The organism is Streptomyces sp. NPDC048644 (genome assembly GCF_043199105.1).
Taxonomy (GTDB): Bacteria; Actinomycetota; Actinomycetes; order Streptomycetales; family Streptomycetaceae; genus Streptomyces.
In genome coordinates, this window is record NZ_JBICVO010000004.1 from 232,433 (window position 1) to 289,717 (window position 57,285).

The 57,285-nt window shown below is 72.1% G+C and carries 46 protein-coding genes and 1 pseudogene (1 of these 47 running past the window's edge); 27 read left to right on the plus strand and 20 right to left on the minus strand.

Annotated elements, in window-relative coordinates; all coding sequences use genetic code 11:
* Positions 1-240: 240 nt before the first annotated feature.
* Positions 241-1,542: a hypothetical protein gene (locus tag ACGFNI_RS10685; protein WP_393682492.1), complete on the plus strand. Its 1,302-nt coding sequence runs from the start codon at positions 241-243 to the stop codon at positions 1,540-1,542.
* On the opposite strand, the gene ACGFNI_RS10690 is transcribed toward ACGFNI_RS10685, so the two are convergent.
* From ACGFNI_RS10690 to ACGFNI_RS10710, 5 genes are all read right to left on the minus strand, one after another.
* Positions 1,456-3,639: a tetratricopeptide repeat protein gene (locus ACGFNI_RS10690; RefSeq protein ID WP_393682494.1), complete on the minus strand. Its 2,184-nt coding sequence runs from the start codon at positions 3,637-3,639 to the stop codon at positions 1,456-1,458. The two genes, ACGFNI_RS10685 and ACGFNI_RS10690, sit on opposite strands and share 87 nt — an antisense overlap.
* Positions 3,640-3,813: 174 nt before the next feature.
* The gene (locus ACGFNI_RS10695) at positions 3,814-6,630 is read right to left on the minus strand and encodes an FUSC family protein (protein WP_393682495.1); all 2,817 of its coding nucleotides are present in this window, start codon (positions 6,628-6,630) and stop codon (positions 3,814-3,816) included.
* Complete coding sequence (locus ACGFNI_RS10700; protein ID WP_393682496.1) at positions 6,627-7,085, minus strand: MarR family winged helix-turn-helix transcriptional regulator; 459 nt, start codon at positions 7,083-7,085, stop codon at positions 6,627-6,629. The genes ACGFNI_RS10695 and ACGFNI_RS10700 overlap by 4 nt, the downstream gene beginning before the upstream one ends.
* Positions 7,086-7,200: 115 nt before the next feature.
* Positions 7,201-8,520, minus strand: coding sequence for a M64 family metallopeptidase (locus tag ACGFNI_RS10705; protein WP_393682498.1), 1,320 nt, complete (start codon positions 8,518-8,520; stop codon positions 7,201-7,203).
* Between the two features lie 275 nt (positions 8,521-8,795).
* The gene (locus ACGFNI_RS10710) at positions 8,796-10,082 is read right to left on the minus strand and encodes a cytochrome P450 (protein ID WP_393682499.1); all 1,287 of its coding nucleotides are present in this window, start codon (positions 10,080-10,082) and stop codon (positions 8,796-8,798) included.
* A gap of 461 nt (positions 10,083-10,543) precedes the next feature.
* Here ACGFNI_RS10710 and ACGFNI_RS10715 point away from each other — a divergent pair, with 461 nt between their 5' ends.
* From ACGFNI_RS10715 to ACGFNI_RS10735, 5 genes are all read left to right on the plus strand, one after another.
* A complete protein-coding gene (locus ACGFNI_RS10715) occupies positions 10,544-11,977 on the plus strand; it encodes an FtsW/RodA/SpoVE family cell cycle protein (RefSeq protein ID WP_393682501.1) in 1,434 nt (477 codons plus the stop codon).
* Positions 11,974-13,428 (plus strand): penicillin-binding transpeptidase domain-containing protein, encoded by a 1,455-nt coding sequence (locus tag ACGFNI_RS10720; protein ID WP_393682502.1) that lies wholly within the window; start codon positions 11,974-11,976, stop codon positions 13,426-13,428. Before ACGFNI_RS10715 ends, ACGFNI_RS10720 begins: the two co-directional genes overlap by 4 nt.
* A 29-nt stretch (positions 13,429-13,457) precedes the next feature.
* Positions 13,458-13,931: an HD domain-containing protein gene (locus ACGFNI_RS10725; RefSeq protein WP_393682504.1), complete on the plus strand. Its 474-nt coding sequence runs from the start codon at positions 13,458-13,460 to the stop codon at positions 13,929-13,931.
* Between the two features lie 68 nt (positions 13,932-13,999).
* Positions 14,000-14,821: an ABC transporter ATP-binding protein gene (locus tag ACGFNI_RS10730; RefSeq protein ID WP_393682505.1), complete on the plus strand. Its 822-nt coding sequence runs from the start codon at positions 14,000-14,002 to the stop codon at positions 14,819-14,821.
* Positions 14,822-14,946: 125 nt separating this feature from the next.
* Complete coding sequence (locus ACGFNI_RS10735; protein WP_393682507.1) at positions 14,947-15,420, plus strand: VOC family protein; 474 nt, start codon at positions 14,947-14,949, stop codon at positions 15,418-15,420.
* A gap of 25 nt (positions 15,421-15,445) precedes the next feature.
* On the opposite strand, the gene ACGFNI_RS10740 is transcribed toward ACGFNI_RS10735, so the two are convergent.
* Together ACGFNI_RS10740 and ACGFNI_RS10745 are read right to left on the minus strand one after the other, a co-directional pair.
* Entirely contained in the window at positions 15,446-16,558 is a 1,113-nt protein-coding gene (locus ACGFNI_RS10740) for a ferritin-like domain-containing protein (RefSeq protein ID WP_393682509.1), read from the minus strand.
* Between the two features lie 185 nt (positions 16,559-16,743).
* Positions 16,744-17,988: an RNA-guided endonuclease InsQ/TnpB family protein gene (locus ACGFNI_RS10745; RefSeq protein ID WP_393682510.1), complete on the minus strand. Its 1,245-nt coding sequence runs from the start codon at positions 17,986-17,988 to the stop codon at positions 16,744-16,746.
* A gap of 191 nt (positions 17,989-18,179) precedes the next feature.
* Here ACGFNI_RS10745 and ACGFNI_RS10750 point away from each other — a divergent pair, with 191 nt between their 5' ends.
* The 5 genes and pseudogenes from ACGFNI_RS10750 (at position 18,180) to ACGFNI_RS10770 (ending at position 23,304) form a co-directional block, all read left to right on the plus strand.
* Positions 18,180-19,106, plus strand: a complete 927-nt coding sequence (locus ACGFNI_RS10750) for a diiron oxygenase (protein ID WP_393683021.1) — start codon at positions 18,180-18,182, stop codon at positions 19,104-19,106.
* 84 nt (positions 19,107-19,190) lie between these two features.
* Positions 19,191-19,931 (plus strand): TetR/AcrR family transcriptional regulator, encoded by a 741-nt coding sequence (locus ACGFNI_RS10755; RefSeq protein ID WP_393682512.1) that lies wholly within the window; start codon positions 19,191-19,193, stop codon positions 19,929-19,931.
* Positions 19,932-20,026: 95 nt separating this feature from the next.
* Positions 20,027-20,290 carry a hypothetical protein gene (locus ACGFNI_RS10760; RefSeq protein WP_393682513.1) on the plus strand — a complete coding sequence of 88 codons (264 nt, stop codon included), beginning with the start codon at positions 20,027-20,029 and terminating at the stop codon, positions 20,288-20,290.
* A 441-nt stretch (positions 20,291-20,731) separates the two neighbouring features.
* A pseudogene (locus ACGFNI_RS10765) lies at positions 20,732-21,787 on the plus strand (chitinase); the annotation flags it as partial.
* A gap of 119 nt (positions 21,788-21,906) precedes the next feature.
* Positions 21,907-23,304 carry an NlpC/P60 family protein gene (locus ACGFNI_RS10770; protein ID WP_393682514.1) on the plus strand — a complete coding sequence of 466 codons (1,398 nt, stop codon included), beginning with the start codon at positions 21,907-21,909 and terminating at the stop codon, positions 23,302-23,304.
* A gap of 56 nt (positions 23,305-23,360) precedes the next feature.
* On the opposite strand, the gene ACGFNI_RS10775 is transcribed toward ACGFNI_RS10770, so the two are convergent.
* The 5 genes from ACGFNI_RS10775 to ACGFNI_RS10795 all read right to left on the minus strand — a co-directional run bounded on the left by ACGFNI_RS10775 (position 23,361) and on the right by ACGFNI_RS10795 (position 29,133).
* Entirely contained in the window at positions 23,361-24,626 is a 1,266-nt protein-coding gene (locus ACGFNI_RS10775; RefSeq protein ID WP_393682516.1) for a styrene monooxygenase/indole monooxygenase family protein, read from the minus strand.
* A 92-nt stretch (positions 24,627-24,718) separates the two neighbouring features.
* Complete coding sequence (locus tag ACGFNI_RS10780) at positions 24,719-25,336, minus strand: ATP/GTP-binding protein (RefSeq protein ID WP_393683023.1); 618 nt, start codon at positions 25,334-25,336, stop codon at positions 24,719-24,721.
* Positions 25,337-25,373: 37 nt separating this feature from the next.
* The gene (locus ACGFNI_RS10785) at positions 25,374-25,775 is read right to left on the minus strand and encodes a DUF742 domain-containing protein (RefSeq protein ID WP_393682518.1); all 402 of its coding nucleotides are present in this window, start codon (positions 25,773-25,775) and stop codon (positions 25,374-25,376) included.
* Complete coding sequence (locus ACGFNI_RS10790; protein ID WP_393682520.1) at positions 25,772-26,263, minus strand: roadblock/LC7 domain-containing protein; 492 nt, start codon at positions 26,261-26,263, stop codon at positions 25,772-25,774. Before ACGFNI_RS10790 ends, ACGFNI_RS10785 begins: the two co-directional genes overlap by 4 nt.
* Positions 26,260-29,133 carry a nitrate- and nitrite sensing domain-containing protein gene (locus ACGFNI_RS10795; RefSeq protein WP_393682522.1) on the minus strand — a complete coding sequence of 958 codons (2,874 nt, stop codon included), beginning with the start codon at positions 29,131-29,133 and terminating at the stop codon, positions 26,260-26,262. Before ACGFNI_RS10795 ends, ACGFNI_RS10790 begins: the two co-directional genes overlap by 4 nt.
* A 613-nt stretch (positions 29,134-29,746) precedes the next feature.
* Here ACGFNI_RS10795 and ACGFNI_RS10800 point away from each other — a divergent pair.
* Complete coding sequence (locus tag ACGFNI_RS10800) at positions 29,747-30,592, plus strand: hypothetical protein (protein ID WP_393682523.1); 846 nt, start codon at positions 29,747-29,749, stop codon at positions 30,590-30,592.
* A 95-nt stretch (positions 30,593-30,687) separates the two neighbouring features.
* On the opposite strand, the gene ACGFNI_RS10805 is transcribed toward ACGFNI_RS10800, so the two are convergent.
* Complete coding sequence (locus tag ACGFNI_RS10805) at positions 30,688-31,182, minus strand: MarR family winged helix-turn-helix transcriptional regulator (RefSeq protein ID WP_393682525.1); 495 nt, start codon at positions 31,180-31,182, stop codon at positions 30,688-30,690.
* A 392-nt stretch (positions 31,183-31,574) separates the two neighbouring features.
* Here ACGFNI_RS10805 and ACGFNI_RS10810 point away from each other — a divergent pair, with 392 nt between their 5' ends.
* The gene (locus tag ACGFNI_RS10810; RefSeq protein ID WP_393682527.1) at positions 31,575-32,435 is read left to right on the plus strand and encodes a lysozyme; all 861 of its coding nucleotides are present in this window, start codon (positions 31,575-31,577) and stop codon (positions 32,433-32,435) included.
* Between the two features lie 106 nt (positions 32,436-32,541).
* Here the strand turns inward: ACGFNI_RS10810 and lon are convergent, their stop codons facing one another.
* Positions 32,542-35,079 carry an endopeptidase La gene (lon, locus tag ACGFNI_RS10815; protein ID WP_393682529.1) on the minus strand — a complete coding sequence of 846 codons (2,538 nt, stop codon included), beginning with the start codon at positions 35,077-35,079 and terminating at the stop codon, positions 32,542-32,544.
* Between the two features lie 311 nt (positions 35,080-35,390).
* Here lon and ACGFNI_RS10820 point away from each other — a divergent pair, with 311 nt between their 5' ends.
* Positions 35,391-36,215: a nucleotidyltransferase domain-containing protein gene (locus tag ACGFNI_RS10820; RefSeq protein ID WP_393682531.1), complete on the plus strand. Its 825-nt coding sequence runs from the start codon at positions 35,391-35,393 to the stop codon at positions 36,213-36,215.
* A gap of 71 nt (positions 36,216-36,286) precedes the next feature.
* Here the strand turns inward: ACGFNI_RS10820 and ACGFNI_RS10825 are convergent, their stop codons facing one another.
* The gene (locus ACGFNI_RS10825) at positions 36,287-36,673 is read right to left on the minus strand and encodes a VOC family protein (RefSeq protein ID WP_393682533.1); all 387 of its coding nucleotides are present in this window, start codon (positions 36,671-36,673) and stop codon (positions 36,287-36,289) included.
* A gap of 140 nt (positions 36,674-36,813) precedes the next feature.
* A complete protein-coding gene (locus ACGFNI_RS10830) occupies positions 36,814-37,692 on the minus strand; it encodes a rhomboid-like protein (protein WP_393682535.1) in 879 nt (292 codons plus the stop codon).
* Between the two features lie 231 nt (positions 37,693-37,923).
* Here ACGFNI_RS10830 and ACGFNI_RS10835 point away from each other — a divergent pair, with 231 nt between their 5' ends.
* The 9 genes from ACGFNI_RS10835 to ACGFNI_RS10875 all read left to right on the plus strand — a co-directional run bounded on the left by ACGFNI_RS10835 (position 37,924) and on the right by ACGFNI_RS10875 (position 49,900).
* Positions 37,924-38,649, plus strand: coding sequence for a spermidine synthase (locus ACGFNI_RS10835; protein ID WP_393682537.1), 726 nt, complete (start codon positions 37,924-37,926; stop codon positions 38,647-38,649).
* A gap of 146 nt (positions 38,650-38,795) precedes the next feature.
* The gene (locus tag ACGFNI_RS10840) at positions 38,796-39,536 is read left to right on the plus strand and encodes a response regulator transcription factor (protein WP_227047226.1); all 741 of its coding nucleotides are present in this window, start codon (positions 38,796-38,798) and stop codon (positions 39,534-39,536) included.
* A complete protein-coding gene (locus tag ACGFNI_RS10845) occupies positions 39,533-40,657 on the plus strand; it encodes an ATP-binding protein (protein WP_393682539.1) in 1,125 nt (374 codons plus the stop codon). Before ACGFNI_RS10840 ends, ACGFNI_RS10845 begins: the two co-directional genes overlap by 4 nt.
* A 260-nt stretch (positions 40,658-40,917) precedes the next feature.
* Positions 40,918-44,703 (plus strand): multifunctional oxoglutarate decarboxylase/oxoglutarate dehydrogenase thiamine pyrophosphate-binding subunit/dihydrolipoyllysine-residue succinyltransferase subunit, encoded by a 3,786-nt coding sequence (locus ACGFNI_RS10850; RefSeq protein ID WP_393682541.1) that lies wholly within the window; start codon positions 40,918-40,920, stop codon positions 44,701-44,703.
* 132 nt (positions 44,704-44,835) lie between these two features.
* Entirely contained in the window at positions 44,836-45,015 is a 180-nt protein-coding gene (locus ACGFNI_RS10855) for a DUF6104 family protein (RefSeq protein WP_227047229.1), read from the plus strand.
* A 150-nt stretch (positions 45,016-45,165) separates the two neighbouring features.
* Positions 45,166-46,101, plus strand: a complete 936-nt coding sequence (locus tag ACGFNI_RS10860) for a DUF4097 domain-containing protein (RefSeq protein ID WP_393682543.1) — start codon at positions 45,166-45,168, stop codon at positions 46,099-46,101.
* A gap of 2 nt (positions 46,102-46,103) precedes the next feature.
* The gene (locus ACGFNI_RS10865) at positions 46,104-47,321 is read left to right on the plus strand and encodes a helix-turn-helix transcriptional regulator (RefSeq protein ID WP_393682544.1); all 1,218 of its coding nucleotides are present in this window, start codon (positions 46,104-46,106) and stop codon (positions 47,319-47,321) included.
* Positions 47,322-47,746: 425 nt separating this feature from the next.
* Entirely contained in the window at positions 47,747-49,000 is a 1,254-nt protein-coding gene (locus ACGFNI_RS10870) for a hypothetical protein (protein WP_393682546.1), read from the plus strand.
* Positions 49,001-49,192: 192 nt separating this feature from the next.
* On the plus strand, positions 49,193-49,900 hold the full coding sequence (locus ACGFNI_RS10875) for an antibiotic biosynthesis monooxygenase (RefSeq protein WP_393682547.1): 708 nt from the start codon (positions 49,193-49,195) through the stop codon (positions 49,898-49,900).
* Between the two features lie 18 nt (positions 49,901-49,918).
* Here the strand turns inward: ACGFNI_RS10875 and ACGFNI_RS10880 are convergent, their stop codons facing one another.
* The 3 genes from ACGFNI_RS10880 to ACGFNI_RS10890 all read right to left on the minus strand — a co-directional run bounded on the left by ACGFNI_RS10880 (position 49,919) and on the right by ACGFNI_RS10890 (position 52,940).
* Complete coding sequence (locus ACGFNI_RS10880; protein WP_393683024.1) at positions 49,919-50,545, minus strand: HutD family protein; 627 nt, start codon at positions 50,543-50,545, stop codon at positions 49,919-49,921.
* Positions 50,546-50,580: 35 nt separating this feature from the next.
* Positions 50,581-51,543, minus strand: a complete 963-nt coding sequence (locus ACGFNI_RS10885; RefSeq protein ID WP_393682548.1) for a zinc-binding dehydrogenase — start codon at positions 51,541-51,543, stop codon at positions 50,581-50,583.
* A gap of 167 nt (positions 51,544-51,710) precedes the next feature.
* Positions 51,711-52,940 carry an NADP-dependent malic enzyme gene (locus ACGFNI_RS10890; RefSeq protein WP_393682550.1) on the minus strand — a complete coding sequence of 410 codons (1,230 nt, stop codon included), beginning with the start codon at positions 52,938-52,940 and terminating at the stop codon, positions 51,711-51,713.
* Between the two features lie 529 nt (positions 52,941-53,469).
* Between ACGFNI_RS10890 and ACGFNI_RS10895 the strand changes: the two genes are divergently transcribed.
* Genes ACGFNI_RS10895 through ACGFNI_RS10905 form a run of 3 tightly spaced genes read left to right on the plus strand, consistent with a single transcriptional unit; the run spans position 53,470 to position 56,237 of the window.
* Positions 53,470-54,444 carry an ABC transporter substrate-binding protein gene (locus ACGFNI_RS10895; protein WP_393682551.1) on the plus strand — a complete coding sequence of 325 codons (975 nt, stop codon included), beginning with the start codon at positions 53,470-53,472 and terminating at the stop codon, positions 54,442-54,444.
* Between the two features lie 54 nt (positions 54,445-54,498).
* Entirely contained in the window at positions 54,499-55,437 is a 939-nt protein-coding gene (locus ACGFNI_RS10900; protein ID WP_393682553.1) for an amino acid ABC transporter permease, read from the plus strand.
* A 47-nt stretch (positions 55,438-55,484) separates the two neighbouring features.
* Positions 55,485-56,237 (plus strand): amino acid ABC transporter ATP-binding protein, encoded by a 753-nt coding sequence (locus tag ACGFNI_RS10905; RefSeq protein WP_393683026.1) that lies wholly within the window; start codon positions 55,485-55,487, stop codon positions 56,235-56,237.
* Between the two features lie 83 nt (positions 56,238-56,320).
* Here ACGFNI_RS10905 and ACGFNI_RS10910 read toward each other — a convergent pair whose 3' ends face one another.
* Complete coding sequence (locus ACGFNI_RS10910) at positions 56,321-57,082, minus strand: class I SAM-dependent methyltransferase (protein WP_393682554.1); 762 nt, start codon at positions 57,080-57,082, stop codon at positions 56,321-56,323.
* A 90-nt stretch (positions 57,083-57,172) separates the two neighbouring features.
* Here ACGFNI_RS10910 and ACGFNI_RS10915 point away from each other — a divergent pair, with 90 nt between their 5' ends.
* Positions 57,173-57,285, plus strand: partial view of a CGNR zinc finger domain-containing protein gene (locus ACGFNI_RS10915; protein WP_393682556.1) — the beginning only. It continues 517 nt past the right edge of the window; only the first 113 of its 630 coding nucleotides appear in the window; it begins with the start codon at positions 57,173-57,175; the stop codon falls past the right edge of the window.

A 57,285-nucleotide genomic window follows, 5' to 3' on the forward strand; every position in this document is an offset into this window, starting at 1 on the left:
CAGCCGGGAGCCGGGAGCCGGGAGCCGGGAGCCGGGAGCCGGGAGCCGGGAGCCGGGAGCCGGGAGCCGGGAGCCGGGAGCCGGGAGCCGGGAGCCTTTGGCCTGACGGCTGAATGGCTGGCGCACAAGGGGGAGTTGATCCCCTCGGCCATCGTGTTGTCCCACCGGGAGCAGCGGGAGCGTTTGCGGCGCGGGTTTCCTGCGGCGGTTCCCTTCGCGCATGTCGTGGGCGATCCGTGCATGGACCAGATCCAGTCGTCCTTGCCGTTCCGGGAGGCGTATCGGGAAGCTTTCGGCGTGCGTCCCGGGCAGAAAATGCTGCTGCTGACGTCGACGTGGGGGCAGGGATCCCTTCTCGGGCGTGGGACCGATGCCATCCGCCGCGCGCTGGCGGAGCTGCCGCGCGACGCGTACCGCGTGGTGGCCGCCATCCACCCCAACGCCTGGCACGGGCACGGTGGTTGGCAGATCCGCGCGTGGCTGGAACCGTTCCGGCGGTCGGGTCTGGTGCTGCCCGTTCCGACGACCGATACCTGGAAGGCCGCGGTGTGCGCTGCCGACGCGTTCATCGGCGACCACGGCTCGCTGACCCTGTACGCGGCCGGACGTGGCCTGACCGGGCTGCTCGCCTCCTTCGACGACAGCAGCGTCGCCCCCGGTTCACCGATGGCACGGCTCGGCGAACTGCTGCCGCGCATCGCGCCCGCCGAGCCGCTGACCGCTCAGCTCGACCGCGCCCGCCTCGCGCAGCAGGGAGATCCGCGCCTCGCCGAGGTCGGGCAGATGATCACCTCGTGCCCCGGGGAGGCCCTGCCGCGCTTCCGCAGACTCTGCTACCGGATGCTCGCCCTGGAAGAGCCGGCAGGCACCATTGCCGCGCGTCCCGTCGACATTCCGCTGGATCTTCCGGTGTCCCGCCGGGCGCCGCTGGAGCAGCCGCTGTTCGTCGACGCGCGGGTGGTGGAGCGGGGTCCGGGGCCGGCGGACGCGCCGGGTGGACCGGGTGAGCCAGGTGCCCCGGAGGCGCCGGACGCGCAGAAGGTGCCGGCTCCCGGCGGTGCGGCCACCGTCGTGCTCCGCCGCTACCCCGCCGGGCCTCAGCACGGCAGCGTCAGGGGGCACCTCCAGGACCCGCATGTCGTCACCGAGGAAGGCGAACCGGACCCGCGCTGGGCGAACGTGGCGGACGTCGTCGTGTCCCACGGGTCGGGGCCCGACGTGCTGTTCGCCCGCCACCCGGGGTGCTGGCTGATCGTCACGGCGGCGTCATCGGCGGGTGAGAGCTGCCGGCTGCGGCTGCGGGGCGGCGGCGGGTACGCGGCGTGCTGGAAGGTCCAGCCGTGGTGGGCCTCGTCGTCCCTCGCCGCGTCGGCGCTGCATGCCTGCTTGGCGCGGTACGACGAGGGGTGGGACGGAGTGGTCGAGGTCCGTGCCGGAGAGGGGCTGCCGCCCGCGCTACTCTCCCTGCGCAAGCTCGTCGAGCCGGCTGCGGGCGACGCCGGACCAGAGGCTGCCGAGCGCGTCGTAGGCGTCGAGCGCTGACTGCCAGTCGGTGCGCGCCCGTTCACTCACGCCCTTGGCCCGGTATGCGTCTCCGCGCACGAGTCGGGCATCGGCCTCTTCCTTCGGGGCGGTGCGTCCCGCGAAGAGTGGCAGGGCCTCGTCCAGCCGTCGCACCGCTTCGTCGGGGTCACCGGCCGCCAGGCGCGCCTGTGCGTACCGGGTCAGGGCACGGGCTTCGTTGTAGCGGTCGGGCAGGGCGGCGAACCGGCGGCGGGCGTCCAGCAGTTGCTCGGCCGCCTCGTCGTGGCGTTGGGCGGCGGATGCCGCTCGTCCCAGGTGGTAGTGCAGCAGTGCCCGGCCCCTGGGGTGGTCGATGTCGCCCAGGGCCTGGAGCGCCTGAAGGAACAACTCGCGGGCTTCCAGGGGATGTTTGCGCTCCAGGGCGACCATTCCCAGCCCTTCCAGGGCGGAGGACTGCGTCCGCGCGTGGCCCGCTTGCTTCGCGGCGTCCAGCGCGTCCGTGTAGTGACGGTGCGCCGCCGCCAGGCCGGGCTCCCCGCCACGGTCGTAATGGGCGAAGGCCAGCTCGAAGCGCATGCGGGCCAGCAACAGCCAGGCGCTCTGCCGGGCGGCCCTGTCCGTGGCCTCGTCCAGCAGCCGCTCGGCCGCCTCGGCACCCAGCCGCGCCGACTCGATCCACCGGGTGGGGTGCTTGCGGCGGAAGAAGGTCTCCCGCAGGGCTTCGGTCAGTTCGCAGACCTCGCCGTAGCGCTGTGCCTCGTGCAGGATCCGTGCCACGGCGACGGCGTTCTCCAGGTCCGCCTCCATCGCGTCGAGCGCCTGCTCTTCGGAGGCGAAGACGCCGTTCAGGAGGGCGGGATGCGCGAAGAGGCTCCCGATGCGCCAGCGCTTCGACACCAGATGGGCGGCGGCTGCGGCGCGGTGGAGGTACCAGCTCGCCTGCGTGGCCAGCAGTTCGGATTCCTCGGCGGGGTTCTCCGGTGCCAGGGTGCCGGCCCAGTCGTGGACGGCGCCGCCCATGCGGACCCGGCCGGGCGCCGGGCGCTCCAGGAGCTGGGCGGCCAGCAGTGCGCTTCTGACGGACGCGCCGGGCGCTGCTCCGCCGGCCAGGGCGTCGATCAGCTCGTCGGCGCATTCCCGTGCGGGGTGCCTGCCGAGGGCGCGTACGACGCGTTGCGCGGGAGCATCCAGCGCCGCGTACGACGCCGCGAAGTGCGGGTTCATGGCGGGTTCCTCCGGTGCGGAGTACGGCTGCGGGCCGGGGGGCTGCTCGGTGGGGGCGGGGAACAGCGTGCCGAGGTCGCCGTGGGCCGACAGCCGGGCGGCCTCCGCTCCGGCGACGCGTGCCGCGGCGGGCCGGCCGCGGAAGGTGGGGACCACCTCGCTCAGCCGGTCCGCGTCGTGGGCTGACAGGGCGCCGCTGTCCCTCTCTGCGTAGTACAGGAAGACCTGTGCGCAGGAGGCGTCGTCCAGTGCCCCGACCCGCAGGGACACAGGCCTTTCGACGGTGTGGCGCAGCCCGCCGAGTTCACTGCGGCTGGTGATCAGGACCAGGCTCGCCGGATGTCCCGGCAGCAGTTCCTTGACGGGGCCCGGGGTGACCACGCCGTCGAGAAACACCAGACAGGGCTCGGCGGATGTGCGCGTGCGGTAGTACGCGCTCAGGGCTGAGACGTCGCTCGGCAGCTCGTCCGGCCGGGTGTCGAGCTGTTTGTGGAGGGTTTCCAGTGCCCCGGCCGTGTCGCGCGGCTCGAACGCACCGGACGGGCTCATGTCGACGTAGAGCACCCCGCCGGGGAAGTCCTGAAGATGTCCCTTGGCCCAATGGAGAGCCAGGTCGGTCTTGCCGATTCCCGGCGGGCCGGTGAGGGCCACGACGAGCGGGGACGAACGGAGGCCGAGGCCGGCGACTTCTTCGTCCAGACGGGCGCGGATGCGGTCTCGGTCGGCGAGAAAGCCCGGCGGCGCGGGGGCCGCGTTCGGTGTGTACCGCGGCCGTGTGTCCAGCTGTTGGTACTGGTTGAGGGTCACGTGCTGGGCCTGGATGGTGTCCCCGATGAACTTCCCGCCCGTGATCAGGTTGCTGACCGGCGCCCCGCCGTCGGCCGAACCCATGCGACCGCCCCCGTCCGCTTCCGTTCCTCATGTCCGCGCGTCCACGCGCCCGCCCGCAGTCTTGCAGGTCCGCACGGGGACGCGGGTACGGATTCGGCCATCAGGCGAGGGAAGACCGTGCCGCACCGGGTGGGCCAGGTCCCGGCCCACCCGGTGCGGCCACGCGCGGCCGGGTTACGTCCTCCCCACCCGCTCCAGCTCGATGTCATGCCGCATCTCTCCCGGTCCCGGTCGTACCGACAGGAATTCGGCGCGGGGTGGGTGGGTCGAGCCGGAGGCGATGAGGGTGTAGCTGCCGGGGGGCAGGGCGGTGAGGCGGTAGCGGCCGTTGGTGGCGCGGCTGGCGGCGCGGCGCTTGCCGCGGGCGTTGACGAGGGTGATCCAGACGTCGCAGCCGCCGGGGTGGTCGGGGCAGCGGAGGGAGCCGGTGACGGTGACCGTGCCGGGGGTGGTGGCCTCGGTGGGGGTGGTCGCCTCGGCCGCCTTGGTGGGGGTGGTGGGGGGCGTGACCTCGGTGGAAGCGGCTGCCTCGGTGGGGGCCGGGGTGGGTGTGGGGGTCGGCCGGTGGGGGGTGAGGGTGGTTCGGGGGTGCTGGTTGCGGGCCGCCCAGGCGGCGAGGGCGGCCTGGGTGCGGCGGTCGGCCGGGGTGGTGGGGAGTGTGGGGGCCGCGGGGTGGTGGGGGGTGTTCGGGGTGGGGGTGGCGGTGGTGAGGGTGAGGCCGCGTTGTTCGGCGTAGCCGGCCAACGCCTCGTCCAGGGCGGCCAGTTCGCGCAGTGCGGTGTGCAGGCGGTGGGCGCGGGGTCCTGGCGGGGGCTGGAGGACGGTTTCGAGTTCGCGGATGAGGGGGCTGACGCGGGTCCAGGTGCCGGCCTGGTCGCCGCCCGCGGCGTGCCGGTCGAGGGCGTGCAGGGACTCCACGAAGGTGGTGGTGATGCGGCCGACGCGCTCGCCGAGGTGCGGGGCGAGGTCGATGTCGATGTCGGCCGCGGCGGCGAGGGCGCGGGCGTGGCCGGTGGCGTTGGCGAGCAGCGCGAGGCGGTTCTCGGCGCCTCGGCCGCGGATGCCCAGCGGCATCCGGACCAGCGGGCGGAGCACGCCGCGTACCTGGAAGAGTGCCGCGTCGACGCCGCGGGCCGCGCCGCGCAGCCGTACCGGCGCCTCCGGGTTCTCCCAGCGCAGCACGATCTGTGAGACCAGGTGTTCCAGGGCCGAGACGTAGCCGCGTTCGGCCTCCTGGGCGATCTTCCGGCTGGAGACGGGGAAGATCAGTGCGGCGCAGGCGGTGGCGATGAGGATGCCGAGTGCGTTGTCCAGCAGGCGTTCGGCGAGCAGGTGGTCCATGCCGCTGTACGGGGTGGTCATGCCGTAGAGCTGGGTGAGGGCGGTGACCAGGCCGACGACCCAGTAGGCGTACTGGCGTTGCATGCCCCAGGCGCCGATGGCCAGTCCGGCGACGATGACCGCCAGCGTCCAGTAGATGTGGCCGTGGCCGATGACGTGCAGCAGGACGATGCCGATCACGGCGCCTGCGATGGTGCCTGCCATGCGGTGGGCGAGTTTGCGCAGCCGTTCGTGGGTGGTGTTGGTGCCGAACAGGGTGATCATGACGCCGACCAGGCCCCAGTAGAAGCGCTGCGGGTCGATGGCGTCGGAGAGCGGGCAGACGAGGGCGGCGGCGACCCCGGCGTGCAGCGGGACGCGCAGGTAGGGGATGGCGCGTCGCCAGCCCTGGACGCTCTGGGCGGCGGCGACGCGCCGGGCGACGGCTCCGGTGCCGGCCGGGCGGTTCTGTTCCAGGGCGACGGTGGGCTGGAACGGCACCTTGGCGCGTGCGGTGGGCGCGTTCCAGCCGAGGTCGAGCCAGTGGGCGAGGGAGTCGGCGAGCGAGTCCAGGAGGTGGCCGACGCGGCGGGCGAGGGCGGCGGCCTCCGCTTCGGCCGGTCCTGCGTGCGTGTCCTGGAGGACGAATCCGGCCTGCTGCTGGATGAGTTGGGCGGCGGGGCGCAGCGCGTCGGCCCGGCCGAGCGGGGTGTCGCGGGCGATGACGAGGCCGACGACCATGGCCTCCCGCAGGTGTGCGGGCACCTGGAGGCGGGTGAGCTGCTGGACGGCCTGGCCGATGCCGCGGAGGGCGAGTTCGGCGTCGAAGAGGTGCTGGTGGAGCAGTTCGGCGGTGTCGGGGTCGGCGGCGACCTCGGGCTGGGCGAGCCGGCCGTCGATGGTGACGGTGGTGACGTTGAGCCGTCGCAGGCTGCGGCGCATGCGGGTGATGGCGATCTGGTGGTCGGCGTCCGGGTCCAGGGCCGCGGTGGCGGCGTCGGCGACCCGGCGTGCCTCGACGACGAAGGCCCGCTGGGTGCGCAGCAGGTCCTCGCGGGGCATCGGGTAGCAGAAGACCAGGCGGGCGGCGAGGACCGCGGCTGCGGACACCAGGGCGACGACGAAGAGTTCGCCGCAGAGGTTCAGCGGGATGTTCGCCATCATGCCGACCATGAAGGCGTTGAAGATCATCATGCCGGTGAGCAGGGCGAGGGCCCCGAAGCGCGCGAGGAAGAAGGCGACCGCCAACGCGACCACCATGAGGCCGAGTTCGAGTACCCGGTCGTGGTGCAGCCAGGCGGAGAGCGGCAGTACGGCGGAGTACGGGACCGGCATCCACAGGAGGGCGCGGGCCAGCCGGAACGGGGTGTTCTCGGCGACCATGAAGGCGCTCATCATGCCCATCATGCCGCCGACCATCATGCCGAGCATGGCGGGCAGGCCGAGCGCGACGGACATCCCGTAGCCGACCGCGAGCGCGGTGATCATCGAGACCAACGAGCGCCAGCCGGCCTGGAGTTGGCCGAGTCCGGGGTCGGCGGCGAGTACCCAGTCCCACCAGCGTCTCGGCCCGCCGACGCGGTGCGGGGCGACGGCGCCCGTGCGGGTCTGCTCGCCCGGTGCGGCGTGGGCGGCGGTGTCCTGGGCCTCGGTACTGGCTGGGGTGGTCAACTGACCTCCGGTTCGATGGCGTGCAGCAGGAGCGATACGGCGTCGCGGGCCTCGCCCGCGGCGCGTTGGGGATCGTCGACGTTCGCGCGGAGCCCTTCGAGGAGGGCCGCGGCCATCCGCTGCCTGGCCTGCTCCAGCAGGTCGCGGCCGTCGGGGGTGAGCGAGGTTTCGATGGCGCGCCGGTCGTGGGAGCAGCGGGCCCGCTCGACGAGGCCGCGCTCCTGGAGTTCCTGGAGCACGACGGTGACCCGGGGCTGGGTGAGGCCGGTGTACGCGGCGAGTTCGGTGACCCGGCGCGGGCCGTCGGCCAGCGCGTCCAGCACGGAGACGTGCCCGCGGGGCAGTCCGAAATCACCGACCCGGAAGAGCGCCTGGGAGAGCCTGCCGATGCCCCGGAGGAGTCCGCGGGCGGCGTGTTCGATGCGCTGCTCGTCGGACGTCGACGATAGATGCATATCGCAATTATATATGAGGCGGGGTCGGCGGCGGGGGCCGGGTCGGCGGGTGGGCGCGGGACGGGCGGGCGCCTGGTGCGGGCGCCCGCCCGGTGGTCCGTGGGGTGCGGCCGTCTCAGCCGGTGAGGTGCCAGGTCAGCGAGGTGGTCAGCCGCTGCCGCAGCGACGGGTCGCGGACCGCGGCCGTCGGGTCGGTGGCCCTGGCCGTGACGGTGTGGGTGCGGCCGTCGGCGGGGACGCCGAGCGTGTGCGGGCCGACGGTCGTCCTGCCGCGGGCGAGTGCCGCCTCGTGGCCGTCGACGTACCAGGTCAGCTTCGTGTGCGCGGCGGGTGTGACGTGCAGGGCCGTCCCGCGGGCCAGGGTGCGGCCGGTGGGGTCCTGGCTGGTCAGGGCGCTCGCGTGACGGTAGAAGCCGGCGATCATGGCCTCCCGCCCGGGGAGGTTGAACTCGCGGCCGAGCGTGCGCATGATCGAGTTCTCGGTGGGGCGGTTCAGGCCGAACTGGTAGTAGCCGCCGCCCTCGTACGCGCCGACCGTGCCGCCGTCGGGCGACTCCTGGCCGATCCAGCGGTACCACTTCTGCTGCCGGGCGGTCATGTCGTCGGCGGTCAGCGTGGTGAGGTTGGCGTCGGCCGGCTCGGGCCCGGTGTACGTCCCCGGCTGTCCGTAGTCGTACTCGTCGGCGAGCTTGCCGAGCGAGTGGCCGGTCTCGTGGACCGCGATCTGGTCGGACTGGTCGTTGTCGGCGGACGCGGTGGCGATGCCGTCGTAACCGACCTGCGAGGAGACGTTGTTGTAGCCGGCGCCGCCGTATTTGGCGGAGTGGGACAGCACGACGACGAGGTCGGCTGCCGGGGCCTTGGCGGCGTACGACTCGACCTTGTTGGTGTCGACGCAGAGCAGCCGCTCGGTGCCGTCACAGAAGAAGGCGGAGCCCAGCGCGGTGTCGCGGACCACGTCCTGGGTCGGGTCACCGGAGACGCCGGAGTCGCGGGAGACGGCGTCGACGGCCCAGACGTTGAACAGGCCGGTGTACGAGGCGTACGGCTCGACCGCGGTCATTTTGGCCCACTTGGCGCGGACGGCGGCGTGGAAGTCCTCCTGCTGCGCCGCGGTGTAGCCGTCGCCGACGAAGACCACGTCGAGCTTGGTGCCGACATCGCCGTTCTGCACGATCGGCGTGACGTCGCCGTCGGCGGCGATGGCGGCCCGGTCGGCTCCGGACAGCGGCGGCGGGGCGGGGACGGTGGTGTGCCGGGGGTGGCCGTCAGGTCCCGTGAAGTACTCGACGGGCTGCACGGACGGGCCGGGCGGGGCGGGGGCGGCGCCCTGTGCGGTGCCCGCGGTCGTCATGGCCAGGGCGGCGGTGAGTGCCGCGGCGGCGGTCGCGGCCCGCAGGGGTATGGAGGTACGGACGGGGTTGCGTCTGCGCATGTGGGGGTCCTCCCGAGGCCCGCCGCGACGGCGGCGGGTTGAGCGGTGCTCAGGGCCTGTGTCTCAGCCGGGATCGGCGCGGCTCAATGTAAGGGCTCGGGAGGCGCCGGGCAACGGTGTCGCCGCCCAAGTGGCGGGCGGTAAGGGCGACTTCACGGCAGATGCACCGTGCGTCCGGCATGCGAAGACCGGGCACGCGGCGGTCGGCCGGGTGCCCGGTCAGGGGTGGGGCGGGGACGGAGCGGCGCGGCGGGAGGCGCTGCCGCCGGTCTCCGTCAGGCGTCGATGTGGACCGGCAGGGAGTCGATGCCGTAAACGATGGACAGCTTGCGGAATGTCAGCTCCTCGGGTCCGGCGGCGAGCCGCATGGTGGGGAACCTGCGGACGAGCGCGGGGTAGGCGGCGCGCAGTTCCATGCGGGCCAGCTCCGCGCCGACACAGCGGTGGATTCCGTAGCCGAAGGCGAGGTGGGAGGGGACGTTGCGGGTGGGGTCGAACCGCTCCATCTCCGGGCCGAGCCCGCCGTCCCGGTCCGCGCCGCTCAGCGAGCACAGCACCACGTCGCCGGAGGCGATCTGCACGCCGCCGATCTCCAGGTCCTCGCGGGCGAAGCGGGGGAAGGCGACCTGCACCACGGTGAGGTAGCGCAGCAGTTCCTCCACATAGCGGTCGACGGATTCGTCGCCGTCCTTGAGGGCCGCGAAATGCTCCGGGTCCTGGAGAAGGACCAACGCGCCGAGCGCGAGCATGCTCGCGGTGGTTTCGAAGCCGCCGGTCAGCACGCCGTCGGCGAGCCCCGCCAGTTCTTCGTCGCTGACCGAGTCGCCGTGTTCCTTGACGATCATGCCGAGCAGTCCGTCACCGGGATCCTGACGCTGCTTCTTGACGACGTCCCGGAAATAGGAAAGTGATTCCGATATGGCGCCGAAGGAGGCATTCGCCCCGCTGAAAAGATCGAACCGGGCGGCGCTGAGCCGCTCGAAATCCGCGCGGTCCTCATAAGGCACACCGAGCAGTTCACAAATAACCAAGGACGGAATGGGCAGCGCGAAGTGGTGAACGATATCCACCGGTTCGCCGTTCTTGCCCGCCCGCTCCATGGCGTCCAGCCGCTCCTCCACGATCTCGTGGATACGCGGCGTCAGCCGGCCGAGGCGGCGCATGGTGAATTCCGGGGTGAGCAGCCGCCGGAGACGGGTGTGCACGGGCGGATCGGCGAATCCGAGACCGCCGGGATTCTGCTCGGCACCCGCGCCGGCCTTGCCGACGAGGTTGGTGAAGTCCGAACTGAAGGCGTTGGCCTTGCCGAGCACCGCCTTGACCTCGTCATAGCCGGTGACCAGCCAGACGTTCGCGGCTATCGGCACCGGCAGCTTCGTGACGGGCTCCTTCTCCCTGACGGCGGCCAGATCGTCCACGGGATCGAGTCCCTCACGCCGCAAGGGCATCAGGACAGACTCGGGCAAGAAAGACATTCGAGACAGGTCGAAGCCCTTCTTTCGCGTTCTCGCCAGATACAGGCGGCCGGCCCAGGCGATGATCCGGGAACGGAGAGTCGTCATGGCGCTAATACTGCCTTTCGTCGAGGGGGACGGTCATCCGCACTCGGCGGCCCGAAGGGGCCGAGGAAGCACGGGGCGTCCGCTCGGCGTGCACGGATGTGTTGTACGCCATAGCCCCTCGCTTGCGGTGGTCACGGGCCGGTCCGCGACCTCAACCGGTGTGCCCGGTCGCCCGCATCCAGCGTGACGAGCTCGGCCCCTGTCCTTTCCGACGAGTTTACAAACTGCCCTTGCCGACGCCGAGTGAACAACCCCGGAGAACGTCAGGGAAGTCCCTGGGATTTCCCTTACACGCCGCGGCACACACCCGAACTCCGGCCCCACCGGAGGTAATCGCCCACCGCGCCGTCCACACGCACACTTCCGCCACCACGGCATTCCCGTCCGGCGCCACGGACACCACAGAGCCAGCACTTCCGACATAACACGCATAAGCCTCGGCGCTTGCTACGTTGCGGAGCATGACGGCTACGGCACCGACTCCGGCCCCGGCACCCGCCGCCGGCACCCCGGCGGCTCCGGACACGCCCCCGCCCCTCCCGTTGCTCCCCCGGCGCCGCGGAACCGAACTGGTCCTCCTGCTGGCCGCCGTCGGCATCAGCGTCTGCGGCTACGCCGTCGTCGGGCTCGCCACCCGGCACGCCGTCCCCGCGGGCGCCGCACGCTACGGCGCCGGGCTCGGCGGCCTCGCCCTCCTGGCCCACCTGGCCGTCCGCCGCCGCGCCCCGCACGCCGACCCGCTGCTGCTGCCCATCGCCGTCCTGCTCAACGGGCTCGGCCTGGTCCTCATCTTCCGGCTCGACCTGGACACCCCGCACGACCGGGCGGCGCCCGCCCAACTGGTCTGGTCGACCGTCGGCGTCGCCCTCTTCACCCTCACCGTCCTGCTGCTGCCCGACCACCGCGCGCTCCGGCGCCACGCCCGCCCGTGCGCGGCGCTCGCCCTGCTGCTGATGATCGCGCCGATCCTGTTCCCCGCCGTCAACGGCGCCAGGATCTGGATCAGGGCCGCCGGGCTCTCGATCCAGCCGGGCGAGTTCGCCAAGGTGCTGATCACCGTGTTCTTCGCCGCCTATCTGGCCGCCCACCGCGGCGCGCTGGCCCGCGCCGGCCGCCCGGCGGGCGCCCTGCGCCTCCCCGCGGGCCGGGTGCTCGGGCCGATCGCGGCGATCTGGCTGGTCAGCGTCCTGGTGCTGATCCTGGAACGCGACCTGGGCACCTCGCTGCTCTTCTTCGGCGTCTTCATCGTGCTGCTGTACGTGGCCACCGGACGGACCGGCTGGATCGCGATCGGCCTGCTGCTGGCCGGGGCCGGGGCCGCCGCGGTGGGTGCCCTGGAACCGCACGTGCACGGCCGGGTCGAGGACTGGCTGCACCCGTTCGCCGGCATCGCCGCGGGCGAGGGCCCAGGGCAGCTCGCGCAGTCGCTCTTCGCGTTCGGCAACGGCGGTCTGCTCGGCACCGGCCTGGGCCGCGGCCACGCGTCCCTGATCGGCTTCGCCATGAAGTCCGACTTCATCCTGGCCACGTTCGGGGAGGAGTTGGGTCTTGCCGGACTGACCGCCCTGTTCCTGCTCTACGCGCTGTTCATCGCCCGCGGCTTCCGCGCCGGGATCGGCCTGCGCGACCCCTTCGGCGGGCTGCTGGCCGTCGGGCTCGCCGCGCTGCCCGCCCTCCAGGTCTTCATCATCACCGGCGGTGTGATGGGCCTGATCCCGCTCACCGGGATGGCCATGCCCTTCCTCGCGCAGGGCGGCTCGTCGGTCGTCACCAACTGGCTGATCGTCGCGCTGCTGATCCGGCTCAGCGACCGCGCCCGCACCCCGCGGCCCGACCCGGCCGACCCCGCCGACCCGGCCGGCCCGCCCGGCACGGCACCGGAGGCCCGCCGGTGATCCGCTGCACCCGGCACGCCGCCGCGTTCTGCCTCCTGCTGCTCGTCGCCCTGCTGGCCAACGCCACCCGGGTGCAGGTCTTCATGGCCGGCCACTACGCCACGAATCCGGCCAACCGCCGCGCGGAGATCGGCCGTTACGAGAAGCCACGGGGCGCCGTCCTGGTCGCAGGACGGCCCGTCACCGGTTCCCGGGACAGCGGCGGCCGGCTGCGCTACGAGCGCACCTACACCGAAGGGCCGCTGTACGCGCCGGTCACCGGCTACTCCTCGCAGACCTACGGCACCTCGCTCATCGAGCGCGCCGCGGACGGCGTCCTCTCCGGGGCCGACGAGCGGCTCGCCGCGTTCCCCTGGTGGGACGGCCTCAACCGCACCCGCAGGCGGGGCGGCGACGTCGTGACCACCATCGAACCCGCCGTGCAGCGCGCCGCGTTCAAGGGGCTCGGCCGCAAGAAGGGCGCGGTGGCCGCCGTCGAACCGCGCACCGGACGGATCCTCGCGCTGGCCAGCTCCCCCTCGTACGACCCGGCCCGGCTGTCGGGCAACGGCCGTGCGGTGGAGGCGGCGTGGCGGCGGCTGAACCGGGCACCGGACCGGCCGATGCTCAACCGCGCGATCCGCGAGACCTATCCGCCCGGTTCGGTCTTCAAGGTCGTCACCGCGGCGGCGGCGCTGGACAGCGGTCTTGTCACCGACATCGAGGCGCCCACGGACTCCCCCGACCCCTATCCGCTGCCCGGTACGGCCACACTGCTCGGCAACGAGTCCGACGACTGCGAGGACGCCACCCTCACGGACGCCTTCCGGGTCTCCTGCAACACGGTCTTCGCGCGGCTCGGCGTCACCGTCGGGCAGCGCGCGATGGCCGCCACGGCACGCGGGTTCGGCTTCAACGAGCGGGGGCTGCGCATCCCTTCGTCCGTGGCCGTGAGCACCTTCGACACCCGGATGGACACCGCGCAGCTCGCGCTCTCCGCCATCGGCCAGTACGACACCACGGCCACCCCGCTCCAGATGGCGACGGTCGCCGCGGCCGTCGCCAACGACGGCGAGCGGATGCCACCGCACCTCGTCGACAAGGTGACCGACGCGGCAGGACACCCCCTCGCCACCCGGTCGCGCGCCGCCCCGCGCCGCGCGATGAGCCCGGCCGCCGCGCAGCAGGTGCAGCAGATGATGGTGGACGTGGTCGAGCACGGCAGCGGCAGGAACGCCGCCATCGAGGGCGCCACGGTCGGTGGGAAGACCGGCACCGCGCAGCACGGAAGGCACAACGAAGGCGTCCCGTACGCCTGGTTCATCTCCTGGGCGAAGACCGACGCGACCGGTGAGCCCGAGGTGGCGGTCGCCGTGGTCGTCGAGGACGCGGCTGCCGACCGTGCGGAGATCAGCGGCGGCGGCAGCGCGGCGCCCATCGCCCGCGCGGTGATGCGCGCCGCGCTGCGCTGAGGGCCCGTCCGGTCCGCGACAATGGCCGCATGGTCGACTCCCGTACGGCACCAGGTACCGCGCCCCTGCTCTCCGTCGCCGAGGTCGAGGCGCTGGCCAGGCGCGCGCACGCCGGGCAGAAGGACAAGGCGGGCGCGCCGTACGCCGGGCATCTGGCCGCGGTGGCGGATGGAGTGCGGCGGCGCGGCGGCAGCCCGGAGCAGATCGCCGCGGCCTGGCTGCACGACGCCGTCGAGGACGGGGCGCTGTCCCGCTCGTGGCTGGCCGGTGCGGCGCTCTCCCCGGCGACCAAGGACATGATCATCGCCGTCACCAAGCGCCCCGGCGAGCCGGTGGAGGCGTACACCGCGCGGATCCTGGCGACACCGGGCGCGCTGCTGGTCAAGGAGTCCGACCTCGCGCACAACGCCGACCCGGCGCGGCTCGCGGTACTCGACGCGGCGACCCGTGAGCGGCTGACCGCCAAGTACGCGCGGGTGCGGGAGCTGTTGGGCCTGGCCTGAGCCGTCGTCCGGGTCCACACCCCGGACACCCGCGCCGAAACGTGCGGTCTACAGCTAGCCTGCGCCGCATGACCCTTTCGCAGCCTTCGGATCCGGGAGAAGCCCGCGTCATCGCCGCGCTGGACGGCGTCGGCGTCCGCCGCTACACCACCGGACAGGTCATCCTCGACGCCATCGACTGGACCGTACGCGCCGGGGAGCACTGGGCCCTGCTCGGTGCGAACGGTGCGGGCAAGACCACCATCCTGCGTCTGGTCGGCGCGCTGATGTTCCCCACCGTCGGCACGGTCGACGTGCTCGGCCACCGGCTCGGCGCGGTGGACGTCCGCGAGCTGCGCGCCGTGATCGGCCTGGTCTCCAGCGCCCAGAAGGTCCCGCAGGACGCCACCGGACACACGGTGGTCCTGACCGGCGCGACCGGCACCGTACAGCCGCTGTGGCGCCAGTACGACGACACCACCCGCGAGCGGGCCCACGAGCTGCTCGCCGAGCTGGACTGCAAGGAGCTGGCGGACCGGCCGTACGGGGTGTGCTCGGGCGGGCAGCGGGCCCGGATCCTGATCGCCCGCGCGCTGATGGCCGATCCGTCGCTGCTGCTGCTCGACGAGCCGTTCAACGCGCTCGACCTGCCGTCCCGCGAGGACCTGATCGACGCCGTGCACCGGCTCGCCCTGGGGCGGCCGGAGTTGGCGACCGTCACCGTCACCCACCACCTGGAGGAGCTGTCCCCCGCGATCGGGCACGCGCTGCTGCTGCGCGACGGCCGGGTGCAGGCGCGCGGGCCGGTCGGCGAGGTGCTGACCGACGACCGGATGACGGCCTGCTTCGGCCGCCCGATCGAGGTGTCACGGCACGCGGGGCGCTGGATGGCGCGGTCGGGCCGCCGCTGATCCCCGGCGGCACGGTGGCGGGCCGCCGCCGTGCCGCGGGTTGCCGGGATGGCGCACTCCCACGACCGGTGCCACCGTCGTTACCAGGGGGAGGTGCCGCCGCCCGTTGACCCCAGGAGAGCGCCATGCCGAAGATCACCCCGAATCTCTGGTTCGACACCCGGGCCGAAGAGGCCGCCGAGTTCTACGTCTCGGTCTTCCCGAACTCCTCGATCACCCATGTCTCCCACTTCGGCGAGGCGGGCCCGCGCCCGGCCGGCATGGTGCTGACCGTCGACTTCCTCCTCGACGGCCAGGCGTTCACCGCGATCAACGGCGGCCCCGAATTCACCTTCGACGAGGCGGTCTCGCTGCTGATCAGCTGCTCCGGCCAGGACGAGGTCGACCACTACTGGTCACGGCTGACGGACGGCGGCAAAGAGGTGCAGTGCGGCTGGCTGCGGGACCGCTACGGGCTGAGCTGGCAGGTCGTCCCCAACGAACTGGACACGCTCCTTGAGGATCCCGACCCGCAGCGCGCCGACCGTGCCATGCGGGCGATGCTCGGCATGAAGAAGCTGGACATCGCCGCGCTGCGCGCCGCCGCCGACGGGGCCTGACCCGACCCGGCCGGAACGACAGGCGCTACTCCCCGTCCTGCCCGCCCTCGGCGATGGCGTCGGCGACCTCGGCGGTGCGGGCCGCTTCCTCGGCGGCGAAGCGCTCCGCGTCCAGCTGCTCGGCCAGCTCCTCGTCCTGGGCCATCAGGAGGTCCAGGCTGGAGTCGCCCATCTCGAAGACCCCCATGTCGACGTAGGCGCGCTGCAACCGCTCGCCCCACAGGCCGATGTCCTTGACGCACGGCACGATGCGGCTGAAGAGCAACTTCCGGAACAGGTGCAGGAATTCGGAGTTCTCGGTGATCTCGGCCGCCTCGTCGTGCGGGATGCCGAAGTTCTCCAGTACCTCCAGACCGCGCAGCCGGTCGCGCATCAGGTAGCAGCCCTCGATGACGAAGTCCTCGCGCTCGCGCCGTTCGGCGTCGGTGAGCTGCCGGTAGTAGTCGCGCAGCGCCATCCGTCCGAAGGCGACGTGGCGGGCCTCGTCCTGCATGACGTAGGTGAGGATCTGCTTCGGCAGGGGCTTGGTGGTGGTGTCGCGGATCAGGCCGAAGGCGGCCAGCGCCAGGCCCTCGATCAGGACCTGCATGCCCAGGTAGGGCATGTCCCAGCGGGAGTCCTTGAGGGTGTCGCCGAGCAGCGCCTGGAGGCTGTCGTTGACCGGGTAGAGCATCCCGATCTTCTCCTGGAGGAAGCGGCTGTAGATCTCGGCGTGCCGGGCCTCGTCCATGGTCTGGGTGGCGGAGTAGAACTTCGCGTCGAGGTCGGGGACGGACTCGACGATCCGGGCGGCGCACACCATCGCGCCCTGCTCACCGTGCAGGAACTGGCTGAACTGCCAGGAGGTGTAGTGCTGCCGCAGCTCGCCGCGGTCCCTCTCGGTCATCTTGTCCCAGTACTTCGTGCCGTACAGGGCCATCGACTCGTCAGGGGTGCCGAGCGGGTTCTTCGGGTCCACCTCCAGGTCCCAGTCGATGCGCGAGGTGGCGTCCCACTGCTTGTCCTTGCCCTTCTGGTAGAGGGCGAGCAGCCGCTCACGCCCGTCGCCGTACTCCCAGCTGAAGCGGGCCGCGCCGGTGGCCGGCACCTTCCAGAGGGGGTCACCGGGGTCCTGTACGTACAGCTCTCGGGTCGACACGGGCGCCTCCTCGGATCACCGAACCCCCCGACGTACGGGGATCGTTGGCAGGCTCACACGCTCCTTACCGACGGGTCAATATCCCACGCGCAAGGGATTGACGAGCTTGCTGACAGGCAGTCTCATAAGACGTGACCGCTGGTAACCCATGAGCGAGGAAGCCACAGCCTTGACTCCTCCCCCGGCTAAGGCAGGGGGATTCCTGGCTCACGTTGCCTGCGGACCGGCGGCCCGTCAGGTCTTGCACGATCAGCACCAGCCGGGTTGAGACCAGCCCGGACCAGCATCACGTGGGCGGAGTTCTTGTCCCTGGGGGATACGGCTCCGCACGCGGTGCAGGTATACGTTCGCTCGGAAAGAGGTAGTGCGTGCTTGGTTCTCGCTCCGCACCGCGCACAGCCCATCGTGGTGTGCGCCGGGTGGACCAGGTACACGGCCCGGCCGTGCTTCCTGGCCATCTCGACCAGCGCCGCCTTGGTGGCTCCGATCGCGGCATCGGCGGCCTTGCGCGCCCTGGTCGACTTGGCAAGGAACCTCGGCTTGAAGTCCTCGACGGTCAACGCGTCGTGGCCGCGGACGACCTTCTTCGCCCACTTGCGGGCAGTGTACTGACGCTGCCGGGCGACCTTCTTGTGCAGCTTTGCGGTCTGCCGCTTCGCGGCCTTGTAGCCGTTCGAGGCGGCCTGCCCCTTTTTCGGCTTCCTGCGGGCCATCATCCGCTGATACTTAGCCAGGCGCTGGGCGGCGTTCTTCCCGTGCTGGGCGTGGGGGAGGTCGTGTTCGTCGGATGTGGTGGTCGCGGTTTCTTTGACACCCCAGTCGATCCCGATCACCACGCCGGTTTCCGGCAGGTGCTCGGTCACGGTGGGGACGACGAAGGACGCGTACCACGCCCCGGTGCTGTCCCGGTACACGCGAACACTGGACGGGGACTCGGGCAGCTCCCGCGACCACACCACCGTCACCACGATGCCGCCCGCAAGGTGCAGACGACCGTCCTTGAGACGGAAACCACGCCTGGTGTATTCAAGAGTCGGCAGCGCTTCGCGCTTCTTCTTCCACCTCGGCAACCCCGCCCGCTGCCGCAGATGAAGACGGGCCTTGATGTCCTTCAAAGCCTTGGCACGGGACTTACCGAAGTCGCGTATCAACTGCTGCTGAGGCACACACGCGCCCTCACGCAGCCACGGCGTACGCGAACGCGCCTCCGTCAGCATCGCGGCAAGCTGCACCGGCCCACACGTCAGCTTCTCGCCCGTCGCCTTGTTGCGCAGGTGCACAGCCTTCGACTTGGACACGCACTCATTCCACACCCACCGGCACCGGCCCCACTCCGCCTCCAGCGCCGCGCGGGCCGTCGACGACAAACGCAGACGGTAGCTGAACCGGGCATGCCCGGCCCCCTCGCCCGCCTTCGCTTCCCTCGCCATGAACAGCAACCTACCCGGGAGGTCTGACAGTTGAGGACGCTCACCCCATACGGACCCCCTCGCCGATACGGCCGGTACTGCGATCCGCCCTGGCAGCGCATCGCAGCCCTCTGCCCTGCTCCGCAGGAACTTCGTTCCCTCACCCGGCCGAAGCTGGGCATATCCACGAAGGAGATCTGATGACGACCCCAATGACCATGCCGGACACCGAAGTCCTGCGGGACGCCCTCGGGCTGCTCAAGGACCGTGAGCAGGTGGCCGAGCGCCTGCTCGACTCCTCCGCCAAGCACTCCTTCGACCCCGACACCGAACTCGACTGGGACGCACCGCTCGAAGACGGCAAGTGGTACTGGCCGCCGGAGCTGGTCTCGCTCTACGACACCCCCCTGTGGCACAAGATGCCGGTCGAGCAGCAGCAGGACCTCTCCCGGCACGAGGCCGCCTCGCTGGCCTCCCTGGGCATCTGGTTCGAGATCATCCTGATGCAGCTGCTGGTGCGGCACATCTACGACAAGTCGGTGACCAGCGCACACGTCCGCTACGCGCTCACCGAGATCGCGGACGAGTGCCGGCACTCCAAGATGTTTGCCCGCCTGATCCAGAAGTCCGACGCTCCCGCGTACCCGGTCTCCCGCCTCAACCACAACCTCGCCCGCATCCTCAAGACGGTCTCCACCACGCCGGGTTCGTTCGCCTGCACCCTGCTGGGCGAGGAGATCCTGGACTGGATGCAGCGGCTGACCTTCCCCGACGAGCGGGTGCAGACCCTCGTGCGCGGCGTGACCCGCATCCACGTCGTCGAGGAGGCGCGCCATGTCCGGTACGCACGCGAGGAGTTGCGCCGCCAGATGGTGACGGCACCGCGCTGGGAACAGGAGTTGACCCGGATCAGCTCGGGCGAGGCGGCGCGGGTCTTCTCCATCGCGTTCGTCAATCCGGAGGTCTACACCCGCGTCGGCCTGAACAGGCGCGAGGCTCTCGCCCAGGTGAAGGCGAGCGGCCACCGCCGCGAGGTGATGCAGTCCGGTGCCCAGCGGCTGACCGACTTCCTCGACGAAATCGGCGTACTCCGTGGCGCGGGACGGAAGTTGTGGAAGAGCTCCGGGCTGCTGGCCTGACCGCAGGGGCGCGACGGCCGGTTCAGGACACCGTCGGCCGAGCGCCTGTACGACCGCAAAGGCGGGGCGGTTACGCTGCTCTCCATGAACGGCAGCGGCACCGCCCCAGCAGTACCCCGGCCCGCCTACCGCAGGCTGAGCGTCGAGCAACGCCGCAGCCAGCTGCTCGCCGCCGCGCTCGGCCTCTTCGCCCAACGCGCCCCCGAGGACGTCTCGCTGGACGACGTGGCGAACGCGGCCCAGGTCTCCAGGCCGCTGGTCTACCGCTACTTCCCGGGCGGCAAACAGCAGTTGTACGAGTCCGCGCTGCGCAGCGCGGCCGACGTGCTCGAAGGGTGCTTCGACGAACCGCCCACCGGACCCCTCACCCGGCGCCTGGCCCGCGCCCTCGACCGCTACCTGGCGTTCGTCGACGAGCACGACGCGGGGTTCAGCGCCCTGCTCCAGGGCGGCAGCGTGGTGGAGACGACCCGCACCACCGCGATCGTCGACGAGGTGCGGCGCACCGCGGCGGAGCAGATCCTGCGCCATCTCGGCGAGCCCGAGCCCGGCCTGCGGCTGCGGATGACCGTCCGGATCTGGATCACCGCAGTCGAGGCCGCCTCGCTGATCTGGCTGGACGAGGACAAACAGCCCGCCCTTGACGAGCTGCGCGACTGGCTGGTCGACCACTTCATCGCCCTGCTGACCTCGACCGCGGCCCGCGACCCGCAGTCCGCACGGGTGATCAGGGCGGCCCTGGCCCTGGAGACGCCTGACGGGCAGGTCGGCGACCTGGCCCGGCGGATCCTGCCGGTGGCCGCCGACGCCGGCCACCTGCTCTGATCCCGCCCGCCGTCGCGCGAGGGCGCTCCTTCCTCCACGGAGATCCGTCAGAAGCGCCCTGGGGCCGCTCCCCCGCCCGGTGTGACACTGGGGGCGTGAGAAGCGAGAACACCCCCTTCACCGGCGGCCCCCTGGACGGCCGGGTGCTGCCGGTGCTCGTCGGCGCCACCGGCCGGCCGCCGAAGGTCTACCCGGTGCCGGTGCCAGGCCACGACGGCATCCCGCCGACGGTGCACGTCTACCGGCGCGAGCCGGGCCCGGCGGGCCGCCTGGGCCTGCCGCGCGGCTGGCGGTACACGTACGACCCGGAGGGCGGGACGGTACGTTCCCTCAAGTGGCCGTGGACGAAGGGGCGTTGACCCGCGCCACGGCGCCGCATCCGGTGACCTGCTGAGCTGCCTGCCGCCCGCCATCACCGCCACCCGCCCCGGCCCGCGCATGCCTCCCGGGCACCAACTCCCAGTCTGGTCCGGACCATTGACAGTAAGTGGTCTAGTCCTGTTTGCTGCCTGCGCAGGGGAGCCGTCCCGCCTCCCTGGCCGGCCCCACCGCCACAGGGGCGGCTCCCCCGCCACCCTCGACCCGCGCCGCCCACCCGCAAGCCCGCAGCGCCTTGCGGACCCCCCTCAGCGCCGTCGACCGAAGGAGCAGCCCCCATGCGTCTCCGTTCACCCCGACCCGACCGTCCCGGCCGCGCCCGCCGCGGAACGGGCCGGCGCCCCCGCGCCCTACCCGCCTCGCTCGCCGCCCTGGCCGCCACCGCGGTACTCGCGGCCCTCGCCCAGGCGAGCCCCGCGCACGCCACCGTGGCAGCGGACGGCGGGCAGCGGACCGCCGCACTTCCCTCGCACGCCCTCGTCGGCTACCTCCACACCAGCTTCGCCAACGGCTCCGGCTACACCAAGCTCGCCGATGTGCCCGACAGTTGGGACATCATCGACCTGGCCTTCGGTGAACCCACCTCGTCCACGTCGGGCGACATCCGCTTCTCGCTCTGCCCGCAGACCGAGTGTCCCGGTGTGGAGAGCGAGGACGAGTTCAAGGCCGCGGTCAAGGCGAAGCAGGCGGCCGGCAAGAAGGTACTGATCTCCATCGGCGGGCAGAACGGCCAGGTCCAGCTGACGACGACCGGCGCCCGCGACGCGTTCGTGAAGTCGGTAGGCGAGATCATCGACCGCTACGGCCTCGACGGCCTGGACATCGACTTCGAGGGCCACTCCCTCTCCCTGGACGACGGCGACACCGACTTCACCAAGCCCACCACCCCCTCGATCGTGAACCTCATCTCGGCGGTGAAGAGCCTCAAGGCGAAGTACGGCGAGAAGTTCACGCTGACCATGGCGCCGGAGACCTTCTTCGTCCAGTTGGGCCACCAGTTCTACGGCTCGGGCCCGTTCGGCGGCCAGGACCCGCGGGCCGGCGCGTACCTCCCGGTGATCCACGCGCTGCGCGACGACCTGACCCTGCTGCACGTCCAGGACTACAACTCGGGGCCGATCATGGGCCTCGACGAGCAGTACCACACCATGGGCAGCGCGGACTTCCACATCGCGATGACGGACATGCTGCTGGCCGGCTTCCCGGTGGCGGGCGACAAGGACCACGTCTTCCCCCCGCTCAAGCCCTCCCAGGTCGCCATCGGGCTGCCCGCCTCACCGAACGCGGGCAACGGCCACACCTCACCCGCCGACGTGACCAAGGCACTCAACTGCCTGACCAGGAACACCGACTGCGGCGGCTACACGCCGCACGGCGCCTGGCCCGACCTGCGCGGCCTGATGACCTGGTCCGTCAACTGGGACCGCTACAACAAGTGGGAGTTCCAGAAGAACTTCGACGCCTACTTCGGCGGCTGATCGAGTGGCCTGATTGACCGTTACCTCCCCCTTCGCTCCGAAGATACGACCGGCGTGGCACCATCCGAACGGTTCGTACCCCGGTGGATGGGCCGCGCGCGGGCGGCGGAGGAGGAGACGTGTCCGGACGGATTCTGCGGACGGCCTGCGCCGCGGCACTCATCGGCGCCGCGGCGCTGGCCCTGCCCACCCCACCGGTCCTGGCCGACCCGGGAGCGGCGGGCGCGGCACGCCCCAACTCACATGACAGCGGCCCGGGTTCGGACTCCGTATCCGGTTCATCCGACGGCGGTTCTGACGTCCACTCGTCCGATACGGGCGAAGGCGGCCTCGGCACCGTCACCGAAGGCGCCACCGGATCGGACGACGGCACGGAGGAAGCCGGGACGGAGGCCGGAACCGGCACGGACGCCAACACCGAGCCCGCCGCTCCCGCCGTCCCCGCCGTCCCCACGATCCCCGCCGCCCCCGGCACCCCCACAGCCCTCCTCCGTCAGCTCCAGACGCTCTACCGCACCGCCGAGGCGTCCACCGAGGCGTTCAACGCGACGCAGGAGGGGCTCGCCAAGGCGCAGCGGCGGGCCGCGCTGCTCAACTCCCGTCTACGGCAGGCCCGTTCGGAGCTGGCCGAGGGGCGTGCCGACGCCGGACGGCTGGCGCGGATGCAGTACCAGGGGTCGGGTCCTGCCGCGGTCTCGTCGTATCTGCGGGTGCTGCTGTCGAAGGACCCGGAGCGGGCTATGGACGAGGGGCATCTGCTCCGGGAGGCGGCCAGTGGCCAGGCCGCGGCCGTCGCCCGGCTGACCGCGAGCGAGAAGCGGGCCGCGACGCTGGCCCGGCAGGCGGGTGCCGCGCTCGGACGGCAGCGTTCCCTGGCCGAGCGGCGCAGGGTGCAGCGGGACACGGTGCGGCGGCGGCTGGGGGACGTGGAGCGGATGCTCGCCTCGCTCTCCGGTGACCAGCTCGCCGAGGTGGGGCGGCTGGAGAACCGCAACGTCGACACCGCACAGCGCGCGCTGCTCGCCGACGGCAAGGTCGGCCGGGGCGGCGCGCCCTCGCAGGTCGGCGAGCGGGCACTCGCGTACGGCCTCAGCCAGGTCGGCAAGCCGTACGTCTGGGGCGCGGCGGGTCCTGACGCCTTCGACTGCTCGGGGCTGACGTCCAGGGCCTGGTCGCAGGCGGGCCGGGCGATCCCGCGTACAAGCCAGGAGCAGTGGAAGCGGCTGCCGCACGTACCGCTGCGGCAGCTGCGCCCGGGTGACCTGGTGCTCTACTTCCCCGGTGCGACGCACGTGGCGCTGTACGCAGGTGACGGCAAGGTGGTCCAGGCGCCGCGGCCCGGCGCGGCCGTGAAGATCTCGCCGCTGGCGTCCAACCCGCTGCTGGGCGCGGTACGGCCGGACGCGGGCAGCGCGCCGTTGACGACGTACGCGCCGCCGCGGCAGGTCACCGCCGCGGCGTCGAACGCGGGCTCGTCGGACGCGGGATACCGCGCGGCCTCGGCTCCTGGCGCCTGATCCACCCCGGCCGGTGCACCGCGCCCGCGGGCGCCCGGCCGGGGATCGCGCGGGTGTCAGGCGGCCGGGCCGCCGGTCAGCGACGCGAGGTAGGCGTTGGCCTTGTCCGGCTCGAAGAAGAAGTTCTCGAAGTCGGACGGGTCGTCGAAGCCGTTGGCGAAGCGGTCGGCGACCGGCTGGAGCTGGCCTGCCGCGCCGATGACGTTCAGCACGTGCTCGGGCGGCGGCGCCAGCATCGCGTTGGTCCACTTCGTGACGTGCTGGGCGGTCTGCCAGTAGCGGTCGAAGGTGGCCTGCATCCACGCGGCGTCGAACGGTGCGTCCCCGTGCTCGACGATGGAGGCGAGGTAGGCGGCGGCGCACTTGGACGCGGAGTTGGAGCCCTGTCCCGTGATCGGGTCGTTGGCGACGACGACGTCGGCGACGCCGAGCACCAGGCCGCCGGACGGCAGCCGGCCGATCGGGTTGCGGACCGTCGGGGCGTAGCGCCCGGCCAGCGTGCCCTGGGCGTCGGTCAGTTCCACCTTGGTGGAGCGCGCGTACTCCCAGGGGAGGAACTTCTCCAGCAGCTCAAGGGTGAGCGCGAGGTGCTCGTTGGGGTCCTTGACGCCCTGGAAGGCGTCCAGCGGGCCGCCGGGTATGCCCTCCCAGAAGAGGATGTCGGCGCGGCCCGAGTTGGTGAACGTCGGCATGACGAAGAGTTCGCCGACACCGGGGACGAGGTTGCAGCGGACCGCGTCGAACTCGGGGTGCTCGGGGCGCGGGCCCATGCCGTGGACGTACGCGACGGCGAGCGCGCGCTGCGGGGCGTCGTACGGGGAGCGGGTGGCGTCCCTGCCGAACATGGAGACCAGCTCGCCCTTGCCTGCCGAGACCAGCGTCAGGTCGTAGCGGCTGGCGAAGAAGTCCAGGTCGGAGACTGCCGCGCCGTGGATGACGAGCTGGCCGCCGCGCTGCGCGAAGGTCTCCATCCAGCCGGCCATCTTGACCCGCTGGTCGACGGACTGGGCGTAGCCGTCCAGCTTGCCGACCCAGTCGATGGCGCGCTGCGAGCCGCCCGGCTCGGCGTGGCTGCCGGGGGCGGCGACCGAGACGCCCAGGCCCTCGATACGCGGGGCCTGGCTCTCCCAGAAGTTGATCTGGAGGTCACGCTCGTGCTGGAGGGCGGTGTGGAACATGCACTGCGTCGACATGACCCGGCCGGAGCGGATCTCGTCGGCGGTGCGGTTGGACATCAGGGTGACCTCGTACCCCTGGGACTGGAGCCCGAGGGCGAGTTGGAGACCGGACTGGCCGGCTCCCACGATGAGTATCTTCCGCATGGCGGCGCTCTTCTCTGCTTACTGCTGCTGCTTGGGGAGGGGGGTGGTTCTGGGGCGGCAGACAGCCTGATCGGACGTCCTGTTCGGACGTGTTATTCGGGGGTGGTCTCCAGTGCGTGGGCGACGAGCGCCAGCAGCGACTCGATCACCGTGAACCGCTTGCGCGCGTCCATGATCACGATGGGGACGTGCGGCGGTACGGTCAGCGCCTCGCGCACGTCCTCCACGGCGTAGGTGGCGGTCCCCTCGAAGTGGTTGACCGCGACGACGTACGGCAGCCCGCAGCTCTCGAAGTAGTCGAGCGCGGGGAAGCAGTCCTCCAGGCGCCTGGTGTCGGCCATCACGATCGCGCCGATCGCGCCGCGCACCAGGTCGTCCCACATGAACCAGAAGCGCTGCTGTCCTGGCGTGCCGAACAGGTAGAGCACCAGGTCCTGGTCGAGGGTGATCCGCCCGAAGTCCATCGCGACCGTGGTCGTGGTCTTCTCGGGGGTGGCGCTCAGGTCGTCCGTCTCCGCGCTGGCCTGCGTCATCACCGCTTCCGTCTGGAGCGGGGTGATCTCCGAGACCGAGCCGACGAACGTCGTCTTGCCGACGCCGAAGCCGCCGGCCACCACGATCTTGGTGGCGATCGGCGCCCGCGACCTGTCCGTCTGCCAGCTCTGCAGCCCCGCGTCGGCGGGGGTGGCCGCGCTGCCGAACGCGTCCACGGAGCCGGCGGCGGCCGTCGGCGCGGCCGGTATCGTGTCAGAGCCTGTGAAGTCCACTCAGCACCCTTTCGAGCAGCGCGCGGTCGGGCCTGCCGGTGCCGTGCCCGGTGCCGTAGACGCGAATCTTTCCCTGGTCGGCGAGGTCGCTCAGCAGCACGCGCACCACGCCCAGCGGCATCTTGAGCAGCGCCGAGATCTCCGCGACGGAGCGCATCCGGCGGCAGAGTTCGACGATGGCGCGCATCTCCGGCATGACCCGGTCGCCCCAGCCGCCCGACGTCAGCTCACGCCGCTCGTCGGGGGCTTCGAGCGCGGCCACGAACGTCTCGACGAGCAGCACGTGGCCGAACCGGGTGCGTCCGCCGGTCAGCGAATAGGGCCTGACCCGCGCGGGTTTGCGTTCCCCGCCGCGCACGGGGAGTTGAGGGGCACTGCTCACTGGCTCTCCATCGACTTGCGCAGCTCGCTGCGGAGTTCGGGGGTGAGGACGTGTCCGGCCCGGCCGACGAAGAGCGCCATGTGGTAGGCGATGACGCTCATGTCGCAGTCCGGGGTGGCGTGGACGCCGAGCAGCGAACCGTCGCTGATCGACATGACGAAAAGGCTGCCCTCGTCCATCGTGACCATGGTCTGCTTGACGAGCCCGCCCGCCATCAGCTTGGCGGCCCCTGACGTGAGGCTGCCGAGGCCGGAGACGATGGTGGCCAGGTCCGCGCTGGAGCCACGGGGCCCGCCGCCCGCTCCGGTCTGCGCCGCCTCGTCCGCCCGTGCCGGGTCGGAGGAGAGCAGCAGCAGTCCGTCGGATGACACGACGGCGACCGAGCGGATGCCCGGGACCTCATCGACCAGGTTGGTCAACAGCCAGTGCAGGTTCCGGGCCTGGCTACTGGGGCCCTGCCCGTAAGCAGTGGGCGCTTGCGCCTTCAATCGCGTGCCTCCTCGACAACGTGGCTCTCTCCCGGGGCCCCCGCTCCGTCGGTGTCCTTCTGTGGGATGGTCTGCTCCGCTGTACGCTCCGCGATTTCGGCCTCGACGTCGCGTCGGCCGCTTCGCGCCCCCTGCTGGAAGCCGCCGAGCCTGCGACGCAGCGCCTCGGCGTTGGCCGACCCGCTCTTGCGCGGGGCGGCGGGCGCCTGCTGCTGCGCCACGATCTTGGGCGTGCGCTTGGGCAGGCCCATGTCGGTCCGCCGTACCTCGCCCGCCGGTGCCGGGCCCGGGTCGGGCGCCGTGGTCTGCGCCGCGGCCGGGTCCGGCGCCGTGGTCTGCGGGGCGCTCGGCGCCTCGTCGGCTGCCGGGGTGGCGGGCGCGGTCCTGTGGTCCTGGCCGGGTGCGGCGGCCGACGGGACGTCGTCTGGCCTGCTGTGTTCGGTCGCGCCGGTCGCGTAGGGGCCGCTGGACAGCGGTCCGTACGCGCTGGGTTCGGGCGCGGACGAGGCGGCGGGGGCGGGCGGCGCGGCCGGGCCAGGGGCGCCGGCGGGCGCCGCGTCCCCGTACGGCGCGGCGGTGCCCGCGCCCTCGGGCGTGCCGTGCTGCGGGTGCGGGCGCGGCTGAATGCCGGCCGCGTCGATCGCCCGCTCCGCCGCGGCGACCAGCGGGTCGGCCTGCTGGGCCGGGATCTGCTGGGCCGGGACAGGCGCCGGTGCGGCGGGCGCCTGCGGGGCGGGTGCCGGGGCCGCGGGTGCGGCGGGCGCCGCCGGGGTGCCGGCCGCCGGGTCGAGCCGGGGCAGCCGGGTCTGGAGGGTGTTGGAGTTCGCCTCGGCGACCGAGCCGGGCAGGGTCGGGCCCGCCAGGTGCGCGTCGGTGCCCGGGGGCCGCGTGCCCGCGGGTCCTGGCCGGGTCGGCAGGATCGATCCGGGCAGCACCACGACCGCGGTCACGCCGCCCTGGTTCTGGGCGCGCAGCTGGATCCGGACGCCGTGCCGGGCGGCCAGCCGCACCACGACGTACAGGCCGAGGCCCAGCGCCTCGTCGACGGTCTCGGACGTCGATGCCGCCTCCGCGTCCGCCAGCCGGTCGTTCAGCTCGGCCAGCCGGTCGGCGGTCATGCCGATGCCCTCGTCCTGGACGGAGAGCATCACCTCGCCGCTCTCCAGCAGCCAGCCGGACAGCTCGACGTGCGCGTCCGGCGGCGAGAACGCGGTGGCGTTCTCCAGGAGTTCGGCGACGAGGTGGCTGATGTCGTCGGCGGCGAACCCGGCGACCTGGGAGTGCGGCGGCAGGGACTGGATGCGGACCCGGTCGTAGCGCTCGATCTCGCTGACCGAGGCCCGCAGCACGTCCAGCAGCGGCACCGGCCCCGGGTGTCCGGTGCCGTGCTGCTCGGCACCCGCCAGGACCAGCAGATTCTCGCTGTTGCGGCGCATCCGTGCGGCGAAGTGGTCGAGCTTGAAGAGGGTTTCCAGGCGCTCGGGGTCCTGTTCGCTCTCCTCCAGCGACTCGATGACGCCGAGCTGGCGCTCCACCAGGCCGACGGTGCGCAGCGAGAGGTTGACGAACCGGCCGTGCACGCCGGTGCGCAGCGCGGCGAGCCGCTCGGTGAGGGCCGCCACCTCCTGCTTCAGCGCCGCCCGCTCGTCGTTGAGCACCTCGCGCTCGTCGGCGAGACGCTGCCGCCCGGTGATCAGCCGGCCGCGCTCGCCCTCCAGTTCCGCGGTCCGCCTGGCCACCTCGCCGACCTGGGCGTGCAGCGCGTTGACGGCGCGCACGGTGTCGGCGAACTCGTCGTTCTTGCCCTTGAAGGTGACCGGGCCCTCGTGCGCGGGGTCGGCGGCGACCCGCTTGGCACCGAGCCGCAGCGCGGCCAGCGGGCGCGTCATGGAGCGCGCGGCGGAGATGCTCATGCCTACGGCGAGCAGCAGGCAGAGCCCGACGAGACCGATCCGGATCTCCAGCGCGGTCACGTCGTCGTCGCGCAGCGCGGCGAGCCGCTGGATGTCCTGGGTGGCCATGGCGGACTCGACGCCGCGCATCAGGCCGATGCGGGCGGTGAGGGTGGACTGCACCCGCTCGCGGCTCAGGGCCAGATCGGCCGCGTCCAGGTGCGGCTGGTCGGTGAGCCGGGTGAGGTAGCGCTCGGCGGTGGTGACGTCCGCGCCGTTGACGGTGCTGTCGTAGCTGTCCTGGGACTTCTCGCCGGCCAGTTGGGCGAAGTCGGCGAGCGCGCCCTGCTCGCGCAGGTGCGTCAGCTGGGCGGCGCCGGTCAGCTTGGCCTGCGGTCCGCCGGCGTGCAGCGCGGCGAGCAGCAGGGCGCGGGTGGCGGCTGCCTGGTCGACGGCGCGGCCGAGCGAGGGCAGTGCGCGGGTGTCGGCGTCGGCCCCGTCGTCGCGGGCGGGCAGCGCGCGGGCGATGTCCTCGGAGATGGCGCCGAGCGCCTGGACGACCCTGGTGTACGCCGCGAAGGTGTCATCGGCGGACCCGGAGCCGGACAGCGCTTCCTGGCGGGTCTGCGGCAGCGCGGCGAGCAGCTTCTCGGCGGCGACGTAGCCGGGGGTGTCACCGGACGCGTCCTGGGCCTCGGCGCGCAGGTCGCGGAGTTGCCGGTCCACGCGGGAGCGCTGCGCCTCGGACGCGCCGGCGCCGGACTGTGCGCTGCGGCCGGTGGCGACGTACTCGGTCATGCCGTCGCGTTCGTCGGCCAGGGAGTGCGCCAGCGCGATCGCGCGGGAGTCCAGCTCGGCGAGGTCCACCAGGCGCTGCCCGGCCTGTGCCTGATCGGCCGCGGCGACCAGGGCGGGGGCGCCGGCGCCCAGGACGGCGGCGGCCACCACGGCCACCGCGCCCACGAGACGGTTACGCACCCGCGCGGGGCGTCTGCGCGCGGGGTCGCCACCGGACGTCGTGTCCGAACCGGGGTCCGCTCCCGTACCCGGTCCTGAGACCGAACGGGCCGGTGTTCCCGGCTTTCCTGCGCTGCCCCGAAGCCGCTTCTTCCGCACCGCTGCTCGCATTCCTGTCTCGCCTGCCCACGCCGTGTGGCGCGCGGGTCCGGCTCGGTTTCCGCTCGCGGGGCGGACCTGCGCGAAAACCGCAGCAGTGCACACTTCCGCGAAGGGAAACAGCCCGGCTTTGCGCGGCGCTACGAATGTCCTGGCCCGCCCCCATGATCCGGGAATTGACCCTTCCACCGGCTCCGCGCAGTGGCTCGGCAACGCTTGCCCGGCCACGCGAATGAGTGAACATCAATCAGAAGTTGACCATCAACTTCCGCGCACGGGCAATGCCCGTTGCAACCCCTCGCAACCCCGGTACAGGTTTGGAGAACCGGTCGGCTCCTGAAAAGATGCGCGCCCGCACCGCGCCGCCCCGCACCCCGGCCCGCCCCGGCCCGCGCACTCCCCCGCCCCGCCCACCGGGCGACCCGCACACGTCCGGCCACCGGCGGGCCCGCCGCGCTCCGGCAGACTTGCGGCCATGCGCATCGAACTCGCCACCGAGCCCGGCGATCCCCAACTCCCGAACGAGGACTACGCGTCCGTCGCCCTTCCCGCCTCCGGCCAGGGCGGAGTCCTGGTGCTCCTGGACGGCGTGACGCCGCCCGCGGACGACTACGGCTGCGTGCACGCGGTGTCCTGGTTCACCGCCCGGCTCGGCGGCGCGCTGCTCGAACTGTCGGTTTCACGCCGGGATATGACGCTCCCTGAGGTACTGGCCGCGGCCATCTCCCGTACGGCTGACATTCACCGGTCGACCTGTGACCTTTCTCACGTACGCACGCCGCAGGCAACCGTGGTGCTGGCGCGCTGGTCAGGGGAGGACGTCGAGCACCTCGTGCTGTCCGATTCGGTGCTGCTCCTGGAGCGCGCGGACGGCAGCGTGCACCCGGTGCTCGACCCCCGCCTCGACGAACTGCCGCCCGCCGTCCGCGCGCAGCGCGACGCCGTGCGGGCCCTGCCGCGCGGCTCGGCCGAACGTGCCGCGGCGGGCCGGGAGTACGGCCGCGCCGTCGAGGCGCTGCGCAACGCCGACGGCGGCTTCTTCACCGCGGCGGCCGATCCTTCGGTGGCGGCCCGCGCGGTCACCGGCCGCACGCCACGCGCCGGCGTCCGTTCGCTGACCGCGCTGAGCGACGGCGCCGGCCGCTGGGTCGAGGTCTTCCGTAAGGGCTCCTGGGCGCACTGCGCGGCCCTGGTGGCGGAGCGGGGGCCGCAGGCCCTGATCGACGAGGTGCGGGCGGCGGAGGCGGCGGACCCGGACGGCGCCACCCACCCGCGCAGCAAGCCGCGGGACGACGCGGCGGTGGTCTTCGTACAGCCGTGACGCATCGGGCCGCGCCGTAGAGGGTGCGGGCGCCCCGGGCAAGGGCCAGTTCCGGACGGGCTCGGGAAAGCGGGTTTACCGAGCCATCGGACGTCCTACGAGGCGTCGTCGCCGTCCTGTTCGGCGTTGAGGCGGTGCAGCAGGCGGCCGAGTTCGGCGACTTCCTCGCGGTCCCAGGCGGCCAGGCTGCGGGCGTAGCGGGCCCGGCGGGCGTTGCGCACCCGGTTGAAGCGGTCGCGGCCCTCGTCGGTGATGCGCACCAGGACCGCCCGCCCGTCGGCCGGATCGGGCTCCCTGGCGACGAGACCCAGCTGTTCCAGGGCGTGCAGCTGGCGGCTCATCGTCGCCTTGCCGACGCCGAAGTACCCGGCCAGTCCGGTGGCCCGCTGGGCTCCTGCGTCCGCGAGGCGGACGAGCAGGCCGTAGGCGGCCGATTCCAGATCGGGGTGGACTTCCCTGGCCAATTCACCGGACGAGGCACGGGCCCGGCGCAGGAATACCGCCAACTCGCGTTCCAGTGACAGGAATACGTGGTCCACACCACTCGGTTCGCCGTCCGCCGTCGTTCCGTCGGCTCCGGTGTTGTGCACGTCAGCGCCCTTTCCGGCTTTCCCCGTCGTGAAAGTTTCCTCCGGCTGCCGCCGAAGCCGCAGCTTGGCCAGTATTTCGCAGGATTAGACCAACGGCAGCCCCGCGCCCCCCTTTTATCGCCACGGTCTACGCGCGTATCGTCTTTCTGGCATGGCCACACCAAAAGTCGTGCTGCCTGCGGCTGCCGGTCACCGCTCTTCACGTCCGCGTCCCACGTCCCGCGTCCCCGTACGTCGTCGCCACGCTCCACGCGCTCGTATCCCCCGCAGGTCACGCTCGTTCCCGTACTGCGCACCCGCGTCACCGCACCCCGGTGGCGGTGCCGCCGGACCGCGGCCCGCCGCGGGTCCGTACCCCCCTCAGGTCACCCACCACCGTTTCGGAGGCACGCATGACCGTGCACAGGTCCGGCTCCCCCCACCGCTCGCGCACACTGGCGAGCGCGGCCGGGATCCTCTTCACCGCCCTCTCCCTGCTCATCGGGGTGTCCGCCACCGCGTCCGCGCAGGCCGGCGCGGGCAAGGACGCGCCGGAGCCCACCCACCCCGGGCAGGACTGGGCCGGCTCCCAGATCGCCGCCCACGAAGGCACCGCGACCGACGGCGCACCGGCCCGCGGCCTGCTCGCCGGCGTCGAGGGCGTGGACGTCAGCGGCCACCAGGGCAACGTCGCCTGGGCGACGCTGTGGAGCAGCGGCGTGAAGTTCGCCTACGTCAAGGCGACCGAGTCCACCAGCTACGTCAATCCGTACTTCGCCCAGCAGTACAACGGCTCCTACGACACCGGGATGATCCGCGGCGCGTACCACTTCGCCACACCCGACACCTCCAGCGGCGCCGCCCAGGCCAACTACTTTGTCGACCACGGCGGCGGCTGGTCCAAGGACGGCAAGACCCTGCCGGGCGCGCTGGACATGGAGTACAACCCCTACGGGTCGACCTGTTACGGGCTCAGCGCGAGCGGGCTCGTCAACTGGATGAAGGACTGGTTTTCGACCTACAAGGCGCGCACCGGGCGGGACGCCGTCATCTACACCTCCACCGACTGGTGGAAGCAGTGCACGGGCAACTACGCCGGGTTCGGCAGCGTCAACCCGCTGTGGGTGCCGCGCTACGGCTCGTCGGTCGGTGAACTCCCGGCCGGCTGGGGCTTCCACACCATCTGGCAGTACACCTCGACCGGACCGACCGTCGGCGATCACAACAAGTTCAACGGCGCCTACGACCGGCTCCAGGCGCTCGCCAACGGCTGACGGCGACGGCGACCGGTCCCGCCGGACCTGATCCGGCCGGGCACCGGGCAGCACCGCGGCCCCTCCCGCGTGTTCGTGCGGGAGGGGCCTGCTCCTGCCGCGTCCGTCACGCCGCGGCAGGGATCTCCCTGGCCGGCGCCCCGGGTGCGCGCACCGGGGCCGCCGCGTCGGTCAGCGCCAGCTCCAGCACCCGGCGGACGTCCGAGACCGGATGGACGTCGAGCGCGTCCAGGATCTCGGCCGGCACCTCGTCCAGGTCCGGTTCGTTGCGCTGCGGGATGATCACCGTCGTGATCCCCGCACGGTGCGCGGCGAGCAGCTTCTGCTTGACGCCGCCGACCGGCAGCACCCGCCCGGTCAGCGAGACCTCACCGGTCATCGCCACATCGGGCCGCACCTGCCGCCCCGACAGCAGCGAGGCCAGTGCGGTGGTCATCGTCACGCCGGCGCTCGGCCCGTCCTTGGGGACGGCGCCCGCCGGGACGTGCAGATGCACGCCGCGCTCCTTGAGATCGCCCACCGGAAGCTCCAGTTCCGCGCCGTGTGAGCGCAGGAACGACAGCGCGATGTGGGCCGATTCCTTCATCACGTCGCCGAGCTGACCGGTCAACTGGAGCCCCGATGCGCCGGTTTCCGGATCGGCGAGCGACGCCTCGACGTACAGCACGTCGCCGCCCGCTCCGGTGACGGCCAGGCCGGTGACCACGCCGGGCACCGCGGTCCGCCGCTCGGCCGGGTCCTGCGCCGACTCGGGTGTGTGGTGCGGTCGCCCGATCAGCGGGCGCAGCTGCCCGGCGCCGACCGCGAACGGCAGCTCCCGCTCGCCCAGTTCGTGCTGGGCCGCCACCTTGCGCAGCAGCCTGGACACCGCGCGCTCCAGATTCCGCACGCCGGCCTCGCGGGTGTACTCGCCCGCCAGCTTGCGCAGCGCGTCGTCCCCGACGGTCACCTCGCCCGGTTCGAGACCGGCCCGCTCCAGCTGGCGCGGCAGGAGGTGGTCCCGGGCGATGACGACCTTCTCGTCCTCGGTGTAGCCGTCGAGACGCACCAGCTCCATCCGGTCGAGCAGCGGCTCGGGGATGGCCTCCAGGACGTTGGCGGTGGCCAGGAACACCACGTCGCTGAGGTCGAGTTCGACCTCCAGGTAGTGGTCGCGGAAGGTGTGGTTCTGCGCCGGGTCCAGGACCTCCAGGAGGGCGGCTGCCGGGTCGCCGCGGTAGTCGGAGCCCACCTTGTCGATCTCGTCGAGCAGCACCACCGGGTTCATCGAACCGGCTTCCTTGACCGCCCGCACGATCCGCCCCGGCAGCGCGCCGACGTACGTGCGCCGGTGCCCGCGGATCTCCGCCTCGTCCCGCACCCCGCCGAGCGCGACCCGGACGAACCTGCGGCCCATGGCCCGCGCGACGGACTCGCCCAGCGAGGTCTTGCCGACCCCGGGCGGTCCGATCAGCGCGAGCACCGCGCCACCCGACCGGCGCCCACCGCCCTGACCTGCGCTTCCCTCATCCGCTGCGGCGCCGTCACCGGCCCGGCCCAGCAGGCCCGTGCCGCGCTCGGCCCGCCGCTTGCGGACGGCCAGGTACTCGGTGATGCGCTCCTTGACGTCCTCCAGGCCCGCGTGGTCGGCGTCCAGCACCTGCCGGGCGCCCGGGATGTCGTACGCGTCCTCGGTCCGCTCGTTCCACGGCAGTTCCAGAACGGTGTCCAGCCAGTTGCGGATCCAGGAACCCTCCGGGCTCTGGTCACTGGACCGCTCCAGCTTGTCGACCTCCTTGAGGGCGGCCTTGCGGACGTCCGCGGGCAGGCCGGCCGCCTCCACCCGGGCGCGGTAGTCCCCGCCCTCGTCCTCCGCGTCGCCGTTGATCTCCGCCAGCTCCTTGCGGACCGCCTCCATCTGCCGCCGCAGCAGGAATTCCCGCTGCTGCTTGTCGACACCCTCCTGGACGTCCTTGGCGATGGACTCGGCGACGTCCTGCTCGGCGAGGTGCTCGCGCAGCACTTCGGTGGCGTACTTCAGCCGGGCGACCGGATCGACGGTCTCCAGCAGGCGCACCTTCTGTTCGATGGTCAGGAACGGCGAGTAGCCCGAGTTGTCGGCGAGCGCCGCCACGTCCTCGATCTGCTGCACCCGGTCCACGACCTGCCAGGCACCGCGCTTGCGGAGCCAGCTGGTGGCCAGCGCCTTGTACTCGGTGACCAGTTCGGTGACGGCGCCGGGCAGCGCGCCCTCCCGGCCGGACTCGTCCGGTCCCGAACCCGGCACCGCCTCCTCGATGGCGCTGCCCTCCACCCACAGCGCGGCACCGGGTCCGGTCGTGCCGACCCCGATACGGACCCGGCGAAGGCCACGGATCAGCGCGCCGGGATCGCCGTCGGACAGCCGTCCGACCTGCTCGATCCGTCCGAGCGTGCCGATCGCCGTGTAGGTGCCGGTCCCGGACGCCGCCCGGGACGCGCCCCCGATCCGGGGCACAAGCAGCACCTCCGGCTTGTTACCCGGTACGGCGGCAGCCTGCGCGGCCTCCACCGCGGCCCGGACGTCGATGTCGGACAGATCCAGCGGCACCACCATGCCGGGCAGCACCACCTCGTCATCGAGGGGCAGCACGGGCAGAGTGAGCGAGGCGGACGACGAAGCCATGATCTCCCCTTCGGCAGGCAAGTTGAGCTTTACCCACTCAATGCAGAGCGCCCGGCAGATGTTCCCCGGTCCGTGTTCGCCGTGAGCGATCAGAGCCCGGACACCCCGGTCGCCCCGGCCGGCCGGACGCATCCCCGCCCCTCCGCGCCCCCAACTCCCCGGTACAGTGCGGCCCATGGGCGTTTTTTCCTGAGTACGCGCGCACGGTCCGCGACCTCGAGATCCACCACCCGGCAGCCGCCGGGACCGTCCGCATGCCATGCCGCACGGGCACCGCCCGGCGCATGCCGCCCGCACCACTCAGGAGACCCATGCCGCACCGCACCCCCACCCCCGCGCTCGACCGCCGCATCGAGCGGCTGCGCGAGGCCGCCCGCACCGAGCCCCGGCTGGACGGCGTCCTGCTGTACGGCTCCTGGACGCTCGGCGAGGCCGACGCGTACTCGGACATCGAGGCGTACCTCTACGTACGCGACCAGGACGCCGACGCCTTCGACGGACGGGAGTTCATCGAGCGGCTGGCCCCGCTGAAGCTGGCGTACACCAATATGTACGGGATCCTCGCCGTCGTCTTCGACGATCTGATGCGCGGGGAGTTCCACGTCGAGGCGGCAGGCACCGGCATCGATGAAGTCCCCTCCTGGCGCGGCATGGTGCAGCTGCCCGACCCTGAGGCCGCGGTCCTGCTCGACCGCAGCGGACGGCTGACCGCAGCGGCCCGCGGGCTCGCCGGCTTCGTCCCGCCCGAGCCGGTCGGCACGGCCCGGCAGCTCACCGCCGAGCTGGCCAACTGGACCCTGATGCTCGCCCAGGTGCTGGCCCGCGGCGAGACCGCCCGCGCCCACGCCCTGCTGCACACCGTCGTCGCCCCGTTGCAGCTCCAGCTGTGCCGCCTGCTGCGCGAATCCACCGCGCACTGGCTCACCCCGAGCCGCAACCTGGAGCACGACCTGCCGGCCGCCGACCGCGCCCGCTACGCCGCGACCACGGCCGCCGCGGAGCCTGCGGCGGTCCGCGCCGCGGCCCGGCACAGCTGGCGGTGGAGCCGCGATCTCGCCACGGAGGCCGCCGCCCGATGGGACCTCACCCTCCCCGTCTCCCTCCACCAGGAGATCGCGGGCCTCCTGGCCGCCTGAACTCCGTTGTCAGGACGCCCCGTCGGCGCCCCGGGCCTCTGCGCCGACCGCAAGGGTCCGGGGGGGGGCGGCTACTGCCCCATATGAACGAGCTCCCACACATGCCCGTCCGGGTCCTGGAAGCTGGCGCCGTACATCGGGCCCTCCTCCATCACCGGCTTCCAGGGGCTGCCGCCGGCCGCGAGTGCCTTGGCGAGGAGGTCGTCGACCTCCCGGCGGCTGTCGGCCGAGAGGCAGTTCAGGACCTCGGTGCCGGTGGCGGTGTCGCTGATCTCGTCGTTGATGAAGTCCTTGAAGCGGGCCTCGGCGAGCAGCATCACGTAGATGTTCTCGTCGATGACCACGCAGGTGCAGCTCTCGTCGGAGAAGGTGGGATTCGCCTCGAAGCCGAGCGCCGCGAAGAAGCGGGTCGACCTGGCGACGTCCTTGACCGGCAGGTTTACGAAGATCATGCGCATGTGCTGGCCCCTTCCTGGTGCACGGCGGGGACGCGGGCCAAGGCCGGCGCCGGGTGCCCGGGGCCGACGGCCGGCCCGGGTGCACACCACCGAGTACAGCGCGCCCGCCACCGGGCCGCCACCGCGTGCCCGGCCTCCCGTCAGCCCGCGCGTTCCGTCCGCAGGGCCGGGTGGCCGAGGTCGCCGCGCAGCGGTTCCGGGCGGGCCCGCCGGGCGCGACGGCGGCGGAGCAGCGGCCAGCTCACCACCCCGAGGGCGAGCGCGAGGAGGTGCCCCCAGGCCGCCATCGGATCGACGAAGGCCACCACGTCGCCGACGGCCAGGTAGCCGACGCCGGCCAGCAGCGGCCACCTCAGCCGTCCCGGCAGCAGCCCTGCGAGCGCGCCGGTGCAGGTCATCACGCCGAAGCTGATGCCGTAGTCGAGGCGGTGCAGCGAGCTGACCGGCAGCTGACCTGCGGCGACGGCGAAGCCGACCGGCAGTTCCGTGGCGAGGGTGGCCAGTACGTGGCCGCCCGCGAACACCGCGGCGGCGCCCAGGCTCCCGATGCGGCGCTCCAGGGCCGTCAGCACGAACAGGAAGGCGACGGCGAACCCCGAGGTCACCCCGCCGGCTATCCACAGGGCGCTGGCGACGAGTACCAGCAGCGGGGTGTGGGTGAGGTGCGCGACGTCGGTGCTGGAGCCGCGCAGCAGCTCGCCGACGAACGCGGGGGCGGCGTGGGCGGCGATGAAGGAGGTCACCAGGAGGACGAGCGTGTAGCCGAAGGTGAAGGGGGTGCCGGTGGGGCTGGGCAGCAGCAGCCGGAGCCGGCTCAGCGCGGCCACCACGCGCGCCCGCCCCGCCGCGGGGACGGCGCCCGCGTCCGCGGTGTCAGGCGCGGGCCCGGTGGGCGGCGCCACCTCATCGACGCGTACGGACGGCGGTCCGGCGGGCTGCCGGGGCAGCTTCCCGAAGCCGGCCGGTCCGGTGCCCGCCCGCGCGGTGTCCGCGGTGTCCGCGGTGTCCACCAAGCTCACCGTTCCGGGCTCCTTCCGTTCAGGCACTCGCGTCGGCCGTCTCCCCGGCCGCGCTCCGCTGTGCACAACGTGCGGGACAGCGTGCCTGTTCAACCCATGAGCGAGCTGTGTAAGTGAAGTGCGTCACAAGCACTTCGCCGCGGGCAACCCGTTCGGGGCGCACCACGTCCGCTCCGGCGCCGCGCCCCCAGAAGGTGGACCGGCGTGGACCGGGCCCGCCAGGATGGCCGGATGGCTCCCGTTCCCCCTTCTCCCTCGACGGCCGGCCTCCCCGAAGGCCCGCGCACCCTCGACCGCCGCGAGGGCCCGTACGGCGAAGTGGTCCTGCGGCGGCGGCGCGCAGGTGACGCGGCGGTCTACGAGATCATCGCCAACGGCTGCTTCCTGATGGACACGTCCGACGGCAGGTCCGAGCGGCTGCTGATCGATGCCGCACTGGCCGAGCTGCCGCAGGACCGGCAGCGCCCCGCCCTGCTGATCGGCGGCCTGGGCGTCGGGTTTTCCCTGGTCAGAGCGGTGCGGGAGGAGCGCTGGGGCAGGATCACGGTCGTCGAGCGGGAGGCCGCGGTGATCGGCTGGCACCGCCATGGGCCACTGGCGGAACTCTCCGGCGGCGCCCTGGCGGACCCGCGGACGCGGATCGTGCACGCGGATCTGGTCGCCCATCTGCACGACGGTGCGGGCCGGGAGACCTTCGACGCGCTGTGCCTGGACATCGACAACGGGCCCGACTGGACGGTCACCGAGGACAACGGCGGCCTCTACACGCCGGCCGGTCTCGCGGCCTGCCGGGACCGGCTCGCACCGGGCGGCGTGCTCGCCGTCTGGTCGGCCCAGCCGTCGCCCGCCTTCGACCTCGCCCTCCGGAATGCCGGATTCCAGGGGGTACGTACGGAAGAGATCCCTGTTGCCCGAGGCGTCCCCGACGTGGTGCATCTCGCGCGCAAGGGCGCGTAGCCGACAGTCACACCGTGCCCTTACGCTGCTCCCCTGGACAGGAGTCCGGCGCGACACCGCCCGCCCCCACCGGCGGGCTGCGCGCTGCCGGGCCGCCTCGTCCAGCACTACGCGACCACGCACACGGGGACATGCAGGGGCGGGCGATGGACCAGACTCAGACCAGCCAGGGCGGTACCGCCGCGGCCACGCCGGGCGCCCAGCGCCGGGTGCTGGTCGTCGAGGACGACCCGACGATCGTGGATGCCATCGCGGCCCGGCTGCGCGCCGAGGGCTTCCAGGTGCAGACCGCCACCGACGGCCCGGCCGCGGTGGACACCGCCGAGGCGTGGCAGCCCGATCTGCTGGTCCTGGACGTGATGCTGCCGGGCTTCGACGGCCTGGAGGTGTGCCGCCGGGTCCAGGCCCAGCGCCCGGTACCGGTGATGATGCTGACCGCGCGCGACGACGAGACCGACATGCTGGTCGGGCTCGGGGTCGGCGCCGACGACTACATGACCAAGCCGTTCTCGATGCGGGAGCTGGCCGCGCGGGTGCACGTCCTGCTGCGCCGCGTCGAGCGCGCCGCGCTGGCCGCGCACACCCCGCGCAGCGGCATCCTGCGCCTGGGCGAGCTGGAGATCGACCACGCGCAGCGCCGGGTGCGGGTGCGCGGCGCCGATGTGCACCTGACGCCCACCGAGTTCGACCTGCTGGTCTGCCTGGCGAACACCCCGCGCGCGGTGCTCTCCCGTGAGCAGCTGCTGGCCGAGGTGTGGGACTGGGCGGACGCCTCCGGGACGCGCACGGTCGACAGCCACATCAAGGCACTGCGCCGCAAGATCGGCGCCGAGCGCATCCGCACGGTCCACGGCGTCGGCTACGCCCTGGAGACCCCGCCCGCATGACGCGGTGGTGGCAGGCCCGCGCCCGCGGGCTGGGTGAGCGGCTCTGGGACGGGCTGCGACCGCTGGATCCCTACCGTTCGGTGAAGGCCGCGCTCGGTGCGCTGGTCATCGTCTCGGTGATCATCACGACGCTGCTGGTGTTCGTGGCGATGCACTCGGCGACCGAGCTGCGGGTGATCACCGTCTTCTCGATCATCGCCTCGCTGCTGATCACCCAGTTCGTGGCGAACAGCCTGACCGCGCCGCTCGGCGAGATGACCGACGTGACGCGGTCGATGGCACAGGGCGACTACACGCGCAGGGTGCGCTCGGAGCGCCGGGACGAGTTCGGCGACCTGGCGGACGCGTTCAACCGCATGGCCGCCGACCTGGAGGCGGTGGACACCCACCGCAAGGAACTGGTCGCGAACGTCTCGCACGAGCTGCGGACGCCGATCGCCGCGTTGCGTGCGGTGCTGGAGAACGTCGTGGACGGGGTCTCCGAGCCCGATCCGGAGACGATGCGGACGGCGCTGAAGCAGACCGAGCGTCTTGGCAGGCTGGTCGAGCACCTGCTGGACCTCTCCCGCCTGGACAACGGCGTGGTGCCGCTGCACAGCCGCCGCTTCGAGGTGTGGCCCTACCTGTCGGGCGTGCTCAAGGAAGCCAACATGAGCCGCGGCGCCTCGACCCTTGCCGGGCTCGCCGGATCCGGCACCCACACCCGGACGGACGTCCATCTGCACCTCGACGTCTCGCCCCCGGAGCTGACCGCGTACGCGGACGCCGAGCGGCTGCACCAGGTCGTGGCCAATCTGATCGACAACGCGATCAAGCACAGCCCGCGGCACGGGCGGGTCACCGTGCACGCCCGGCGGGGCGAGGGGCCCGAGAGCCTGGAGCTGGACGTGCAGGACGAGGGGCCCGGCATTCCCGAGTCGGAGCGCTACCGCGTCTTCGAACGGTTCAACCGCGGCGGTCCCGCGGCATCGGGACCGGGGGCCGACGGGGGCACCGGACTCGGCCTGGCGATCGCACGCTGGGCGGTGGATCTGCACGGCGGCCGGATCGGGGTGGCCGAATCCACCCGTGGGTGTCGCATCCGGGTCGCCCTTCCGGGAACGGAGTCAAGTCGAGGTTGACGGCCCGTGGCGTAGGGTCGGTGGCGGAAGCACGCATCAGGTGGCGCCTCGCGCCCGCCTGACGGGGTGCCGCGGCGCTGAGTCCTACCCTCACGCAGGCAAACCCCGTGTGTTTCCCGCCAAGTCATGCCTTGAAACCCATCGGTGAATGTGACGTGCGCGACGAGTGGCCCTCCCGGACTGCACCAATGGTCACAAGAGGCGTAGCCTTTATTCCCGCTGTCCACCACCTTAGGAAGCGGAAGAGGGCGGTTGCCGCCGTGTCGCCACAGTCCCCCAACAGCTCGAGCATCTCGACCGACCAAGACGGGCAGGGAAAGTCCCCTGCCGCTGCGTTCGGTGCAAATGAGTGGCTCGTCGACGAGATCTACCAGCAGTACCTCCAGGACCCGAACTCGGTAGACCGAGCCTGGTGGGACTTCTTCGCCGACTACAAGCCGGGCGGCGCCACCGCGCCCAGCCAGCCGGCGGAGGGCTCTGCCCCCGCTCCGGCCGCACCGGCGCAGTCCCCGGCCCAGCCGAAGCCCGCCACCCCGGCCGCTCCGGCCGCACCGGCGAAGCCCGCGGCGAGCGCTCCGGCGCCCGCCCAGGCGGCTGTGGCCAAGGCCGCTCCGGCGAAGGCTCCGGCCGCGAAGCCCGCGGCCAAGCCCGCCGCGGCCGACGCCAAGGAGGCTCCGGCAGGTCCGGAGCTGGTCACCCTGCGCGGCCCGTCCGCCGCGGTCGCGAAGAACATGAACGCCTCGCTGGAGCTGCCGACGGCCACGTCCGTGCGCGCGGTGCCGGTGAAGCTGCTCTTCGACAACCGCATCGTCATCAACAACCACCTCAAGCGCGCCCGCGGTGGGAAGGTCTCCTTCACCCACCTCATCGGGTACGCGATGGTGCAGGCCCTCAAGGCCATGCCGTCGATGAACCACTCCTTCGCGGAGAAGGACGGCAAGCCGACGCTGGTCAAGCCCGAGCACGTCAACCTCGGTCTTGCCATCGACCTGGTGAAGCCGAACGGCGACCGCCAGCTCGTCGTCGCCGCCATCAAGAAGGCCGAGACGCTGACCTTCTTCGAGTTCTGGCAGGCCTACGAGGACATCGTCCGCCGGGCCCGCACCAACAAGCTGACGATGGAGGACTTCACCGGAGTCACCGCGTCGCTGACGAACCCGGGCGGCATCGGCACCGTCCACTCCGTGCCCCGCCTGATGCCCGGACAGGGCCTCATCATCGGCGTCGGCGCGATGGACTACCCCGCGGAGTTCCAGGGCACGTCGCAGGACGCCCTGAACAAGCTCGGTGTCTCCAAGGTCATGACGCTGACCAGCACGTACGACCACCGCGTGATCCAGGGCGCCGCCTCCGGCGAGTTCCTGCGCATCATGAGCCAGCTGCTGCTCGGCGAGAACGACTTCTTCGACGACATCTTCAAGTCGCTGCGGATTCCGTACGAGCCGGTCCGCTGGCTGCGGGACATCGACGTCTCCCACGACGACGACGTCACCAAGGCCGCGCGGGTCTTCGACCTGATCCACTCCTACCGGGTCCGCGGCCACGTCATGGCCGACACCGACCCGCTGGAGTACCACCAGCGCAAGCACCCCGACCTCGACATCATCGAGCACGGCCTCACCCTGTGGGACCTGGAGCGCGAGTTCGCGGTCGGCGGCTTCTCCGGCAAGACCATGATGAAGCTGCGCGACATCCTGGGCGTGCTGCGCGACTCGTACTGCCGCACCACCGGCATCGAGTTCATGCACATCCAGGACCCCAAGCAGCGCAAGTGGATCCAGGACCGGGTCGAGCGGACGCACAACTCCCCCGAGCGTGAGGAGCAGTTGCGCATCCTGCGCCGGCTGAACTCCGCCGAGGCGTTCGAGACCTTCCTGCAGACGAAGTACGTCGGCCAGAAGCGCTTCTCGCTGGAGGGCGGCGAGTCCGTCATCCCGCTGCTGGACGCGGTCATCGACTCCGCGGCCGAGTCGCGCCTCGACGAGGTCGTCATCGGCATGGCCCACCGCGGCCGGCTGAACGTCCTGGCGAACATCGTCGGCAAGTCGTACGCGCAGATCTTCCGGGAGTTCGAGGGCAACCTCGACCCGAAGTCGATGCACGGCTCCGGCGACGTGAAGTACCACCTGGGCCAGGAGGGCGTCTTCACCGGCCTGGACGGCGAGCAGATCAAGGTCTCGCTGGCCGCCAACCCCTCCCACCTGGAGGCCGTCGACCCGATCGTCGAGGGCATCGCGCGCGCCAAGCAGGACATCATCAACAAGGGCGGCACGGACTTCACGGTCCTGCCGGTCCAGCTGCACGGCGACGCGGCCTTCGCGGGCCAGGGCGTGGTCGCGGAGACGCTGAACATGTCGCAGCTGCGCGGCTACCGCTGCGGCGGCACCGTGCACATCGTCATCAACAACCAGGTCGGCTTCACCGCCGCACCGGAGTCGGCCCGCTCCTCCATGTACGCCACCGACGTGGCCCGCATGATCGAGGCGCCGATCTTCCACGTGAACGGTGACGACCCGGAGGCCGTGGTGCGCGTCGCGCGTCTCGCCTTCGAGTTCCGCCAGGCGTTCAACAAGGACGTCGTCATCGACCTGATCTGCTACCGCCGCCGCGGCCACAACGAGTCGGACAACCCGGCGTTCACGCAGCCGCTGATGTACGACCTGATCGACAAGAAGCGTTCGGTGCGCAAGCTCTACACCGAGTCGCTCATCGGCCGTGGCGACATCACGCTGGAAGAGGCCGAGCAGGCGCTGCAGGACTTCCAGGGCCAGCTGGAGAAGGTCTTCACGGAGGTCCGCGAGGCCACCACGGCTCCGGCCACCCCCGAGGTGCCGCAGCCGCAGGCCGAGTTCCCGGTGTTCGTGGACACCGCGATCTCCCAGGAGGTCGTCAAGCGGATCGCCGAGTCGCAGGTCAACATCCCCGAGCGGGTCACCGTCCACCCGCGCCTGCTGCCCCAGCTGCAGCGCCGCGCGGCCCAGGTGGAGGACGGCACGATCGACTGGGGCATGGGCGAGACCCTGGCCATCGGTTCGCTGCTGATGGAGGGCACCCCGGTCCGGCTCGCCGGACAGGACTCCCGCCGCGGCACCTTCGGCCAGCGTCACGCGGTCCTCATCGACCGTGAGACCGGCGACGACTACACCCCGCTGCTCTACCTCTCCGATGACCAGGCACGCTTCAACGTCTACGACTCGCTGCTCAGCGAGTACGCGGCGATGGGCTTCGAGTACGGCTACTCGCTGGCCCGCCCGGAGTCGCTGGTCATGTGGGAGGCGCAGTTCGGTGACTTCGCCAACGGCGCGCAGACCGTCATCGACGAGTTCATCTCGTCCGCCGAGCAGAAGTGGGGCCAGACCTCAGGCGTCACCCTGCTGCTGCCGCACGGCTACGAGGGCCAGGGCCCGGACCACTCATCGGCCCGGATCGAGCGCTTCCTCCAGCTGTGCGCGCAGAACAACATGACGGTCGCCATGCCCACCCTGCCGTCGAACTACTTCCACCTGCTGCGCTGGCAGGTCCACAACCCGCACCACAAGCCGCTGGTCGTCTTCACCCCGAAGTCGATGCTGCGTCTGAAGGCCGCGGCGTCGAAGGCGGAAGAGTTCACCACCGGCGGCTTCCGCCCGGTGATCGCCGACAGCACGGTCGACGCGAGCGCCGTCCGCAAGGTGATCTTCTGCTCCGGCAAGGTCTACTACGACCTGGAGGCGGAGCGGGAGAAGCGCGGCGCGAACGACGTCGCCATCGTCCGTATCGAGCGGCTGTACCCGCTGCCCGGCAAGGAACTCCAGGCGGAGATCGCCAAGTTCCCGAACGCCGGTAAGTACCTGTGGGTCCAGGAGGAGCCGGCCAACCAGGGCGCCTGGCCGTTCCTCGGTCTGAACCTCATCGACCACCTCGACCTGGCCGTCGGTGCCGATGTCCCGCACAACGAGCGTCTGCGCCGCATCTCGCGTCCGCACGGCTCGTCCCCGGCCGTCGGTTCCGCCAAGCGTCACCAGGCGGAGCAGGCCCAGCTCATCGCCGAGGCGTTCGACGCGTAGCCGAACGCTCCGGTAGTTCCGGGCACCCGGCAAGGGCCCGCCCCCGCGGTTGCGGGGGCGGGCCCTTCGCCGTGCCCCCGCAGCCCTGCCTATCCTGGCCGGGAACGTCCCATGACCCCTGGTGGAGAGCACGTGTATTTCACTGACCGCGGCATCGAAGAGCTGGAGAGCCGGCGTGGCGAGGAGGAGGTCACCCTCGGGTGGCTGTCCGAGCAGCTGCGCACCTTCGTGGACCTGAACCCGGACTTCGAGGTGCCGGTGGAGCGGCTGGCCACCTGGCTGGCACGGCTCGACGACGAGGACGACGAGTAGGAGGACGCACGGCAGCGCCGTCCGCCTCCTGGCCGACCGGGACGGAGCGGACGGCTTCCGTCAGCCGCTTGACTTCCCCGATCCGCGATATATCGTGTCGCGTGAGACGCGATATGTTGCGTTGCCATGTCCAGTCAGGGGAGGCCCGGAATGTCCAGGAACGAGCGATCGCGATATCCGATCCAGGTGGACGGGCCACGCACCCTGGAGATCGAGGAACCCGTCGGCGCGCTCAACGTCCGGGTGTACGGCGGCACGGTCAACGTCGTCGGCACGTCCGACGGCAGCCCGGCCCGCCTGGAGGTCGGCGAACTGCACGGCACGCCCCTGACGGTCTCGTACGAGGACGGCGCCCTCACCGTCGCCTACGAAGACCTGCCGTGGAAGGGCTTCCTGAAGCTCTTCGACCGCAAGGCGTGGAACCGCAGCGCGGTGATCTCGGTGACGGTGCCGGCGGCCACCCGCGTCGAGGTGGGTGTCGTCGGCGCGAGCGCGGTGGTCTCCGGCATCGCGGGACGCACCGACGTCCGCGGGGTGACGGGCGACAGCACCCTGGTCGGGCTGACCGGCGAGGTGCGCGCGGAGACCGTGTCGGGCAACGTCGAGGCCCAGGCGGTCACCGGTGACCTGCGGTTCCACTCCGTCTCGGGGGATCTGACCGTCATCGACGGCGCAGGCGGTGCGGTGCATGCCGGCTCCGTCAGCGGCGACATGGTGCTCGACCTCGACCCGTCGGCCAAGGGCACCGACATCCAACTGACCAGCGTCTCCGGCGAGGTGGCCATCCGGCTGCCGGACCCGGCCGACGCGACGGTGGAGGCCAACACCACCAGCGGCACGGTCTCCAACGCCTTCGACAGCCTGCGGGTCGGCAGCCAGTGGGGCGCGAAGAGCATCACCGGAGCGCTCGGTGCCGGCACCGGCACGCTGAAGGTCACCACCGTCTCCGGCGGCCTCGCGCTGCTGCGCCGCCCGTCGTTCGACGGCCCGCGTCCCGGCGCCACCGAGGCCCCGGGACCGTACGCCGCCCCCGGTCCGCGCGGCGCTGCCCCCGCGGACCGGCCTGAAGAGAAGAAGGTGCTCTGAGCATGCCCCCCGTCTTCGCCCACGGCCGCCTCCGCCTCTATCTCCTCAAGCTGCTCGACGAGGCCCCCCGGCACGGCTACGAAATCATCCGCCTCCTGGAGGAACGCTTCCAGGGCCTCTACGCGCCCTCGGCCGGCACCGTCTACCCGCGGCTGGCCAAGCTGGAGACCGAGGGTCTGGTCACCCACGCCACCGAAGGCGGGCGCAAGGTCTACTCGATCACCGAGGCGGGCCGGGCCGAACTCGCCGACCGCAGCGGCGAACTGACCGAACTCGAACGGGAGATAGGCGAGTCGGTGGCCGCACTGGCCTCCGACATCCGCGAGGACGTCAGCGGCTCGGCCCGCGATCTGCGCCGCGAGATCCGGGAGGCGGCGCAGCAGGCCAGAGCCGCATCGGGCCGCAGCCGCCGGGCATCGGAAGGCGCGGCGGGGGACGGCGCGCGGGCGGACGCCGGTGCCGACGAGGGCGAGGGCGCGCCGCCGTACCCCGGCCTTTCCTCCTTCTTCGACGGCACGTACGGCGACAAGGAAGCCTGGCGGCAGGCGAAGGAGGAGTTCCGGCGCGCCAAGGAGGAGTGGAAGGAACAGGCGCGGCGGGCGAAGGACGAGAGCCGGCGGGCCAAGCAGGACGCCCAGCGGGCCCGTAAGCAGGCCAAGGACGCGCAGGCATACGCCCGCGATGAGGTGCAGCGGGTCATCAAGCGGGTCCAGGAGCAGACGCAGGACCATGTCCGCTCAGGCGACTGGTCCGGCGCGGTCCGCGAGGCGCTGTCCGAGGTCTCCCGCGAGGTCGGCCGCTTCACCAACGGCGCGGCCGGCGGCGACCGCGAGGAGGGCGCGTCCGGGGCGGCGAACGGCGACACCCGGGTGACGGTCGAGCGCATCGATCTGGCCAAGGAGGCGCAGGACCAGGAAGCCGGGTCACCGGCCGCCCCGCCGGCGCCGGAGTGGGCCGATGAACCCCTCGGCGCCGATCCGGCCCGCGACTTCGACCGGCTGCTCGACCGCTTCCGCGACGACCTGCGGGACGCCGCGCGCGATCACGGCGTCACCGGCGAGCAGGTGCGGGAGGCCCGCCGCCGCCTGTCGACGGCCGCCGCCCATATCGGCGCCCTGCTGCGGGATCCGGAACGGTACGCCTCGGCGGCGGAGCCGGGCCAGGAGGCGGGGGCGGGCCAGGAGGCGGGCTCGGGCTCGGGCTCGGGCTCGAAGGAGTAGCGGGGGCGCGGAGCGGCGGGCTCCAGGGGCAAGTGGCGGCAATGGCGGGGTGGCTCGCGGGGGCCGCTCCGCCGCTGCCTGGCGGTTCCGGGGGGGGCCGCCCCGACCCTCCGGTGCCCGCCCGCCGGAGCCAACCGCTCACCGATTACGGAGAGTTGCTTACGGCAGGCAGGATTCACGGCGCGTAATCGGGGAACGTCATCAATCGCACGGCTTTTCGTCCGGCACCGGTCCCGAGGGCATCCCCCGGCCACCCGGCATCCGGGTCGGCGGCCGTGTGCCGGGCCCGGACGAGCCGCGAGGCTCGCCCCCGCCCGGACCCGTACGGCACGCCCCGGCACAGGGGACCGGCCCAGGCCCCTCGGGCGCGCCTCACCGCCAACTGCCCCTGTCTGCACGCACCGTGAAGGCCATGAGGTACAGCGATGTCGGATTACCTTTCGGTCGCCCGCCGGATGTGGCATCAGCTCGAACCGCTGCACGCCACCCTCTACTCCGCCCCCGAGGCCCTCAGGGTCGCGGCGGGCATCGGCTTCGACACCATGTCACGCTGGCCCCGCTATTTCGCCTGGCGCACAGCCCCCTTGGGCGCCGCGGGCCCCGGGTTGGTGGCCGCGACGTACTACACGTTCAGCCCGCGTCTGATCGCCCAGCACATTCCGCGGATCTGGTCGACGGCCGGTCCCGCCGAGGTGTTGGACGCGCGGCTGCGGGCGGTCGACCAGGTGCTGTCCCGGCTGCTCGGCGACCGGCTGAGCTGCGGCCAGCTCGCCGAGGCCGCGGGTCTCGCCCGCCGGGCCGCCGAGAACGCCGGCACGACGGCCCGCCCGCTGGCCGCCGCCAACCTCGATCTGCCCTGGCCCGAGGCTCCGCACCTGATGCTGTGGCAGTCCGCCACGGTCTTGCGCGAGCACCGCGGCGACGGCCATCTGGCGGCGCTGCTGACCTGCGGCCTCGACCCGTGCGAGGCGCTGGTCTCGCACGCCGCGACGGGCAACGGGGCCGACCGCGGCTGGGCCGCCCCGGAGTCCGCCGCCGCCCGCGGCTGGAGTGCCCAGGAGTGGAGCGACGCCCACGACCGGCTCGCCGCCCGCGGCTGGATCGCCCCGGACGGCAGCGCGACCCTCCGTGGCCGCAGGGAACGCGCGGCCCTGGAGCAGCTGACGGACCAACTGGCGGCGGGCCCTTGGCGTGCCCTGGGCCGCGCCCGCGCCGAACGGCTGGCGCACCTGCTCCGCCCACTGGCCGACGCGGTCTTCGCCGCAGGCATCCTGACTCCGGACAGCGCCCCGCCGAAAGGCACGGCACCGGGACGTACGACACCGGAAGACCCGCCACCGGGAGGCGCGCTGCCAGGAGACACACCACCGGGAGGCACACCACAAGGCGGCATCCCCGCGGGCTTGCTGCCCGGCGATGTCCCCGGCGCCAGGGCCTCCCGTGACATGCTCGCCCGCGCGACGCCCCCAGGCCGAACGACGGCGGACGGCCCGGTCCCGGGCTGCTTCCTCCCGCACGTACCGACACCGAACGCACCGACACCGCACACACCGATGCCGAACGAGCCGATGCCGAACGCGCCGGCGCCGCACGATCCAGCGTCCGACGAGCCAATACCGGCCGGGGCCGCCCCGGCCGGAACAGCACCCGCGGGCCCCGCTCGGGCGTCGAGCCCATAGACGCCACACCCGCCCGGCCTTCCGCGAAGGGCGCCCGGCACCGCCCGGCCCGCACACCGCCGGCCGGGCAGTCACAGCCGCGACCACACGAAACGTGACGTCCCCGCACCCGTCCCCCCAACCCCCTTGACCTCAAGCGCACTTCAGGGACGAAGCTCCGAAGCGACCCCGCACCGCAGAACGGAGCACCCCATGACCCGCACCACCGCCTTCCCCGACGTACGGCGTGCCGACGCGGGCACCGCCCTGATCAGCTCCTGGATCGTTCCCGACCCGGCCGTGCAGACCGCCGCGGCCGACGCGGTCATCGCCGCCTGGGACGGCCAGGAGCGGCCCGACGCGATGCTCTCGCTCACCGCGTTCCTGAGCGCGGACGGCAGCCACGTACTCCATTACGCGCAGTGGACCGACGACGAGGCGCATCTGGCCTGGGCGCGCGCCCGGCGGGCGGCGGCCATCAGCCCGATCGACGAGGCGATCCCCGGCATCCGGCGCCCCGGCCTGGTGCGCTACCGGCGCCACCGCAGCCACCTGCCCGCCGTGGCGTCGGGCGGGGCGCCGACCCTGCTGGTCACCCCCACGTTCGGCACGTCGGGGCCCGACACCCAGCGGGCCCTGGCCGACACCGTGCTGGACGTACTGGCCGACGCGCAGGTGCCGGGCCTGCTGGGCGCGCACTTCCATCTGAGCCAGGACGGCAGCCGGGTGCTCAACTACGCGGAGTGGGAGAGCAGTTCGGCGTGGCGCGCATTCGCCGACGGCAGGGTGTCGGCGCGGCTCGCCGGGATCATCGCGGGGCTGCCGGGCGTGACGATCGCGGACGCGTCCTCGGGCCCGCCGCACTACCGCCTGCACCACAGTCTGGTGAATGTGGCCCCGCCCACGCGTGCCACGGCCTGACGGGACTCACCCTGACGGTCAGCAGTCCGTCCCGCCCGCCTCATCCACCTCATCCGCCCCGTCCACCGCGAGCGTGATCACCGCGGCTACGCCCTCCGTCCGCAGCGCCGCCGACCAGCCACCGGGGAGCAACGCGGCGTCGAAGCGGCCGAGTTGTGCCAGGACCTCGCCGTCCGCCGCGGGGGCCGCGGGCCCGGCCCTCACCGCGGTGCCGCCCACCAGGGCCACCACCAGCACCTCCCGCCCCTCCCCCGGCGGCACCTCCCCCGCCCCCCGTACGATCTCGACGCTCGCCCGCGCGCGTCCCTCCCGCAGCATCACGTTGAGGTTCACGATCGGGCCGTCCAGAAGGCGGCAGCCGGTGGGTGCGGCGCCGGGGAAGGCGAACGGGTGGAAGCGGCCGGGCAGTTGGTGCGGGCTGCCGTCGACCGTCAGCTCCGCGCCCGCGCCCTCGACGACGGTCAGGATCCGGCGGACGCCGGGCAGCGGCGAGTACGGGCCGTCCCGGGTGACGTCGGCCAGGCTGACCCGCCAGTCGAAGGCGTCCCAGCCCGCGCCCTGCGGGCGGACGGCGACCTCGCGGGTCACCCCGCCGCCGTTGCTCCAGGGCGCGGCGGCCCGCCCGTCGGCCCGCAACACCCGCATCCCACCGTCCACTTCGCTCTCCTCCGCCCGCCGCATCAGACCGTCAGCACGACCTTGCCGAACAGCTCGCCGTCGGCCATCTTGGCGAAGCCCTCGCGCGCCCGGTCCAGCGGCAGCGTCGAGTCGATCACCGGGCGGACGCCCTTGGCGGCGCAGAAGCTGAGCAGCGAGGCCAGTTCGTCCTTGCTGCCCATGGTGGAGCCGACGACCTTCAGCTCCAGGAAGAAGATCCGGTTGAGTTCGGTGCGGTCGGGGTTGAATCCGCTGGTGGCGCCGGAGATGACCAGGGTGCCGCCGGGGCGCAGCGACCGGATCGAGTGCGACCAGGTGGCGGCGCCGACCGTCTCGATCACCGCGTCCATCTTCTGCGGCAGCCGCTCACCGCTGCCGAACGCCGCCTCGGCGCCCAGCTGTTCGGCCCGCTTCCGCTTGCCCTCGTCGCGGCTGGTGGCGAACACCCGGAGCCCGGCCGCGGCGCCCAGCACGATGGCCGCGGTCGCCACGCCGCCGCCCGCGCCCTGGACGAGGACACTGTCGCCCGGCCGCACCCCGGCGTTGGTGAAGAGCATGCGGTACGCGGTGAGCCAGGCCGTGGGCAGGCAGGCGGCCTCTTCGAAGGTCAGCTCCGGCGGCTTGGGCAGCACGTTCCAGGTGGGCACGGCGACCTGTTCGGCGAAGGTGCCCTGGTAGCGCTCGGTGAGGATGGAGCGCTGCTCTCCGGGGCCGACGCCGTGGCCGGTCTGCCCGATGACGGAGTGCAGGACGACGTCGTTGCCGTCCGCGTCGGTGCCGGCGGCGTCGCAGCCGAGGATCATCGGCAGCGCTTCCTCGCCGAGCCCCACGCCGCGCAGCGACCAGAGGTCGTGGTGGTTGAGGGAGGCGGCCTTGACGTTGACGGTGGTCCAGCCGGGGCGTGCCTCGGGGGCCGGGCGCTCGCCCAGTTCGAGGCCGTTCAGGGGCTGGTCGCGGTCGATGCGGGCGGCGTAGGCAGCAAACATGATCCCAAAGTAGGCCGCCGGTGCGCACCGCGGTACCGGGCGCGGGTGTGACGCGCGCCGCGCCCTTGCCGCCCCTGACCGCGTACGGCAGCGGGCCGGGCCCGCACCCTTCACAGGTGCGGGCCCGGCCCGTCGTGTCACGGCGGATGGTCCGCCGGGCGCCGCGGTCAGCGCCGGGCGACGCCTTCGGCGCGGGCGGCTGCCGCGACGGCGGAGGTGACGGCCGGGGCGACCCGCTCGTCGAACGGCGAGGGGATGACGCAGTCGGCGCTCAGCTCGTCGGCGACGACGGCGGCCAGCGCCTCGGCGGCGGCGAGCTTCATGCCTTCGGTGATCCGCGAGGCCCGCACCTGGAGGGCGCCGGCGAAGATGCCGGGGAAGGCCAGCACGTTGTTGATCTGGTTGGGGTAGTCGCTGCGGCCGGTGGCGACGACGGCCGCGTACTTCTGGGCGACGTCCGGGTGGATCTCCGGGTTGGGGTTGGCCATCGCGAAGATCAGCGAGTTCTCCGCCATCTTCGCCACCGCCGCCTCGGGGACCGTGCCGCCGGAGACGCCGATGAAGACGTCGGCGCCGTCCAGGGCGTCCTCCAGGGAGCCGGTGAGCTTGCCCTTGTTCGTGAAGCCTGCCACCTCGCGCTTGACGACGGTGAGGTCGGTCCGGTCCGCCGAGACCACGCCCTTGCGGTCGCAGACCGCGACGTCGCCGATGCCCGCCTCGATGAGGATCTTGGCGATGGCGACACCGGCCGCGCCGGCGCCCGAGATGACGGCACGCAACTGGCCGAGCGAACGGCCGGTGAGCGTGGCGGAGTTGCGCAGGGCGGCCAGCGTGACGACGGCGGTGCCGTGCTGATCGTCGTGGAAGACCGGGATGTCCAGCCGTTCCTGGAGCTTGCGCTCGATCTCGAAGCACCGGGGAGCGGAGATGTCCTCCAGGTTGACGCCGCCGAAGGAGGGCGCCAGCCGGACGACGGTCTCGACGATCTCGTCGGCGTCGGTGGTGGCGAGCGCGATCGGCACCGCGTCCACACCGCCGAACTGCTTGAAGAGGATGGCCTTGCCCTCCATCACGGGGAGGGATGCCTCCGGGCCGATGTCGCCCAGGCCCAGCACCGCGGTGCCGTCCGTGACGACCGCGACGACCTGGGACTTCCACGTGTAGTCGTGGACCAGCTCGGGCTGCTCGGCGATGGCGCTGCACACCTTGGCGACGCCCGGTGTGTAGGCGAGGGACAGGTCGTCCCTGTCGCGGACCGGGACGGTGGCCGCAATGGCCATCTTGCCGCCGCGATGCAGCGCGAAGGCCGGGTCGAAGAAGGTGTCGGAAGCACTGTCCGCACTCTCGTCCGCGCCGGTATTGCTGTCGCTGCGAGGATTGACGATCTCCGCTGCCACTTGGTGAACCCCTTTATTCGTAAATCAATTGAGGGTGACCACTCCCTGGTTAAGGGGTGGGCGGGCACCGCGCCCGTGCCCTGCGTGGCGGATGGCCGCCGCGCGGGGGGAGGTACGGACGCCGGGCGCGCCGCACACGCGCCCTGAGCCCCGGATGAGGGGTGTAGCGCACCTTTCTACCGGACGGGCGCTGGCCTCGACGAGTCGGATTCGTTACCTCGCCCCCGGACGCTCCGACAATAGGGCTGAAAGGGATGAAAAGGCGGAAGGTTGTCGCATGGTGTCCACATCCCGAGACGTCGTGCGGCGGTCCCCCAGCGCCCCTCCGTGCCCGCATCCGGGCAGCGTCACGGCGGTTCGACGGCGCGGCCGGCGGCACCCCCGTCCGTTATCTGATTTTGACCTGAACGGCAGTCCGAATACCGGATCCCTGGTGGCAGGATTCCGTCATCAACCGAGGTCGTGGCGCCCCCAACGCCTCCCCCGGACGCTGCCCATCGGTTTTCTCCCCATTCGCAGGAGGATCAGCATGACCGCACGCACCACCCGTCGCACGGCCTCCGGCAGGTCTCGTTCAGCCGTGGCCGGCGCGACCGCGGTCGCGGCCTCGCTGCTGCTGCTCACGGCCTGCGGCGACCAGACCGACGCGGCCATCGCCAAGCGCGACGCGAAGAAGAACCGCGACACCAGCGCCCCTCTCTACAAGCTGCTCCCCAAGGACATCCAGGAGAAGGGCCTGATACAGGTCGGCTCGGACATCACCTACAAGCCGGTGGAGTTCCGCAGCAACGGCGCGATCGAGGGCATCGACCCCGATCTGGGCGCGGCGCTCGGCAAGGAGCTGGGGGTCAAGCTCAACTTCAACAACGCCACCTTCGACACCCTCATGGGCGGCATGAAGTCCCGCCGCTACGACATCGCGATGTCGGCGATGACCGACACCCGCGAGCGCCAGCAGGGCATCGACAGCACCACGGGCAAGAAGATCGGTGAGGGTGTCGACTTCATCGACTACCTCGACGTCGGCGTCTCGATCTACACCCGTAAGGGCAAGCCCCAGGGCATCGACGGCTGGGACGCGCTGTGCGGCAAGAAGATCGCGGTGCAGCGCGGCACCGTCTCGCACGACCTGGCCAAGGACCAGTCGAAGAAGTGCGAGAAGAACGGCGAATCGCCCATCGCGATGGAGGCGTTCGACAACGACTCCGAGGCCCAGACCCGGCTGCGTACCGGCGGCGTGGACGCCGTGTCCAGCGACTATCCGGTCGCCGCGTACGCGGTGAAGGTCTCCGGGCACGGCAACGACTTCCAGATGGTCGGCGGCGCGCCGGTCAAGGCCGCGCCGTACGGCATCGCCGTGCCCAAGGGCCACGAGAAGCTGCGCGACGCCCTCAAGGCGGCGCTGGAGAAGACTCTCCAGGACGGCACATACGCCAAGGTCCTCCACAAGTGGGACGTCAAGGACGCGGCGGTCAAGGACGTGAAGCTCAACGGCGGCTCCTGAGCCGCCGCCGCACTCCCCCGCGCCACTCCCGCCGAACGCTGAAAGGCAGCACCCGTGTCAGTTGACGTCGACAAGTCAGACCGGTCACCGGCCGGCGCACCGCCCCCACCCCCGTCCATCAAAGCGATACCCGTGCGCCATTACGGGCGCTGGGTTGCCGCGGTCCTCGTCATCGCCGTGCTCGCGCTGCTCGGCCGGGCCTTCGCCACCGGGAACGTCAACTGGGACGCCATCCCGGAGTACCTCTTCAACGCGGACATCCTCAAGGGCCTGCGCAACACCCTGCTGATCACCGTGCTCTCGATGATCATCGGCATCGTGCTCGGCGTGATCCTCGCGGTGATGCGCCAGTCCAAGAACCCGGTGACCTCGACCGTCGCGTGGTTCTACGTCTGGTTCTTCCGCGGGACACCGGTCTACGTCCAGCTGTTCCTGTGGTTCAACCTCGGCCTGGTCTTCCAGTACATCGACATCATGCCGATCTACAAGGACGAGTGGTCGGACTTCATGACCCCGTTCCTGTGCGCGCTGCTGGGCCTCGGGCTCAACGAGGCCGCGTACATGGCGGAGATCTGCCGGGCCGGCCTGAACGCGGTCGACGAGGGCCAGACCGAGGCGGCGCACGCGCTGGGCATGAGCCACGGCAAGACGCTGCGCCGGATCATCGTGCCGCAGGCCATGCGGGTGATCGTGCCGCCGACCGGCAACGAGGTCATCAACATGCTCAAGACCTCGTCGCTGGTCATCGCCGTCCAGTACTACGACCTGCTGCAGGCCGCGCAGAACGTCGGCCGTGACTCCGGCGTCGTCGTCGAGATGCTGATCCTGGCCGCCGCCTGGTACCTCATCGCGACGACCGTCCTGAGCATCGGCCAGTACTACCTGGAGCGCTACTACGCCCGCGGCTCCAGCCGCCAGCTGCCGCCCACTCCGCTCCAGCGCGCCAAGGCGAAGCTGTCCGGCGGCTTCCACCGCGCCGGAGGTGCCGCATGACCACCACGAAGTCCACCAGCAAGACGGCCGGGGCGTCCGGCGGCCCGATGGTCAAGGCCGAGAACGTCCACAAGTCCTTCGGCGCGGCCCACATCCTCAAGGGCATCGACCTCGAAGTGGCGCCCAAGGAGGTCTTCTGCCTGATCGGCCCGTCCGGCTCCGGCAAGTCGACGTTCCTGCGCTGCATCAACCACCTGGAGAAGGTCAACGCGGGGCGCCTGTCGGTCGACGGCGAGCTGGTCGGCTACCGCGAGCACAACGGCAAGCTCTACGAGCTGCGCGACCGCGAAGTGGCCGCCCGCAGGCGGGACATCGGCATGGTCTTCCAGCGCTTCAACCTCTTCCCGCACATGACCGCGGTGGAGAACATCATGGAGGCGCCGATCCAGGTCAAGGGCGAGTCCAAGGCCGCGGCCCGGGAGCGCGCGACCAAGCTGCTGGACCGCGTCGGCCTGTCCGACAAGGCGGCCAACTACCCCTCGCAGCTCTCCGGCGGCCAGCAGCAGCGGGTCGCCATCGCCCGCGCGCTGGCGATGGAACCGAAGCTGATGCTCTTCGACGAGCCGACGTCGGCGCTCGACCCCGAGCTGGTCGGCGACGTCCTGGACGTCATGAAGGACCTGGCGGCCGACGGCATGACGATGGTCGTCGTCACGCACGAGATGGGCTTCGCCCGCGAGGTCGGCGATTCGCTGGTCTTCATGGACGACGGCGTGGTCGTCGAGTCGGGCCACCCGCGCGACGTCCTGGGCGACCCACAGCACGAGCGCACCAAGTCGTTCCTGTCCAAGGTGCTCTGAGCCCGGCGCGGACGGCACACGACGAAGGCGGTACGCGCCCGCACGGGGCCGTACCGCCTTCGTCGTTCAGGGCCGGCCGCGCGCTACTTCAGGCCCAGCACCAGCGCGTCCGACGGCGAGCGCCACACGGTCCGCGCCTCGCCGAACCCGGAGTCGCGCAGCACCTGGGCGTGCCACTGCGCCGAGGGGGTGTCACCGTCCGCGTGCTCGCCGTAGATCTCGAACCGCTCGGCGGTCGGCGCGGCCAGCTGCGGGTCGGCAGCCGCCAGTTGCCACCAGTCCGCCCAGTCGGCCGCGCCGGCTTCCCTGGCCCGGTCCATCCGCGCGTGGCGCTGCGCCCGGTCCGCCGCGTTGATCCGCGGAGTGCTCTCCTCCGGCATGTGGTCGGCGTTCATGAACACGCCGCCGTCCCGCACCAGGCGGCCCACCTGCCCGTAGAGACCGCGCAGGTCCTCGGTGTGCAGCCAGTGCAGCGCGGTGGCGGTGAGCACCGCGTCATAGGAGTCGTGCGGCAACGTGTCCGTCCAGGCCGGGTCCTTGAGATCGGCTCGTACGAAGCGGACCCGGGACTCGCCGGCGAAGTACCCTTCCGCGATGGCCAGCAGCGCGGGATCCAGATCGACACCCACGCTCTCGGCGTCCGGGAACCGCTTGAGCAGCCGGTCGGAGATACTGCCCGTGCCGCAAGCGAGGTCGAGGACGCGGGGCGCGGTGCCCACCAGGGCTTCGACCATGTCGAGCATGACCCGGAACCGCTCCTCGCGGTCGGGCATGTACCACTCCTGCTGGCGGTCCCAGCTGTCCTGCCATCCCTGCCAGTCGGCGCCCGCGATGGTCTCGGTCATCACAACCCCTTCAGCTTGTAATACCCTCGTAGCCATAACGCCTATTACGGCTGCCTGCTCACCCTAGACCGCGCACGGTAAGGACTACAAGTGGAACTGGCCTATTACTCGGATTATGCCGTGCGGCTCGTCAACACCGAGGAGCCCGAGCGCGGCGGCGACTCCCTCACCTCCGTCGAGGCCGTACGGGATCTCTTCGGCGC

What these genes read in the sequence shown, in the direction of transcription:
- ACGFNI_RS10685 (WP_393682492.1), top strand. Translation starts at nt 241, where the DNA reads ATGGACCAGATCCAGTCGTCCTTGCCGTTCCGGGAGGCGTATCGGGAA.
- ACGFNI_RS10690 (WP_393682494.1), bottom strand. Translation starts at nt 3,639, where the DNA reads ATGGGTTCGGCCGACGGCGGGGCGCCGGTCAGCAACCTGATCACGGGC.
- ACGFNI_RS10700 (WP_393682496.1), bottom strand. Translation starts at nt 7,085, where the DNA reads ATGCATCTATCGTCGACGTCCGACGAGCAGCGCATCGAACACGCCGCC.
- ACGFNI_RS10705 (WP_393682498.1), bottom strand. Translation starts at nt 8,520, where the DNA reads ATGCGCAGACGCAACCCCGTCCGTACCTCCATACCCCTGCGGGCCGCG.
- ACGFNI_RS10710 (WP_393682499.1), bottom strand. Translation starts at nt 10,082, where the DNA reads ATGACGACTCTCCGTTCCCGGATCATCGCCTGGGCCGGCCGCCTGTAT.
- ACGFNI_RS10715 (WP_393682501.1), top strand. Translation starts at nt 10,544, where the DNA reads ATGACGGCTACGGCACCGACTCCGGCCCCGGCACCCGCCGCCGGCACC.
- ACGFNI_RS10725 (WP_393682504.1), top strand. Translation starts at nt 13,458, where the DNA reads ATGGTCGACTCCCGTACGGCACCAGGTACCGCGCCCCTGCTCTCCGTC.
- ACGFNI_RS10730 (WP_393682505.1), top strand. Translation starts at nt 14,000, where the DNA reads ATGACCCTTTCGCAGCCTTCGGATCCGGGAGAAGCCCGCGTCATCGCC.
- ACGFNI_RS10735 (WP_393682507.1), top strand. Translation starts at nt 14,947, where the DNA reads ATGCCGAAGATCACCCCGAATCTCTGGTTCGACACCCGGGCCGAAGAG.
- ACGFNI_RS10745 (WP_393682510.1), bottom strand. Translation starts at nt 17,988, where the DNA reads ATGGCGAGGGAAGCGAAGGCGGGCGAGGGGGCCGGGCATGCCCGGTTC.
- ACGFNI_RS10750 (WP_393683021.1), top strand. Translation starts at nt 18,180, where the DNA reads ATGACCATGCCGGACACCGAAGTCCTGCGGGACGCCCTCGGGCTGCTC.
- ACGFNI_RS10755 (WP_393682512.1), top strand. Translation starts at nt 19,191, where the DNA reads ATGAACGGCAGCGGCACCGCCCCAGCAGTACCCCGGCCCGCCTACCGC.
- ACGFNI_RS10775 (WP_393682516.1), bottom strand. Translation starts at nt 24,626, where the DNA reads ATGCGGAAGATACTCATCGTGGGAGCCGGCCAGTCCGGTCTCCAACTC.
- ACGFNI_RS10800 (WP_393682523.1), top strand. Translation starts at nt 29,747, where the DNA reads ATGCGCATCGAACTCGCCACCGAGCCCGGCGATCCCCAACTCCCGAAC.
- ACGFNI_RS10810 (WP_393682527.1), top strand. Translation starts at nt 31,575, where the DNA reads ATGACCGTGCACAGGTCCGGCTCCCCCCACCGCTCGCGCACACTGGCG.
- lon (WP_393682529.1), bottom strand. Translation starts at nt 35,079, where the DNA reads ATGGCTTCGTCGTCCGCCTCGCTCACTCTGCCCGTGCTGCCCCTCGAT.
- ACGFNI_RS10820 (WP_393682531.1), top strand. Translation starts at nt 35,391, where the DNA reads ATGCCGCACCGCACCCCCACCCCCGCGCTCGACCGCCGCATCGAGCGG.
- ACGFNI_RS10825 (WP_393682533.1), bottom strand. Translation starts at nt 36,673, where the DNA reads ATGCGCATGATCTTCGTAAACCTGCCGGTCAAGGACGTCGCCAGGTCG.
- ACGFNI_RS10835 (WP_393682537.1), top strand. Translation starts at nt 37,924, where the DNA reads ATGGCTCCCGTTCCCCCTTCTCCCTCGACGGCCGGCCTCCCCGAAGGC.
- ACGFNI_RS10840 (WP_227047226.1), top strand. Translation starts at nt 38,796, where the DNA reads ATGGACCAGACTCAGACCAGCCAGGGCGGTACCGCCGCGGCCACGCCG.
- ACGFNI_RS10845 (WP_393682539.1), top strand. Translation starts at nt 39,533, where the DNA reads ATGACGCGGTGGTGGCAGGCCCGCGCCCGCGGGCTGGGTGAGCGGCTC.
- ACGFNI_RS10860 (WP_393682543.1), top strand. Translation starts at nt 45,166, where the DNA reads ATGTCCAGGAACGAGCGATCGCGATATCCGATCCAGGTGGACGGGCCA.
- ACGFNI_RS10865 (WP_393682544.1), top strand. Translation starts at nt 46,104, where the DNA reads ATGCCCCCCGTCTTCGCCCACGGCCGCCTCCGCCTCTATCTCCTCAAG.
- ACGFNI_RS10870 (WP_393682546.1), top strand. Translation starts at nt 47,747, where the DNA reads ATGTCGGATTACCTTTCGGTCGCCCGCCGGATGTGGCATCAGCTCGAA.
- ACGFNI_RS10875 (WP_393682547.1), top strand. Translation starts at nt 49,193, where the DNA reads ATGACCCGCACCACCGCCTTCCCCGACGTACGGCGTGCCGACGCGGGC.
- ACGFNI_RS10880 (WP_393683024.1), bottom strand. Translation starts at nt 50,545, where the DNA reads ATGCGGGTGTTGCGGGCCGACGGGCGGGCCGCCGCGCCCTGGAGCAAC.
- ACGFNI_RS10885 (WP_393682548.1), bottom strand. Translation starts at nt 51,543, where the DNA reads ATGTTTGCTGCCTACGCCGCCCGCATCGACCGCGACCAGCCCCTGAAC.
- ACGFNI_RS10895 (WP_393682551.1), top strand. Translation starts at nt 53,470, where the DNA reads ATGACCGCACGCACCACCCGTCGCACGGCCTCCGGCAGGTCTCGTTCA.
- ACGFNI_RS10905 (WP_393683026.1), top strand. Translation starts at nt 55,485, where the DNA reads ATGGTCAAGGCCGAGAACGTCCACAAGTCCTTCGGCGCGGCCCACATC.
- ACGFNI_RS10910 (WP_393682554.1), bottom strand. Translation starts at nt 57,082, where the DNA reads ATGACCGAGACCATCGCGGGCGCCGACTGGCAGGGATGGCAGGACAGC.